Below are 41,264 nucleotides of genomic sequence, written 5' to 3' on the forward strand. Positions count from 1 at the left end.
GCGCCAGAACCCGCTCCCGCGCCGCCACCGCCGCCGCCCGCACCCGAACCGGCCGTGCGGACCTACACAGTGGTCGCCGGTGACACGCTGTGGGCGATCTCGGAGCGCTTCTACGGCGACGGCAGCAAGTACCAGGTGATCGCCAATGCGAGCGGTGTCTCGAACCCGGACCTCATTTATCCGGGCCAGGTGCTCACGATCCCGTAACCGCGAAGCCCGCATGATGGTGTGGCGGCCCGTGTTCCCAAACCGGGCCGCCACTTTCATGCGGCTACGGCAGCGGATCGCCGCGGCCGAAGGGGCGTTTCGCCAAGGCGGCACGGGCATCACAACGACCTCCAGCAAGTTTTGCTGCACAACCCAGCCGACCTGAAACGAATCGGGGCCGCGCCGCGATCTATCAGTTGCCGCCGATCGCCGGCAGCGTGGTATGCGCTGTGCAGCCGTTCACGGTGCTCACTACCGGAACCGCCGGTAGCGTGGACTCCAACCGCCCCGCCGGTTTCCCCGGCCCTGACCGATCGGAGGCGACGTGCACCGACTCACCTCTGGTGTGCTGGCCGCGGTCGGCGCCGCGGTCATTCCCGTTGCGACGCCGGCGCCGGCCCAGGCCTCGCCGGTTCCGGTGTACCCGGGCATGGAGATCCATCAAGGCCACAACGTATGCACACTGGGCTACGTCGATCCGAAGCTGCGCCTCGCGTTCACCGCGGGCCACTGCCGCGCCGACGGACCCGTGACCGACAAGGACGGGAACTTCATCGGCGGCCTGGCGCTGTACCGCGACAACACGCCGGACGGCTCGACGGTGTCGACAACCGACGTGATCTCCGACTATGAGGCGATCGGCCTTGCCGTCGACGCGGTCCCGAGCAACAGGCTGCCGGTCGGGCGCCCGCTCGTGTCAGACCCGTCCGTCGCCATCCATCCCGGCGTCACGGTGTGTCACTTCGGGGTGGCGACCGGCGAAAGCTGCGGCAATGTGGAAGCCGTCAACAACGGATGGTTCACGATGGCCCACGGCGTGGTCAGCCAAAAAGGCGATTCCGGGGGCCCGGTGTACGTGCCGACCGATAACGGGCGCGCGGTCGTCGTCGGCCTCTTCAACAGCACCTGGGGTGACTATCCGGCCGCCGTGTCTTGGCAAGCGGCCAGCCAGCAGGTCGCCGATGACGTCCACTCGGCGTCGGCCGGCGCCGGGCCGCCCGCGCCCGGCTGACCGCGGCATTGTCGGCACTGTCTTAGCGCAGCACCTCGAACACCGGGATCGACGGGGACGCGGCGCGCAATTGCGCCTCGCTCGACTGCGGTGTCAAACCGGCAACGTGACCCTTGACTTGCCAGAACCATCGGTCCAGATAGGACTTCAACAGCGGCGGCTTGGCGTCGTCGCCGACCTCGGCGACTCGGACCGGCCGGGTGCGCCAGCGCGGACCGAGCTCCACCGCACCGGCCGCGCGGACGTTGCGGGCCCATTGCGTGTTGCCGCGCGGCGACACCAGGTATTGCACGCCGTCGACCGTGAGCAGGTTGATCACCACCCCGCGCCGGCGGCCGGTCGTGCGGCCGCGCACCCGTAACGCCTTCGTGCCCCCGAGCCCGATGCCGACCTCCGCCAGGCCACGGACCACCTCGTTGACCGCCTGGGCCACCCGATTTGGCCGCTCATAACGCGCCGGCATGTGACTTCCTTTCCTCCTGAGAAAAACGAGAGCGTTGCTCTCCATCCGAGGATGACACCACACCGCGGCGAAATCAAGAGCGGTGATCTCGCTTTGTGTCACACTGGGGGCGTGGGCAAACGCCAGCACGCGCGCGAACGCATCGAGGCACAGATCATCGAGCTGGGCCGCCGGCAGCTGGTGACCGAGGGCGCGGCCGGCCTGTCACTGCGCGCGATAGCCCGCGACCTTGGCATGGTGTCCTCGGCGGTGTACCGGTATGTATCCGGCCGCGACGAATTGCTCACGCTGCTGCTGGTGGATGCCTACACCGACCTGGCGAACGCCGTCGACACCGCCAGGGACCTACGCGGCGGCACCTGGCGCGACGACATGGTGACGATCGCGCGTGCGATGCGGCGCTGGGCGATCGAGCACCCCGCCAGCTGGGCGCTGCTCTACGGCAGCCCGGTGCCCGGCTACCACGCGCCCGCCGAGCGCACCACCGGCCCGGGCACCCGGGTGATCGGCGCACTGCTCGCCACCGTGCACGACGGCGTGGTGGCCGGCGACGTCCGCACATCCGATCCGACAGGACATGAGACCTCGCCGGATTTCGACGAGATCCGCCGCGAGTTCGGCTTCCCCGGCGACGACGCGGTGGTGGTCAAATGCTTCCTGGCGTGGGCCGGCATCGTCGGTGCGGTCAGCATGGAGGTGTTCGGCGGCTACGGCGCAGACACCCTCAAAGATCCGGGCGCGCTGTTCACCACCCAGGTTGGGTTGCTGATCGACGTGCTCAGTAGTTGAGCATAAAACTAGAACACGTTCTAGCCACCACGTTCGGGCCGGGGTTATTCTGCGAGGCGATGAGTCTTGCAACGCGGCCGCCGGCGCAGATCGCGTGGGTCACACCCGACCTCGACGCCACCGAAACGGCGCTGACCGCCCTGCTCGCGGCCAGGAAATGGATCCGGCTGCCCGGGGTGCACTTCGGCCCGGACAGCTGCACCTACCGCGGTCGCCCCGCCGACTTTGTCGCCGACATCTCGCTGAGCTACGCCGGCGACATGCAACTAGAGCTCATCGCCCCGGTGCGCGGCGACAGCATCTACGGCGAGTTCCTGCGGCAGGCCGGGGCGGGCCTGCACCACGTCTGCATCGAGACCGACGACGTCGAGAAGGCGGTGACGGCCGCGGCCGACAGCGGAGCCGAGGTGGTGCAGCGCGGCGTGATGCCGGGAGGCATGGAGTTCGCGTACGTGTCGGCGGCCCACGCCGGTGTGCCGTATCTGGAAATCGCGCACATCTCGCCCGAGATCAGGGACTTCTTCGACTACATCAAGCAGGAGCAGCGGTGAGCACACAGATCCCGGCGACCCTGGCCGAGGCCGACGTATCGGCCTGGTCGGACGAGGTGGACGTCCTCGTCATCGGCTTCGGCATCGCCGGGGGATGCGCCGCGGTGACTGCCGCTGCAGCCGGTGCGCGGGTACTGGTGCTCGAGCGCGCGGCCGCGGCCGGCGGCACCACCGCGATGGCGGGCGGGCATTTCTATCTCGGCGGCGGGACCGCGGTGCAGGAGGCCACCGGTTACCACGACGACCCCGAGGAGATGTACAAGTACCTCGTCGCCGTGTCGCCAGATCCCGACCACGGCAAGATCCGCGCCTACTGCTACGGCAGCGTCGAGCACTTCAATTGGCTGGAGGACTTGGGCTTTCAGTTCGAGCGCAGCTACTACCCGGAGAAGGCGATCGTCCAGCCCAACACCGAGGGCCTGATGTACACCGGCAACGAACTGGTGTGGCCGTTCAAGGACATCGCGGTGCCCGCGCCGCGGGGCCACAAGGTTCCGGTGCCCGGCGAGACCGGCGGCGCCAGCATGATCATCGACCTGCTGGTGAAGCGGGCCGACGAGCTCGGCGTGCAGGTGCGCTACGAAGCCGGCGCGACGGGGCTGGTGCTCGACGACGCCGGTGCCGTCGTCGGCGCGGCGTGGAAACGCTTCACTGAGTCCGGAGTCATCCGGGCCAAGGCGGTCATCATCGCCGCCGGCGGTTTCGCGATGAACCAGGAGATGGTCGCGCAGTACACCCCGCAACTTGGCGCGAAACGGCGTCGAAAAAGCGGCAGTTACGCCGAACCCTATGTGCTCGGCAACACCTACGACGACGGCCTCGGCATCCGGCTGGGCATGTCGGCCGGCGGCGCAACCAAGCACATGGACCAGGCCTTCATCACCGCATCGGCCTACCCGCCGTCGATCCTGCTCACCGGCATCATCGTCAACAAATTCGGCGAACGCTTCGTTGCGGAGGACTCCTACCATTCGCGCACATCGGGTTTCGTGATGGACCAGCCCGACAGCATGGCATTCCTGATCGTCGATGAGCAACACATGCGACGCCCGCAGTTTCCGCTGATTCGGTTCATCGACGGTTGGGAGACCGTCGAGGAGATGGAGGCCGCACTCGGAATTCCGGAGGGCAAGCTGGTGGCGACCCTCAACCGCTACAACACCTACGCCGCCCGCGGTGCGGACCCCGACTTCCATAAAGGACCGGAATACCTTGCGGCCCAAGACAAAGGCCCATGGGGCGCGTTCGACCTTTCGCTGGGCAAGGCGATGTATTCCGGCTTCACGCTGGGCGGGCTGGCGGTCTCTGTCGACGGGCAGGTGCTGCGCGAGGACGGCAGCGCGGTGCCGGGACTGTACGCGGCGGGCGCTGCCGCCGCCAAAATCATCGCGATCGACAGCAAGAGCTACGCCAGCGGCACGCAACTCGGTGAAGGGTCATACTTCGGCCGCCGCGCCGGAATGCACGCAGCAGCGCTGCACTAGACCGGCGCGGGCTGCTCGCCGCACCGGCCGAGCCGCCATTGGCCCCCGTCGCCGAGCAACTCCAGCTCCTGCTCATGGTGCTGCTCGACGGTGGAGCGATGGCTGACGCTGACCACGATGCAGTCCGGAAGCTCTGTGCGCAGCGCCGTATACAGCATCATCTCCAAGCCCTCGTCGAGGGCTGAGGTCGCTTCGTCGAGGAACAACGCCTTCGGCTTGGTCAGCAGGATGCGGGCGAACGCTATCCGTTGCTGCTCCCCGGGTGACAGCACTTTCGCCCAGTCCTGCACCTCGTCGAGCCGGTCAACCAGATGGGGCAGCGACACCCTGCGCAGGACATCGCGCAGCCGCCGGTCGTCGATCTCACCCGGTTTGGCCGGATACGACACGACCGCGCGCAAATCGCCTAGCGGCACATAGGGCAGCTGCGACAAGAACATCGTTTCGTTGGTGCCCTGCGGGCTTCGCAGCGTCCCGGTGGCGAACGGCCACAGTTTGGCCAGGCTGCGCAGCAGCGTGGTCTTGCCGCTGCCCGAGGGGCCGGTGACTACCAGCGTGTCACCGCGGTCCAGGTGAAGGTCCAGCGGTTCGATCAGCCGCTGGCCGGACGGCGTACGGACCTCCACACCCGCCAATTGCACCGACCCGTCTCGGGTCGGCTCGGTGTTCAGCTCCGGCAACTCGCGGGCGCGCTCGTTGGCGATGACCAGCCCGTGTAGACGCATGATCGAGGCGCGATAGCTCGCGAACTGGTCATAGGCATTGCGGAAGAACGACAGCGAGTCGTGAATGTTGCCGAACGCGCTCGCCGACTGCGTGACATCGCCGAACCTAATCTGACCGGCGAACAGCCGCGGGGCCTGCACGATGTACGGCAGCGGGTTGATGGCCTGGCTCATGGTCAGGTTCCAGCCGAGGAAGCCGACGTTGCGGCGGACGTAACGGCGGTAGTTCGCGATGGTCGAACTGAACCGGCCGCCCAACTGCACCCGCTCGGCGCCCTCGCCGTGGTAGAAGCCGACCGGCTCGGCGGCGTCGCGCAGCCGCACCAGCGCGTACCGGAATCGGGCGTTGAACAGCTCGTTGCGGAAGCTCAGCCGGATCAGCGGATGGCCGATCCAGAACGCGCCGATGCTCGCCATCAAGACGTAGCCGATCACGATCCAGAACAGCGCCTTCGGCAGTTCAAAGCCGAACAACGCCACCGCCCCGGACAGGTGCCACAGGATCGCGGCAAACGACACCACCGAGACCACCGATTGGACGGCGCCGAACAGCAGGGTTGACGAGGTGCCGTAGGACGGAATGTTCGGGCCGACGCCGACGCCGGCGGTGAAGATGTCGATGTCTTGCTGGATGCGCTGGTCGGGGTTGTCGATCGTCGCGTCGATGAAGCGTCCGCGGTAGTAGGCCCGCCGGTCGAGCCAGTCTCCGGTGAGGCGGTCGGTGAGCCATACCCGCCACCGAACCATGAAGCGCTGCATCAGATAGAGGTCCGTCATGACCCGGATGACGTGCACGGTGGCAATGATGCAGAACGTCGCGATCGCCCGGAAGAAGCCCGACATGCCCGAGCGGCGCACCGCTTCATCTTTCGCCGCGGCGCCCTGGAACGCGGTCTGCAACGCGGAGTACAGGTCGTTGCTGTAGTAGCTGAGCAGTACTTCGATGCGGACCGCCAGGATCACCGAGAACAACAGCACGCCGAGGAACGCCCAGACCAGAATGCTTTGGCGGCCCGTGAAGTAGCCGGAGGTGATGCGCCAGAACTGCCGGCCCCACGACGTGAGCCGGGCGATCAGCGCGAGCACCACCACGACGCAGACGGCGCTGATCGCCCATGCCTTGACGATCCATAACAGTGACGGGACCAGCTGGTGACCCCAGTCGATGGACGGCGTAAACGGTTCCACCGGGTGTTCTCCTGTTTGACGGTGCCTCGACGGCGCCGAGTACTCATCTGCGGCGAAGTTACCGGAGCCGGGCGAACTCAGCGCGATTACGCTCGCCGCCATGAGCACCGATGCTCCAACTCATCACAACGTCCACGCCGGCCGGTTGATCGCCCGTCGGTTGACCGCCAGCGGCATCGACACGCTGTTCACGTTATCCGGCGGGCATTTGTTCTCCCTGTATGACGGCTGCCGCAGCGAGGGCGTCCGGCTCGTCGACACCCGCCATGAACAGACCGCGGCGTTCGCCGCGGAAGGCTGGTCCAAGGTGACCCGGCTACCGGGCGTCGCCGCGCTCACCGCCGGCCCCGGTGTCACGAACGGGCTGAGCGCGATGGCCGCGGCGCAGCAGAACCAGTCGCCGCTGCTGATATTGGGTGGACGTGCGCCCGCGGCGCGCTGGGGCATGGGGTCGTTGCAAGAGATCGACCACGTGCCGTTTGTCGCGCCGCTGGCCCGGTTCGCCGAGACGGCGCAGTCGGCGGAGTCGATTCCGAAACTGGTCGACGACGCGCTGCGCGCCGCCGTCGGCGCACCGTCGGGCGTCGCGTTCGTCGACCTGCCGATGGATCACGTGTTCAGCGAGGCCCCCGACGCCGGCGGCCCCGGGGCGCTCGCCGAGCCGCCCGCCCCGCTCGCCGCCGACCCCAACGCGTTGGAAGCGGCCGTGCGACTGCTGGCCGCCGCGCAACGACCGGTGATCATGGCCGGAACCAACGTCTGGTGGGGGCACGCCGAGGCCGCGCTGCTGCGGCTGGCCGAGACCCAACGCATACCGGTCTTGATGAACGGCATGGCCCGCGGCGTCGTGCCCGCCGACCACGAACTCGCGTTCTCGCGGGCCAGGGCCCAGGCCCTCGGGGGGGCCGACGTGGCGCTGGTGGTCGGCGTGCCGATGGACTTCCGGCTCGGGTTCGGCGCCGTGTTCGGGGCCGAGACTGCGCTGATCGTCGCCGACCGCGCGCACCCCGGCCGCGACCATCCCCGAGCCGTCGCCGCCGCGCTCTACGGCGACCTGTCGGCGATCCTGTCGGCGTTCGAGGAAGGGCCGGGCCGCGCCGACCACGAGCCGTGGATCGCCGACCTGCGCGCGGTCGAGACGGCGGCGCGCGAGGCCGAGCGGGCCGAGCTCGGTGACGACCGCGCGCCGCTGCACCCGATGCGGGTCTACGCCGACCTGACCCCGCTTTTGGACCGCGACGCGATCATCGTGATCGACGCCGGCGACTTCGGCTCATACGCCGGGCGGGTGATCGACAGCTACGTGCCGGGCGCCTGGCTGGACAGCGGCCCGTTCGGCTGCCTTGGCTCAGGGCCGGGCTACGCGTTGGCCGCCAAGCTGGCCAGGCCGCAGCGACAGGTTGTGCTGGTGCAGGGAGACGGCGCCTTCGGGTTCTCCGGCATGGAGTGGGACACGCTGAGTCGCCATGGCGTGCAAGTCGTTGCGGTGCTGGGCAACAACGGCATCTGGGCGTTGGAAAAACACCCGATGGAGCTGCTGTACGGCTATTCGGTGGTGGCCGAGCTGCGTCCGGGCACCCGCTACGACGAGGTCGTCAACGCACTCGGCGGCCATGGTGAGCTGGTGTCGACGCCGGCGGAGCTGCGGCCCGCGCTGGATCGAGCCTTCTCCTGCGGCAGGCCCGCACTCGTCAACGTGCTGACCGATCCGACGGTGGCCTATCCGCGACGCTCGAACCTGGCTTGACGTGCGCCGCCGGGGCATTTTGAGGTGCGCCGCCGGCGCGGGCATTGGGCGCCGCCGCGTACCGTTGACCCGTGGCGAAGACGACCAGTGCCAGACCCGGCCGGCTGAGCAGCAAGTTCTGGAAGCTGCTGGGCGCAAGCACCGAGAAGAATCAGAGCCGTTCGCTGGCGCAGGTGAACGCGTCGACCGAATTCGACGAGAAGGCCGCAAAACTCGACGACGATCAGTTGCGCGAGGCCGCCGGTCTGCTCGTGCTCGACGACCTCGCCGAGTCCGGCGACATTTCGCAGTTTCTGGCAATCGCCCGCGAGGCCGCCGACCGCGCCACCTCGCTGCGCCCGTTCGACGTTCAGCTGCTCGGCGCGCTGCGGATGCTGGCCGGCGACGTGATCGAGATGGCCACCGGTGAGGGCAAGACGCTGGCCGGCGCGATCGCCGCGGCAGGCTACGCGCTGGCCGGTCGCAACGTGCACGTCATCACGATCAACGACTACCTGGCCCGCCGCGACGCCGAATGGATGGGTCCGCTGTTGGCGGCGATGGGGCTGACGGCCGGCTGGGTTACCGCCGAATCCACTGCCGACGAACGGCGTGCGGCCTACGCGTGCAACGTCACGTACGCGTCGGTCAACGAGATCGGCTTCGACGTGCTGCGCGACCAGCTGGTCACCGACGTCGACGAGCTGGTGTCGCCGAACCCCGACGTCGCGCTGATCGACGAGGCCGACTCGGTGCTGGTCGACGAGGCGCTGGTGCCGCTGGTGCTGGCCGGCACCACCCACCGCGAGACGCCGAAGCTCGAGATCATCCGGCTGGTCGGCGAGTTGATTCCGGGCCGGGACTACGACACCGACTCCGACAATCGCAACGTTCATTTGACCGAGGTCGGCGCGCAGAAGGTAGAGGCCAAACTGGGCGGCATCGACCTGTACTCCGAGGAACACGTCGGCACCACGCTGACCGAGGTGAACATCGCACTGCACGCGCATGTGCTGCTGCAGCGCGACGTGCACTACATCGTCCGCGATGACGCCGTGCACCTGATCAACGCATCGCGCGGGCGCATCGCGCAGCTGCAGCGCTGGCCCGACGGCCTGCAGGCGGCGGTCGAGGCCAAGGAGGGGATCGAGACCACCGAGACCGGTGAAGTGCTCGACACCATCACGGTGCAGGCGCTGATCAACCGGTATCCCACGGTGTGCGGGATGACCGGCACCGCGCTGGCCGCCGGTGAGCAGTTGCGCCAGTTCTACAAGCTCGGCGTGTCGCCGATCCCGCCGAACACCCCCAATATTCGCGAGGACGAGCCGGACCGGGTGTACATCACCGCGGCCGCCAAGAACGACGCGATCGTCGAGCACATCGCCGAGGTGCACGAGACCCGTCAGCCCGTGCTGATCGGCACCCGCGACGTCGCGGAGTCCGAGGAGCTGCACGAGCGGCTGGTGAAGGCCGGCATCCCGGCGGTGGTGTTGAACGCCAAGAACGACGCCGAGGAGGCGGCGATCATCGCCGAGGCCGGCAAGCTCGGCGCGATCACGGTGTCCACCCAGATGGCCGGACGGGGCACCGATATCCGGCTCGGCGGCTCCGACGAGGCCGACCACGACGCCGTCGCCGAACTCGGCGGGCTGCATGTGGTCGGCACCGGGCGTCACCTCACCGAGCGGCTGGACAACCAGTTGCGCGGCCGGGCCGGGCGGCAGGGCGATCCGGGATCGTCGGTGTTCTTCGCCAGCTGGGAAGACGACGTCGTCCAGGCTCACCTCGAGCCGCACAAATTGCCCACCCAGACCGACGACGACGGCCGCATCGTCAGCCCGAAGGCGGCCGGCCTGCTGGACCACGCCCAGCGCGTTGCCGAAGGCAGGCTGCTCGACGTGCACGCCAACACCTGGCGCTACAACCAGTTGATCGCCCAGCAGCGTGGGATCATCGTCGAGCGCCGAGACACGTTGCTGCGCACCACAACTGCGCTTGAGGAGCTGGCGCAGCGCGCGCCGAAGCGCTACGACGAACTCGTCGAAGATCTGGGCGAGGAGAAGCTGGCAGAGATCTGCCGGCTGATCATGCTGTATCACCTCGACCGGGGCTGGGCCGATCACCTCGCGTATCTGGCCGACATCCGGGAGAGCATCCACCTGCGGGCGCTGGGGCGGCAGAACCCACTGGACGAATTTCACCGGCTGGCGGTCGACGCGTTCTCGTCGCTGGCCGCTAACGCGATTGAGGCGGCTCAGCAGACCTTCGAAACCGCCGATTCGATCGAGGACGAGCCGGGCGTGGACCTGTCCAAGTTGGCGCGGCCGACATCGACGTGGACCTACATGGTGCACGACAACCCGCTGGCCGACGACTCGCTGTCGGCGCTGAGCCTGCCAGGAGTTTTCCGCTAAGTTAAGCCGCATGGCCGACCCGCATGGCCGGCGACCTTCGGCGCCGGACGCGGCGCCCTCGCCGGAACGCGACCGGGTGCTGACGGTGCCGAACGGGCTCAGCGTGCTGCGCCTGCTGCTGGTGCCCGTCTTCTTGTGGGTGCTGTTGGTGGCGCACGCCGACGCGTGGGCCGTCGCGATCTTGATGTTCTCCGGGGCGTCCGACTGGGCCGACGGCAAGCTCGCCCGGCTGATGAACCAGTATTCACGCGTCGGCGAGTTGCTCGACCCGCTCGTGGACCGGATCTACGTGGTGACGATCCCGATTGCGTTTGCGCTGAGGGGCTTTGTGCCGTGGTGGATCGTCGGGGGGCTGATCGCGCGCGACGCGCTACTCGCGTTGACGTTGCCCGCCTTGCGCAGCCGCGGGCTGAACGCGCTGCCGGTGACCTACATCGGCAAGGCCGCGACGTTCGCGCTGATGTCGGGCTTTCCGCTGATCCTGCTCGGCCAGTTCCACGGGCTGTGGAGCCGTGTCGTGCTGGCCATCGGCTGGGGCTTTCTGATCTGGGGGTTGGCGACCTACCTGTGGAGCTTCGTGCTCTACATCGTGCAGTTCATGATGGTGCTGCGGCGGATGCCTAAGGTCAGCAATGGCTGAAGGCGACCGCGCGCTCGGCGGATACGACCCGGAGGCGGGACGAAGCGTTCACGAGGCCGGCAAGCCGACGTTCATCCCGGTGCCCTCGCTGCTGCGCTCGCTGCTGTCCGAGCACCTGGACCCCGGCTACGCCGCCGCCGCCGAAACGCGCGCGACGGCCGCAGAACCCCGTGCCCGCTGGGTGGTTTGGGGCTGGCAGGCCGCGGCGGCGCTGCTGATCGCGATCGTGTTCGCCGCGGCGGTGGCACAGGCCCGGTCGGTCGCGCCGGGCGTCAAGGAAACCCAGAATGTGTTGGCCAACAGCGTGCGGGCCTCGGAGACCGGCACCAGCGCGCTGAGCGGACAACGCGCCCAGCTGGCCGGCGAGGTGGACCGCCTGCGGCGCAGCCAGCTCCAAGACGACGCGACCGGGCAGCGGCTGCTGCAAGGCCTGGATGCGCTGGCATTCGCCGCGGCCACAACCGAGGTCATCGGCCCGGGCCTGACCGTGACGCTCACCGATCCGGGCGTGGCCGCCAATTTGACCGACGTGTCCAAGGAGCGGATCGCGGGCAGCCGGCAGGTGGTGCTCGACCGTGACCTGCAATTGGTCGTCAACTCGTTGTGGCGCAGCGGAGCCGAGGCGATCGCGGTCGGGGGCGTGCGGATCGGGCCCAACGTCACGATCCGGCAGGCCGGCCGCGCCATCCTCGTCGACAACCAACCGATCGGCAGCCCGTACGTGATCGTGGCGATCGGGCCGCCGCACGGGATGCAGGACTCCTTCGACCGCAGCCTCGGGCTGGCCCGGATGCGATTACTGGAAGCGTCATACGGCGCCGGTGTCACCGTTACCGCGGGCGACGGGTTGATCGTGCCGGCCGCCAACACCCGGGATGTCAAGTACGCGAAGAAGGTTGGGTCTTAACGGATGATCGGTATCGCCGCGCTGGTGGTGGGCGTCGTGCTGGGCCTGGTGTTTCACCCCAGCGTGCCGGAGGCGGTGCAGCCCTATCTGCCGATCGCGGTGGTGGCCGCGCTCGACGCCGTGTTCGGGGGGTTGCGGGCCTACCTGGACCGCATCTTCGACTCCAAGGTGTTCGTTGTCTCGTTCGTCTTCAACGTGCTCGTCGCGGCGCTGATCGTCTACGTCGGTGACCAGCTCGGCGTCGGCACTCAGCTGTCCACGGCGATCATCGTCGTGCTGGGCATCCGGATCTTCGGCAACGCCGCGGCGTTGCGGCGCAAGCTGTTCGGGGCATGAGCATGAGCGAACACGGCAGCGATTCGGCAGCCGCCCGGCCGCCGGCGACAGCGAAGCCGAACCAGCACGGCCGTCACGAGTTGCCGCCCGACGCGGCGCCGACACAGATCGGCCCGGTGCAGCCGCGCGGCATCCGTGGCATGCTGCGGCGCGGCCGGGCGCAGACCGCGTTCGGTGCGCTCGCCGTGGTGCTGTGCGTGCTGCTGGGCCTCGCGATCGTCACGCAGGCCCGGGAGACCAATACCGGCGATTACCTCGAATCGGCGCGGCCGGCCGACCTGGTGGTGCTGCTGGATTCGCTGCAACAGCGGGAGGCGTCGCTGAACAAAGAAGTTGCCGAACTGCAGCGCACCTTGACGACGCTGCGCGCGGCGGGCAGCAACGACCAGGCGGCGATCGACGACGCACAGGCCCGGCTCGCCGCGCTGTCGATCCTGGTCGGCACGGTGGCCGCGACCGGCCCCGGTGTCACGCTGACCGTTGCCGACCCGGCGCCCGGCGTGGCGCCGGAGACGATGATCGACGTCATCAATGAGCTGCGGGCCGCGGGTGCGGAGGCGATCGAGATCCGGGGCGGCGGGCCGGATCGCAGAAACCAGGGAACCGGCGGTGGCCAAGCCGCGGTGCGGGTCGGTGTCGACACCTGGGCGGTGGGACCGCCGGGCGCGTTGTCCATCGACGGGCAGACGCTCAACCCGCCGTATACCGTTGTGGCCATTGGTGATCCGCCCACGCTGGCGGCCGCGCTGAACATTCCCGGCGGGGCGGTCGACAGCGTCGAGCGAGTCGGCGGGACGATGGACGTCGTGCAGTCCGACCGGGTGGACGTCACCGCCTTGCGGCAACCGAAACCTCACCAATACGCTCAGCCCGTCAAATAGAACGGCTAAGAACAGGAAGCCCGTGAGCGAAATCCCGACCGAGCTGCGCTACACCGAGGAGCACGAGTGGGTGCGCCGCACCGGCGACGACACGGCACGGGTCGGTATCACCGACTTTGCGCAGTCGTCGCTGGGCGACGTGGTGTACGTCCAGCTGCCCGGCGTCGGCACCGAGGTCACCGCGGGGGAGTCGTTCGGCGAGGTGGAGTCCACCAAATCGGTGTCCGACCTGTACGCGCCGCTGACCGCGAAAGTCATTGCGGTCAACGGTGATCTGGAAAGCAACCCCCAGCTTGTCAATGCCGAGCCCTACGACGGCGGCTGGCTGATTGACCTGCAGGCCGACCCGGCGGCACTCGACGCCGGAATCGCCCAATTGCTGGACGCCGACTCCTACCGCGACACAATCACCGAATAATGCGGTTGCTAGGGTCGCTGCGACCGCTTTGTGTCCGAGAAGGTGGCCCGATATACCGGCAGGGCGGCCACAATGTACACGACCGCGCGGTACCGTCGTAGGAGCAGTCGGCCAGTTGGAAAACAGCTTGCAAACTACGCCCGACACCGCAAAAGCAGCCGAGAAGGAGCAGCGGGTGACCGAAAAGGACAACGAGACGTCTGACGAAGTCACCGTGGAAACCACATCTGTCTTCCGCGCCGACTTCCTCAACGAGCTGGATGCTCCGGCGGCGGCGGGAGTGGAGACCCCGGTCTCCGGGGTGGAAGGCCTGCCGAGCGGATCGGCGCTGCTCGTCGTCAAGCGCGGCCCCAACGCCGGCTCGCGGTTCCTGCTGGACCAGCCGGTGACCTCCGCCGGCCGACATCCTGACAGCGACATCTTCCTCGACGACGTGACGGTCAGCCGCCGGCACGCCGAGTTCCGCATGGAGAACAACGAATTCCAGGTGGTCGACGTGGGTAGCCTCAACGGCACCTATGTGAACCGGGAGCCGGTCGACTCGGCGGTGCTCGCCAACGGCGACGAGGTTCAGATCGGCAAATTCCGGCTGGTGTTCTTGACCGGACCGAAGACCGATGACCAGGGCGGAAGCGGGTAGCAGGCCGATGAGCGCTGGCGCGAAGAGCACATAACAGTGACCGCTCCCGACACCCATGCGCTGGCCGGCATGTCGATCGGAGCGGTGCTGGACCTGCTGCGGCCCGAGTTCCCGGACGTGACGATCTCGAAGATCCGCTTCCTGGAGGCCGAGGGACTGGTCACACCGCAGCGCAGCCCGTCGGGGTATCGGCGCTTCAGCGCCTACGATTGTGCGCGGCTGCGCTACATCCTCACCGCCCAGCGCGACCATTATCTGCCGCTGAAGGTCATCAAGGCCCACCTCGACGCCCAACCCGACGGCGAGCTGCCGGACACCGCGTCGTTCGCGCCGCGCCTGGTGGATCTCGCCAAGCAGCGCTCCGACGACGGTGACGGCCCGAAAGCGACGGCCACGCCGGCCCGGCTGAGCCGCGAGGATGTTCTGGACCGCTCTGGCGTTGACAACCAGTTGCTGAGCGCGCTGACCAAGGCCGGGATCATCACCACCGGGCCGGGCGGATTCTTCGACGAGCACGCCGTGGCGATCGCCCAATGCGCGAAGGCGCTCGCCGACTACGGGGTGGAGCCGCGCCATCTGCGCGCGTTCCGGTCGGCGGCCGACCGGCAGTCGGATCTGATCGCCCAGATCGCCGGCCCGGTGGTCAAGGCGGGTAAAACCGGGGCCCGCGACCGCGCCGATGACCTGGCCCGCGAGGTCGCGTCGCTGGCGATCATGTTGCACACGGCGTTGCTCAAGTCCGCGGTGCGCGACGTTCTGTCCCGCTGAGGACTAGACTTTCAGTCGACGGCTTCGTCACGTCAGGTCCCGCAGGGTCCACTCCTTCGGGAACGAAGCTGACACGTTCGTGCGGAGGGCAGGCACAAATGGGTGAGGTTCGAGTCGTCGGCATTCGGGTGGAGCAGCCCCAGAACCAGCCGGTGCTGTTGCTGCGCGAGGCCAACGGCGACCGCTATCTGCCGATCTGGATCGGCCAGGCCGAGGCCGCCGCGATCGCGCTCGAGCAGCAGGGAGTTGAGCCCGCCCGGCCATTGACCCACGACCTGATCCGAGATGTCATTGCTGCTCTTGGGCATTCGCTCAAGGAGGTGCGGATAGTCGACCTGCAGGAAGGCACGTTCTACGCCGACCTGATCTTCGACCGCGACATCAAGGTTTCGGCCCGGCCGTCCGACTCGGTGGCCATCGCGCTGCGCGTCGGAGTGCCGATCTACGTCGAGGAGGCGGTGCTCGCCGAGGCCGGGCTGATGATCCCCGACGAGAACGATGAGGAGGCCACCGGGGCGGTCCGCGAAGACGAGGTGGAGAAGTTCAAAGAGTTCCTGGACAGCGTCTCACCCGACGACTTCAAGGCAACCTAGCCGGGTCGCGCCTGCCGATACGTCGTCGCCCTGTCGATACGTCACGGATCCGTGACGGTGGCCCGACACGCGGCGTGAGTCACATTGACCAGCTCCGACAGCGGCCATAATTTTGTCTCACGGTCGGCGTGGCGCGCGGCCCGGAAGCGTATGCTCGGGAGTTCTTCGGTCGGGCATGTGACGGGCAAGTCAGACTGCGGCCGGCGCACTAGGCGGCGCACCAGGCGGGAGGAAGCACAGTGGGCGATCAGCCACGTCAAGAGGAACTCGATCTGCCATCGACCGGCGCCACCGAGTCGGGACACGACGCCGTGAATGAACCCGTGCAGCCCGGCCTTTTCCCGGACGACTCGATCCCCGACGAGCTCGTCGGCTATCGCGGCCCGAGCGCATGCCAGATCGCCGGCATCACCTACCGCCAACTCGATTACTGGGCACGCACGTCGCTGGTCGTGCCGTCGATCCGCAGCGCCGCCGGGTCGGGCAGCCAGCGGCTGTACTCGTTCAAGGACATCCTGGTCCTCAAGATCGTGAAACGGCTCCTGGACACCGGCATCTCGCTGCAGAACATCCGGGTAGCCGTCGACCATCTGCGCAAGCGCGGCGTGCGCGATCTGGCCAACATCACGCTGTTCTCCGATGGCACCACGGTGTATGAGTGCACTTCCGCCGAGGAAGTCGTCGACCTGCTGCAAGGCGGCCAGGGCGTGTTCGGCATCGCCGTCAGCGGCGCGATGCGCGAACTGACCGGCGCGATCACCGAATTCCCGGGTGAGCGCGCCGACGGCGGCGAGTCCATCGACGCGCCCGAGGATGAGCTGGCGACCCGGCGCAAGCACCGCGACCGCAAGATCGGCTGACCTTTTCGGCCCGATTCTGCGCGCGACCGCGAACGCCCCTTTTTGCACGTTCGGGCGCTAAGGATTCGACATGCGTGTCGCAATCTTTGGGGCCGGCGGCGCTGAGTATCCCCGCGACCATTCGGCGCGAATCGGAGCCGGGCGGTAGACTCGGTGCCGCATCGCCCTTGAGCGGGAGAGTTCCGCGGCAGCCAGCCACGGACGCCGAAGGAGCAACACCTCTCCGTCAACCTCTCAGGCACCCGGACCGCGCGAGGCCACGATGCCTCTGGAAAGCGGTGACGGCCCCAGTGGTCGCCGCCCGCCGACGGGGAAAGGCGCGAGCCGAATCTCTCAGGCGCCCGGTGTTCGGGCAGACGACAGAGGGAGAGGGATTACGTTCCCTGCTCGCTGTCAGGAGATCGCAGCCGTGTCCGACCGTTCTCGTTTCGCCGACCGTCACATCGGTCCAGGTGGCGACGAAATCGCCAAAATGCTCGCGGTGATCGGCGTCGACTCGCTCGACGAGCTGGCCGCCAGGGCGGTGCCGGCAAAGATCCTTGACCCGCATGTCAACGGGACGGCTCCCGGCCTCGAGGTGCTGCCGCCGGCCGCCACCGAGGAGCAGGCGCTCGCCGAACTTCGCGAGCTGGCCGATGCGAATACCGTTGCGGTGTCGATGATTGGCCAGGGCTACTTCGACACGCTGACGCCTCCGGTGTTGCGGCGCAACATCATTGAGAACCCCTCCTGGTACACCGCCTACACCCCGTACCAACCCGAGATCAGCCAGGGCCGCCTCGAGGCGCTGCTGAACTTCCAGACCATGGTCTGCGACCTCACCGGCCTGGACATCGCCAACGCATCCATGCTGGACGAGGGCACCGCCGCGGCGGAGGCGATGACGCTGATGCACCGGGTCGTGAAGGCATCGTCGAATCGGCTCGCTGTCGATGCCGATCTGTACCCGCAGACCGCCGCGGTGCTGGCCACCCGCGCCCGGCCGCTGGGCATCGACATCGTCACCGCCGACCTGCGCGACGGCCTGCCCGACGGCGACTTCTTCGGCGTCATCACCCAGCTTCCCGGCGCCGGCGGCGCCGTTGTCGACTGGACACAGCTGGTCAGCCAGGCGCACGAGCGCGGGGCGCTGGTGGCGATCGGCGCCGACCTGCTCGCGTTGACCATGATCACCCCGCCGGGCGAGGTGGGTGCCGACGTTGCGTTCGGCAACACCCAAAGATTCGGTGTGCCAATGGGTTTCGGCGGCCCGCATGCCGGCTATCTGGCTGTCCACACCGGGCACGCCCGCCAACTGCCCGGCCGTCTGGTCGGCGTGTCGGTTGACGCCGACGGATCACCGGCCTACCGGCTCGCGTTGCAAACGCGCGAGCAGCACATCCGCCGCGACAAGGCGACCAGCAACATCTGCACCGCCCAGGTGCTGCTCGCGGTGCTGGCCGCGATGTACGCCAGTTATCACGGGGCCGACGGGCTGACCGCGATCGCGCGCCGCGTGCACGGGCACGCCCGAACCGTCGCCGCTGGGCTGACGTTGGCGGCCGTCGAGGTCGTCCATGATCGGTTTTTCGACACGGTGCTCGCCCGAGTGCCGGGCCAGGCCGCGAACGTTGTCGCGGCGGCCAAGCAGCGTGGCATCAACATCTGGCCCGTCGACGCCGACCACGTGTCGGTGTCCTGCGACGAGGCCACCACCGACGAGCACGTGGCCAGGGTGCTCGAGGCCTTCGGTGCCGCGCCCATCGGCGAGTTCGGCGGCCCCGACATCGCCACCCGCACATCGAAGTTTTTGACTCACCCGGCATTCACCCGATACCGCACCGAGACCGAGATGATGCGCTACCTGCGGATGCTGGCGGACAAGGATATTGCGTTGGACCGCAGCATGATTCCGCTCGGCTCATGCACGATGAAGCTCAACGCGGCGGCCGAGATGGAGCCCATCACGTGGCCGGAATTCGCCCGGCTGCACCCGTTCGCGCCGGCGTCGGACACCGCGGGCATGCGCGCGTTGATCGCCGATGTCGAGAACTGGCTCACGCAGATGACCGGCTATGACGCCGTGTCGCTGCAACCCAACGCCGGCTCACAGGGGGAATACGCGGGGCTGCTGGCCATTCACCGCTACCACGCCGACCGCGGCGAGGCCCATCGCAACGTCTGCCTGATCCCGTCCAGCGCGCACGGCACCAACGCCGCGTCGGCCGCGCTGGCCGGACTGCGGGTTGTCGTGGTCGGCACGCGTCCCAACGGCGACGTTGACCTCGACGATCTGCGCGCGAAGGTCACCCAGCACGCGGAAAACCTTGCCGCCCTGATGATCACGTATCCATCCACGCACGGTGTGTACGAGCATGACATCGCCGAGATCTGTGCGGCCGTGCACGACGCCGGCGGCCAGGTGTACATCGACGGTGCGAACCTCAACGCGCTTGTCGGGTTGGCCCGTCCGGGCCGGTTCGGCGGCGACGTCAGCCACCTGAACCTGCACAAGACGTTCTGCATCCCGCACGGCGGCGGGGGCCCCGGCGTTGGGCCGGTGGCAGTGCGCCGGCACCTCGCGCGGTACCTGCCCGGCCACCCGCTGGCCGGCGGCCTGCCCGACGAGCCGCCGGTGTCCTCGGCCCCGTACGGGTCGGCGTCGATCCTGCCGATCACCTGGGCCTACATCCGGATGATGGGCGCGGCCGGGCTGCGCGCGGCGTCGCTGGCCGCGATCGCATCGGCCAACTACATCGCGCGCCGCCTCGACGAGTACTACCCGGTGCTCTACACCGGTGAAAACGCGATGGTGGCCCACGAATGCATCCTCGACCTGCGCGCCATCACCAAGGCCACCGGTGTCACCGTCGATGACGTTGCAAAACGGCTGGCGGACTATGGTTTTCACGCGCCGACGATGAGCTTCCCGGTGTCGGGCACGCTGATGGTGGAGCCGACGGAAAGTGAGAGCCTTGCCGAGGTGGACGGATTCTGCGAGGCGATGATCTCGATCCGCGCGGAAATCGACCGGGTCGGCTCCGGGCAGTGGCCGGTCGACGACAACCCGCTGCGCGGCGCGCCGCACACCGCCGAATGCCTGCTGGCCGAGAAGTGGGAGCACCCCTACAGCCGCGAGCAGGCCGCCTATCCGCTGGGTAAGCAGTTCCGCCCGAAGGTATGGCCACCGGTGCGACGCATCGACGGCGCCTACGGTGACCGCAATCTGATGTGTTCGTGCCCGCCGCTGGAGGCGTTCGCCTAAGCGGGTTCGCGTCAGCGCACCGGCTCTCGCCGGAACCACTTGACCCTTTGCCGCCACGAGTAGGCCGAGGTGAGGGCGAATCCGGCCCCGCAGGCGCAGGCGAACAGCCATACGAGCGTGCCCTGGTCCACCGCTTGCAGCTGCGGGACGAACGCGGTGCTGATCCGCACCACGCAGGCGGCGATACCGCTGGCCGACGACATCAGATAGATGTTGGCCAGCGTCCGGGAACGCGGGTCTTGGCGCAGCACGAACAACGCGCGCGACGCGTACACCAGCAGATGGATCAGGGTGCCGCACAGCAGCAGCCAGTACATCTTCAGCCACAAGTCGCTCGGTACCTCGAAGAAGTCCGCCCGGTAGATGTGTGCTCCGTTACCCATCGAGAAGGTCGCCAATAGCAGCGGTATGCAAAGCGTCGCGGGAAGTTCGACGTATTGCTTGAACTTCAACTGCATTGTGTTGTCGTCGGCCAGCCTGCCGAGAGCGTTGTAGACGATGGCGGACGCGGCCACCACGTAGCAGTCGTGGCCGAGGTAATCCTCGAGATTCCATTTGCCCGTGAGTGAGTGCAGCGCATGCCCCACGGTTGCGGAAGCAGCCGGCGACATCAGCGCCACCGCGGCGCCCTGCAGCGCGATGTTCAGCGTGGCAGCGACTTCCCACCGGCACGTCCAGGTAACGCGTCGTATCCACAGGCTCCACGCGATGCACGCGAGGGTAATGGTGATGAGTGTCGCTAAACCCATGGATGACGCTTTCGAGCAATAGATCTGGCCGGGCTGGGTGCGTGCAATCCTACGGCGTGCGACGCCCTCGGCGCGCCCCTACCGGCAAAGAATCTCGGACGCATTTTATAAACGGTCTGGGCTGCTACAGCGGCGGCGCGTCCTTACGTGGGCGTAAATTAGCAATGGTTGCTGGCTGCTCGCGGCGCTTCTTCGCTGGCGCCCGCATCCGGGTAGGCGTGACCGTCGATAGCCCGAGCGGATGCGCGCCGTCCTGCAGGTAATCCGCCACGTCGCTGTGCTCCAGGCGGCCGTACCGAATCAGCAGGTCGACCGGGTTGAGGCCGAGGTTCTGCGCCGCCCTCAGCAAGGTGTCCGTGGAGGTGAGCGTGCCCTTGGCCTGCCGGTCGTAGTAGGTCGATCGCGACATCTCGACGGCGGCAAGCACTTCGTCCAACGTCAGTTTTCGGCCGGTCAGGTACGACAGCACGACGGCAAGGTCCTTTTCGGCGTCATCACCTGTGAACATGGCTGGATCATATCCGACGCCCACGGCAATTCGGCCCGCATAGTGGAGATTAGTCCAACATATTGGACTTTCGTGCTAGGCTGCCGACTATCGCATCGCGACGCCAGCCGTGATGCCGGACTCGCTTCGAGGAGGGCCCCATGCTCAACGTGGACGCCGGATTTCGGCTGCAAATTGATCAATCGGGTCGTTTCGACGGGTTGACGGTACGTTCGGCCGAACGGGTTGCCCCGGACGCGGACCAGGTCGAGGTCCGGGTCGTTCTGGCCGGACTGAACGTTTCCGACGTGCTCAAGGTCAAGGGACTCGACCCCAGCGCGCACGAGCACGGACCGGCCATCGGGTCCGAATGCGTCGGTGTGGTTACCGCGATCGGTGAGGATGTGCACTCGGTGCAGATCGGCCAGCGGGTGCTGGCGTTGGGGTCCGGCAGCTTCGGTTCACACCTGACCACGCTGGAGGATCTGGTGGTGGCGGTCCCCGATGCGTTGACCGACCGGCAAGCGGCCACTTTCGGTGTGGCCTATCTGACCGCTTGGCACGCGTTGCAGGAGGTCGCGAGGCTCGAGCCGGGGGAACGCGTGCTGATTCATTCGGCCGCCGGCGGTGTCGGACTGGCATCGGTGTCGATCGCCAAGATGATCGGTGCCCACGTCTACGCGACGGCAGGTTCGGCCGACAAGCGCGAAATGTTGTCGGCGATGGGCTTCGACTACATCGGCGATTCCCACAGCCTTGCCTTCGCCGACGAGATCGCCAACATCACCGACGGCGAAGGTGTCGATGTCGTCGTCAACACGCTTGAGGGGCAGGCGCTCACCGCAGGGTTGAAGATCTTGGCCCCCGGCGGCCGGTTCATCGAACTCGGCAAGAGAGCTGTCCAGTCCAACGCCACACTCGGCTTGCGGGCACTCGCCCGCAGCGGCACCTTTGCCGTGGTCGACATCGATCTGAACCTGCGCCGCCGCCCGTGGCATTACCGACAACTGCTCGACGACATCCTGATTCGCGCGGTCCGCGGCGACCTGGCGCCGCTGCCGGTTACCGAATTCCGTTTCGACCATGCCGTCGACGCGTTCCGTCTGATGGGCTCCGGAACCCACACCGGCAAGATCCTCATCGCCGTGCCGCAGGGCCGCGGCGTCGGCGACGCCGTGCCCGCACCGCATCTGGTCGCCTGATCTGACGGCCGTTCGCTCGCCGAGGCCGCCGCCGGCTACGAGAGGAACGTCGTGATCGCCTTGGCCAGGTCGGGGGAGTCCGAACTGCTCAGGTTTTGGTAGCTGCCGCCGCTGGCCTGTGCCACGGCCTCCCACGCCGCCCGGTCGGGATCGGCGCCGAAGTCGATGACGTTCACGGCCACCGGGTGGGCCGGATCGGCGGCCCCACGGATGTAGTTCTGCAGGGCCTGCCCGTCCATTGACTTGTCCGTATGCGGGCCGGCCGTGATGACCAGGACCGAATTAGCTTGTCCCGGTCGGAAATGCGCCTTCACATCGTCGTAGATCATCCGCAGCGTGGTGAACGACACCGCGCCGCCGCCCGACGGGTTCTGCTTGTCGAGCGCCGCCGTCAGCGCCGCCGACCGCTGCTGGCGATTAACCTGGTCCGACAGCGGACCGGTCGGCACCTCGGCGCGGCCATCCGTGCCGTCGAACGTCCACAACCCGACCGCGGCGGTGGGCGGCAGCGCCTGCAGCCGGTTCTTCAGCGCCGCGACGACGTTGGTCAATCGGCTCTTGCCGCCCTCCTGGGTCGGCATCGACTGGTCGAGCATGATCGTGGCGGCCGGCCCGCCTGCCGGCGTCGTCAGCGCGTCGGCCAGGGTGGCGCGCAGCGAGTCGTCGCCGACCTTCACCGGTTCGGACATCGGCGCAAAGCTCGTCACGTCGCTCTTCGGCGTGGCGCCGCCCTCGGCGCGGAAGCCGGCCTTGGCCAAGTCGGTGAGCTGTTCGGGTTTACGCAGAAAGCGGGCGAACTCACTGGCCGCGGTGACCTGTTCCTCCGACAGCCAGTTGCCGCTGAGCAGCGCCGCCGGGTAGTCGGCGACCGCCGTCTGGCCCGTCGGCGCCCATGACGCGAGCACGCTTTTCGCGTTGGACACCTTGGCGGAGCGTTGATAGAGCTGCTGCTCCGTCGTTACCACCGCGTGCACCGGAGCCGTGGCCGGATCGCCGCCCTGAAGCAACGCGTCCATCGCCGTCGAGGCGCTGTTGTTCGCCAGCTTCGGCTGGCCTGCGGCCAAGGTGTTGACCGCACCCGCGCCGGCGCTGGCCGGGCCGCCCGGCGGTGCCGACGCGACCGCCACGGCCTCGGCCGCCAGGTACGACGCGTCGCTGGCGCCGGCGATTGGCATCGCCAGCCGCAGCGATCCCCAGCCGGGAAGGTGCAGCCCGTCCAGTGCCGTCGGGTTGGTCTGCATGCCCGGTAGCGCGGCCCAGTTTTGTTGGCCCAGCGCGTTTTTGAGTTCTGGGCGGACGGCGAGCAGCACCGGCGAGCTGACCAGCGACCGGCTGTCGCTGATGGTCTTCGCGCCGGCGGCCGATTCCAGCCTGGCGGTCGACACCGAGCTGGCGGGGATCCACAGGGCGGGCCGCTCACCGAGGTCGTTCGGCCACTGGCCGATGAAGCCGTTGATCACCGTGTCGGAGTCGGCGGCCTTAACGCCGAGGGCGACACAGCGGTCGCCGACCGGCCGCGCCGTCTTGTTGAACCGGTTGGCGAATTGCTGAATCTGCTCTGTGATGGTCGGGTCGGCGATGACCGCGACGGTTTGGGCACCGCCGACGCACTGGGCCGCGGCGGCATCGGAACGATTCGACAGCATGTCGCCGAAGAATCGCCACAGGATCACCACGCCGACCACCACGACGACCGCCACCAGCGCGACGATCACGCCGAGGCTCACCCCGCGCGGCTTTTGCTCGGTGCTGCGATGGCCGCCCTGGAATTCCCCGGCACCGAAGTAGTGGCCGCCGGTCGACGACGGCGGTGGTGGCTCGCGCGGCGGCGGGTCCCTCGGCGGCGGCTCGTCGGGTTCGGTCAGATAGTCGTACTCCTCCGCAGGCTCCGGCTCATCGCGATATCGCGGCGGCCGGTCCCGAAACCGCGGCTCATACCGTCGCTCATCCTGCGGCGGCTCCGGCTCGGACGGTTCGTAACCCGGCGGCTCGTAACTCGGCGGTTTATAACCCGGCGGTTCGTAAGCCGACGATTCGTAACCCGGCGATTCGTAACCCGGTCGGTCATACCGGCGTGATTCGTATCGCGGCGGCTCATACCGCGGCGGCGGCTGCTCCTCGGGAGTGTCGTCGTCAGGGCCGGGGATGCTGTGCCTACCCATGCCTGACGTGCCCTTTCCGTCGATCGATCCTGGCTTCAGGGCGAAGTCTAGTCACTTAGCCGGCACTGGCTTTCAGCTCGCGTCGGCGCCGATGCAGGATCGGCTCGGTGTAGCCGTTGGGCTGCTTGGTCCCGGACAGGATCAGCTCCTGCGCGGCCTGAAATGCGATGCTCGCATCCGGGTTCGTCGCCATCGGCCGGTAATTCGAATCGCCCTCGTTCTGCCGATCGACCACCGCGGCCATCCGCACCAGGCTGGCCTTCACGTCCTCCTCGGTGATCACGCCGTGCCGCAGCCAGTTGGCCAGCAGCTGGCTGGAGATTCGCAGCGTTGCGCGATCCTCCATCAGCGCGACGTTGTGGATGTCAGGCACCTTCGACGAGCCGACGCCCTGGTCGATCCAGCGCACCACGTACCCGAGGATGGACTGGCAGTTGTTGTCGACCTCTTCGCGGATCTCTTCCGGCGCCCACGCCAGTTCCCCGGCCAGCGGAATCGTCAGCAGCTGCTCGATCGTGCTGCGGCGCTGACCGGCGAGCTCCTTTTGCACCGCGAACACGTCGACCTGGTGGTAGTGCATCGCGTGCAGCGTGGCCGCGGTGGGCGACGGCACCCAAGCGGTGCTCGCACCGGCGCGGGGCTGGGCGATCTTCTGCTCGACCATGTCGGCCATCAGCTCGGTCATCGTCCACATACCCTTGCCGATCTGGGCGTGACCGGCGAACCCGCACGCCAGGCCGACGTCGACGTTGTTGTCCTCGTAGCCAAGGATCCACGGCTGGGTTTTCATCGCGCCCTTGCGCACCATCGGACCGGCCTCCATCGACGTGTGGATCTCGTCGCCGGTGCGGTCCAAGAAGCCGGTGTTGATGAACACCACTCGGTCGACGGCCGCCTTGATGCAGGCCTTCAGGTTCAAGGTGGTGCGGCGCTCCTCGTCCATGATGCCGACCTTGAGGGTGTTCTGCGGCAGGCCGAGCACGTCCTCCACCCGGCTGAACAGCTCCACGGTGAACGCCACCTCGTCGGGCCCGTGCATCTTCGGCTTGACGATGTAGATCGACCCGGTGCGGCTGTTGACCAGCGGCCCGTTCTGGTCGCCGGCCTTGAGCCCGTGGCTAGCGGCCAGGCTGGTGAACAGCGCGTCCTGGATGCCTTCGGGCACCTCATGACCGTCGGCGTCGACGATCGCGTCGTTGGTCATCAGATGACCGACATTGCGCACGAACAGCAGGCTGCGGCCGGGCAGCGCGAACTCGCCGCCGTGCGGCGCTTGGTACGTGCGGTCCTGGTTCAGCACGCGGGTGAACCTGTTGCCGTCCTTGTCCACGTCGGCCGACAGGTCACCCTTGTTCAGGCCGAGCCAGTTACGGTAGGCGGCGGTCTTGTCGTCGGCGTCGACGGCGGCCACCGCGTCCTCGAAATCGATGATCGTGGTCACCGCGGCCTCCAGGATGACGTCCTTGATGCCGGCCGTATCGGTCTTGCCGATCGGCGACTCCGGGTCGATCAGGATGTCGATGTGCAGGCCGTGGTTGATCAGCAGCACCGACTCCGGCGCATCGGCGTCGCCGGTCCAGCCGGCGAACTGGCCCGGATTGGCCAGCGTGGCTTCCAATCCGTCGTGCAGCGTGAGGATCAGCCGGCCGTCGCTGATCTTGAAGCTCTTGGCTTCGGCCCACGATCCGTTGCCGAGCGGCACCGACTCGTCGAGGAATCGTCGCGCGTAGGCGATAACTTTGTCGCCGCGGACCTTGTTGTAGCTCGAGCCCTGTTCGGCGCCGTCGTCCTCGGGGATGACGTCGGTGCCGTACAGGGCATCGTAGAGCGAACCCCATCGGGCGTTAGCGGCGTTGAGCGCGAAGCGTGCGTTTGTGACCGGGACAACCAGCTGCGGACCGGCGGTCGAAGTGATCTCGGGGTCGACATTGGCGGTGGTGATCGTGAAGTCGGACGGCTCGGGCTGCAGGTAGCCGATGTCGGTGAGGAACTGCTTGTAGGCCTCCATGTCGACCGGTTCGATCACGTGCTGCCGGTGCCACTTGTCGATCTGGGCCTGCAGTTCGTCTCGGCGGTCAAGCAGCTCCTGGTTGCGCGGACCGAGATCGGTGACGACCTTGTCGACGCCTGCCCAGAAGCTGTCCGGATCGATGTCGGTACCGGGCAGCGCCTCGTTGTTGATGAAGTCGTACAGCACCCGGGCGACCCGCAGATTGCCGGTTGCCACGCGATCGGTCATGTTGCCTCCTCGACGTCGTGGGCGCCGATTGGCGCATTGCCGTTAATCCAGCTTACCCAGGGGTTATTTGCGTCAATCGCTGTCCAGCGCCGCCAGCAGCAGGTCACAGCGGTCGGCGAGCGCGTCTCGCAACGGTGCTGCGCGCCCGGCGATGTCGTGCTGAGCGCGCGCATACTCGGCGCGCCCAGCCGGCACCTCGATCGCGATCGGCGCGAACCCGTATCCCGTCAGGTCGTAGGGACTGGCGCGCATGTCGAGTTCACGCGCATCGGCGGCCAACTGCAGGCAGTCGATCAGCAGCCCGGAGTCGACGAGCGGCCCGAGCTTGTAGCACCACTTGTAAAGATCATTGCTCATTCGGGTAAGGGATAACGCTGCGCGTCGGTAGTCCCAATTGCCCACTTGCGCGACGGCGGTTTGCATAGGCTCCCAACATGGAATTGCGCGGGAAGCGAGTACTGATTACCGGGGCGTCGCGAGGCATCGGCGAATCCCTTTCTCATGCGTTCGCGGGAGCGGGAGCCACGGTCGCCCTCGTCGCCCGCACCAAGCACGCCATTCGGGAGCTCGCGGCCGAGCTTGGGGGCACTGCCCACCCCGCCGATCTCTCGGATCCGACGCAGGTAGCCGATCTCATCGGACAAATCGAAGAAGAAGTTGGTCCCGTCGACGTTCTGGTGAACAACGCCGGCGTCGGGACTGGCGCCGCCTTCGCTGATGCACTCGACCTACGCGAAACCACCCAGGTCAACTATGTGGCCCCGGCCGAGCTGTGTCGGCAGGCGATCCCCCGGATGCTGGGACGAGGAGGCGGCCACATCGTCAACATCTCGTCCCTGGCCGGCTGCGGCGTGTTACCCGGCCTCGTCACCTACTCGGCTTCGAAGGCCGCACTTTCCCACTTCACATCGGGGCTGCGGGCCGACCTGCGCGGCTTGGCGATCGGAACCACCCTCGTCGAGCTCGGGCCGATTCCTACTGACATGATGGCCCGGACCGACGACTACGAGCCGACAGCCGCGGCTTTCCGACGTTTCTACCGGATGCGTCTCATGGTCGACGTCTCGCGCGAGAAGGTGGCCGACGAGGTGGTAGAGGCCGTACAGAAGGGTCGCAAGCACGTGCGGCTTCCTAAGCGAGCCGCCCTCTTCCCGATGTTGTGCGAAGCGCCGCGGCGGGCCACAGAGGTGATCCTCACTGGCGTTCCCCACCGAGTCGAGTAGCTATCGCTGGTCCGGAACCGCCGCATTCAGCAGTGCGCGGCACCGCGCCAGCAACGCGTCCCTGAGGACCACCGAGCGCTGTGCGATGGCGGCCTGTTCCCGAACGTATTCGGCTCGGCCGAAAGGTGTTTCGATGCGCACCGGCTCATAACCGAACGCCCGCAGGTCGTACGGGCTGGCGCGCATGTCGAGTTCACGCGCATCGGCGGCCAACTCCAAGCAGTCAGCCAACAGCTCAGAGTCGACGAGCGGCCCGAGCTTGTAGCACCACTTGTAAAGATCCATCGTCGTGTGGATACAGCCGGGTTGTTCGCTGGCGAGCTGTGCATCGCGCGTGAGCGCGACGGCATTTCGCGGCCGCGCCGCTGTGGTGAAGAACCGGAATGCGTCAAAATGGCTGCAGCGCAACGGCATTGACTCCACGACAGCGTCGGTGCCGGTCGCGCCGAGTCGCAGCGGCACCTGGGTGTGGCGCACGATCGGCGCCTTGTACACCATCGCCCACTCGTGCAGCCCGAAGCAGTTCAGCCGGATCGGCCGGGCGGCGGTGGCCCGCAACAGCGCCGCGATGAACCGCACGGTGTCCGCGCGTGACCGCAGGTGCTCACTGGTGACCGCAACACCCGCGGGATGACTGCCGTATCCGCTGCGCCCAAGGTATTCGCGCGCGCGGTCGCCGCCGAGCACCACCCCATAGCCGGGATGCCAGTGCCGCAGCTGCCGCGGGCGCAGGCTGTAGTAACTGAACAGGAAGTCCCACACCGGATGCGCCTCGCCGGCCCGCAGCCGCCGAAGGTGCGGCCGCAAGAAGGTGTCCACCCGCGTCCGGTGGGCCGACTCCCGCACCGCCCAGTCCGATTGCGCCAACACGACGTCAGGCACGGTGGGTCCCGTCACGCACGGTTCCGACCAGATCCTCGACCAGGTCCTCGAGGGCCACCATCCCGACCACGGTGCCGTCGCTTCCGGTAGCCAACGCCAGATGGCTGTTGTTGCGGCGCATCCGCCCGAGCGCCTCGGGCAGCGACAGCGTCGCGGGCAGCCGCGGCAGTGGCCGCACCACCGACGGGTCGACCACCGCGTCGGAGTTTTCGACCTTGTCCAGCACGTCCTTGATGTGCACGTAGCCGATGAACTGCCCGGCCGCGTCGACGACCGGGAACCGCGAGTAACCGGTTTCGCTCAACGCCGTTTCCAGCGCGGCGACCGTGGGCCCGGAGCCCTGATCGGCGGCCGGCACCGCGCGGATGTCGCCCACCGGCACCGCGACGTCGCGCACGACGCGGTTGCGGATCTGCAGGGCCCGCGACAACCGCGTGTGCTCGTCCTGGTCCAGCAGCCCCTCCGACAGCGATTCGGCGATCATCTCGGACAATTCGACCGTGGAGACGGTGTTTTCCAGTTCGGTCTTGGGCTCCACCCGCACCGCGCGCAGCGTCATGATCGCGCACCAGTCGTAAACCGCGATGACCGGCCGGGTGGCCCGCACCCATAGCAAGAACGGCGGAACCAGCAGCATCGCCGCCGATTCCGGCCCGGCGATCGCGATGTTCTTCGGCACCATTTCGCCAAGCAGCACGTGCAGCACCACGACGATCGTGATCGCAACGACGAACGACACGCTGTGCAGCACCGCGTCGGGCACGCCAAACAGGTCGAACGGTTTCTCCAGCAGGTCCGCGACGGCCGGTTCGCCGATGCGGCCCAATAGTATTGAGCATGCGGTTATGCCCAGCTGCGCGCCGGCGAGCATCATCGACAGGTTCTCTCCGGCACGGATCGCGGTGACGGCGCTGCGCTTACCCTGCTCGGCAAGCGCCTCCAGCCGGTCGCGGCGCGCGGTAATCAGGGCGAACTCCGCGCCGACGAAAAACCCATTGGCGGCCAGCAGCAGCACGGTCAGCACGACGCCGAGAAAGTCGCCCATCAGCCGTCGTCGCCTTCGCCGTCGCGCGGACCGAGCGGAACCAGCTCAATCATGTCGATGCGGCGGCCGTCCATCCGGGCCACCGTCGCGCGCCACCGCGGCGGATTCTCCAATTCCGCGTCTGGATCGAATTCCTTGAGCTCGACCGACTCGCCCTCGACGGGAATGTGCCCGAGCTCGTGCATCACCAGTCCGCCGATGGTGTCGTATTCGCCTTCGTGGGCCCGGAATCCGACCGCGTCGGCCACCTCGTCCACGCGCAACAGGCCCGCGACCCGCCAACCGTTGGGGGTGCGGACCACGTCAGGTGTCGGCTCGTCGTGTTCGTCGCGGATGTCGCCGACGATCTCCTCGATCAGGTCCTCGACGGTCACCATCCCGGCCATCCCGCCGTACTCATCGGCCACCAGCGCCGTCTGTAGCCCGTTGGCACGGATCTGCGCCATCAGCGCGTCGCCGTCCAGCGTCGACGGCACCACGGCCACCGGCCGGGCGAGCGTTGCAAGCCGGGTGCGTTCGCGCTGTCCATGCGGCACTTCAAAAACCTGCTTGACGTGCACGATGCCGATGGTCTCGTCCAGGTCGCCCCGCACGATCGGGAACCGGGAATAGCCGGTTTCCATCGCCTTGACCACCAGGTCGGCGACGGTGTCGTCGCCCTCCAGCGTTTCGATCTCGGTGCGCGGCGTCATCAATTCCTCGGCGGTGCGGGCGCCGAATTGCAATGAGCGGTCGACCAGCGCCGCGGTCAGCGGGTCCAGCGCGCCCGCGCGGGCGGACGTGCGCACCAAAGACCCCAACTCCTGGGGTGAGCGCGCCGACCGCAGCTCCTCGGCAGGCTCGATGCCGAGCCGGCGCAGTATCCAGTTGGCGGTGCCGTTGGTCAGGTGGATCAGCGGGGTGAACAGCATCGAGAAAAGCAGCTGCGGACCGGCGACGGCCCGTGCCACCGGCAGGGGCTTGGCCACCGCCAGGTATTGGGCCACCAACTCGCCGAACACCATCGACACCGAGGTCGCGATCAACAGCGCCAACGCAAGCGAGACCCCGTCGAGCAGATGCTTGGGCAGCGACGCCGCGGCCAGCGGCCCGTGCAGCAGCCGGGCGATCAGCGGCTCGGCGAGGTAACCGGTGATCAGGGTGGTGATCGAGATGCCGATCTGGGCGCCGGACAGCTGGAACGACAGCGTGCGGTGCGCCCGTTGCACCAGCTTGTCCCGGCGGCCGCCGGTGCGGGCGTTGGCGTCCACGGTGCTGCGCTCCAGCGAAGTAAGGGAGAACTCGGCGCAGACGAACACCGCGGTGCCCGCGGTGAGCAGAACGAACGCCAACACCGCGAGCAAGGTCAAGCCGGTGCCCATGGTGTCCTCGTCACGCCGGGCCGGGCGCCCGGCCGACTAGGGGAGGGCTCGGCGTCGGATGCCTCGGCGTCGGCCCGATTCGGCGGTCCCGGGAACGCCCGCTCGGCCCGGAAGCCACCCGCCTCGACGGGTGCCTGCGGCACGTGATCTCTTCCCCTCCGCTTGGCCGCAACGGGTGCGGCACGATAAAGCCATTATCGTAGCCGGACCGCGCGGCTGTCCGGACTCACCAACCCGCGGGCAGCGGATGGCCCTCAGCGAACCCGGCGGCCGACTGCACGCCGACCACCGCCCGCTCGTGCAATTCACCGATGGTCACGGCGCCGACGTACGTGCAGGTGCTGCGCAACCCGGAGGTGATGTGGTCCAGCAGGTCCTCGACGCCGCCGCGGGCCGGGTCCAGCCCCATCCGTGAGGTCGAGATGCCCTCCTCGAACAATGCCTTGCGGGCGCGGTCGAACGCGCCTTCGCCGGCGGTGCGGGCCACCACCGCACGCTTGGACGCCATGCCGTAGCTCTCCTTGTACGGCTGATCGTCGCGGTCGACCATCAGGTCCCCGGGCGACTCATAGGTGCCCGCGAACCAGGAGCCGATCATCACGTTCGCCGCACCGGCGGCCAGCGCCAGCGCGACGTCGCGCGGATGGCGGACGCCGCCGTCGGCCCACACGTATCCGCCGAGTTGCTTTGCGGCCGAAGCACATTCGAGCACGGCCGAGAACTGTGGCCGGCCGACGCCGGTCATCATCCTGGTGGTGCACATCGCCCCCGGGCCGACACCGACCTTGACGATCGACGCGCCCGCCTCGATCAGGTCGCGGGTGCCCTCGGCGGATACCACGTTGCCGGCCGCCACCGGCAGCCCGAGATCAAGCGACTCCACCGATTTGATCGCGTCGAGCATCTTGAGCTGATGTCCGTGGGCGGTGTCGATCACCAGCAGGTCGACGCCGGCGCCGGCCAGTGCCTGCGCCTTGGCCGCGACGTCGCCGTTGATGCCCAGCGCCGCGGCGATCCGCAGCCGACCCGCGTCATCGACGGCCGGTGTGTACAACTCGGCGCGCAGCGCCCCGCGACGTGTCAGCACACCGCGCAGCGTGCCGTCCGGTTCGGTCAGCACCGCGACGTCCACCGGGGCGTGCTCCAGCAGGTCGAACACCTGCCGCGGGTTGGTGCCCACCGGTGCGGTGACGAAATCGGTCAGCGCGACGTCGCGAACCCGGGCGAACCGGTCCACACCCACCCAGGCCCCCTCGGTGACCAGCCCGATCGGCCGGTCCTCGTCGACCACCACCGCCGCACCGTGCGCGCGCTTGTGGATCAGCGCCATCGCGTCGGTCACCGAATCGTCGGGACCCAGCGTGACCGGGGTGTCGGCCACCAGGTCGCGGCTCTTGACGAAGTCCACGGTATGCCGCACCGCCGCGATCGGAAGGTCTTGCGGCAAAACGACAATGCCGCCGCGGCGGGCCACCGTCTCGGCCATTCGCCGGCCCGCGACCGCGGTCATGTTCGCGACCACCACCGGGATCGTCGTACCCGATCCGTCGGACGTGGACAGGTCGACGTCGAACCGGGACGCGACATCGGACCGGTTGGGGACGATGAACACGTCCTCGTAGGTCAGGTCGTAACCAGGCCGCTGGCCCTCGACAAAACGCACGCGACCCAGCTTAGATCCCGGTTCGCTTCGCTCTCCGCCGCGACTACTCCGACCCGCACCGAACTTAGCCAGGGACCTCGCTGCGGTCGCCGCTCCACAGCGTGTGGAACTTCTGGCCCGGCTCGGCGTCGATGCGCTCGTAGGTGTGGGCGCCGAAGAAGTCCCGCAGGCCCTGGGTGAGCGCGGCGGGCAGCCGCTCGGTGCGCAGCGCGTCGTAGTACGACAACGCCGAAGAAAACCCGGGAATCGGGATGCCGAGCTGGGTCGCGGTCGATACCACCCGCCGCCAGCTGTCGATGCCGGCCTCGACCGCGCTGCGGAAGTACGGCGCGGCGATCAGCGTGGGTAGGTTCGGGTCCTCGTCGAACGCCTCCTTGATGCGGTTGAGGAACTTCGCCCGGATGATGCACCCGCCGCGCCAGATCGTGGCCAGGTCGCCGGGGGTGATGTGCCAGTCGTATTCGGCGCTGCCGGCCTGGATCTGGTTGAAGCCCTGCGCGTAGGCGACGATTTTCGACGCGTACAGCGCCTGGCGCACATCCTCAGTGAATTTTTCCGCGTCGCCGGGCTTTTCGCCCAGTGTTCCCGACGCCAGCCCGGTGGTGGCCTTGCGCTGCGCGACCGAGCCGGACAGCGCGCGGGCGAACACCGCCTCGGCGATGCCGGTCACCGGCACCCCGAGGTCCAGCGCGGACTTGACCGTCCACCGGCCCGTGCCCTTCTGCTCAGCCTCGTCGCGGATGACGTCGACCAACGGCTTGCCGGTCTTCGCGTCCACCTGGGACAGGACTTCGCCGGTGATCTCGATCAGGTAGCTGTCCAGATCGCTCTTGTTCCATTCCCGGAACACGTCGGCAAGCTGCGGCGCGGACATGCCAAGGCCGTCGCGCATCAGCTGGTACGCCTCGCCGATCAGCTGCATGTCTGAGTACTCGATGCCGTTGTGCACCATCTTCACGAAGTGCCCGGACCCGTCCGGCCCGATGTGCGTGCAGCACGGCACGCCGTCGACGTGCGCGGAGATCTCCTCCAGCAGCGGGCCCAGCGACACATACGACTCGGCCGGCCCGCCCGGCATGATCGACGGCCCGTTCAGCGCACCCTCCTCACCGCCGGAGATGCCCGCGCCGACGAAGTGCAGGCCCCGCTCCCGCAACGCGGCCTCCCGGCGAATGGTGTCGGTATAGAGCGCGTTGCCGCCGTCGATGATGATGTCGCCCTGCTCCATCGCGCCGGCCAGCTCGTTGATCACGGCGTCAGTGGGATCGCCGGCCTTGACCATGATCAACACGCGACGCGGTTTCTCCAGCGCGGCGATGAACTGCTCGACGGTCTCGCTGCGCACGAAGTTGCCCTCCGACCCGTGCTCGGCCAGCAGCGCATCGGTCCTGGAGATCGACCGGTTGTGCAACGCAACGGTGTAGCCGTGCCGGGCGAAGTTGCGCGCGATGTTGGACCCCATCACGGCCAGGCCGGTCACCCCGATCTGAGCGGTACCGGTGTTGGTTTCAGAGCTGCTCATCGGCGGGCCTTTCGTCGTTTTCTGTTGTTAACAACTCCGGGCAGGCGCACGGCAGCCGCTAGGCGAAGAACAGCCGATCCAGCTCGGTCAGCCAGGGCACCGCCAGCGCTACCGTCGGCACCACGAGCACCGCAGCGGCGGCGAGGTAGGCCGCGCCGGCGACTGTCCGGCTGTTGCCGCGACCGGCGAGGCGGCGCACCCGCAGCACCGTGGTCGGGCCACCGGCGGCCAGCGCACCCGACGGTGTCGATCCGGACGCGCACGTGACGAGCGCCCTGGCCAGCGGCGTGGGACCGGTAACGCGGGCCGCCGCATCGTCGGCAAGCAGTTCCACCAGCAGGCGCACCGCGTCAAGCGCGCTGGCGCTGCGCACGAAACGGGGAAAAGCGGCGTGCACCGCGGTGAACATCTCCAGCACCAGGTCGTGGCGCGCCCGCAGGTGTGCGCGCTCATGCGACAGGATCGCGGCCATCTCGTCGTCGCTCAACGTGGTCAGCGCGCCCTCGCTGACCACCACGCGGCTGCGCACACCGGGCAGACAGTAAGCCAGCGGCTGGGCGACATCGAGAATTCGCAGGCCGTTGACGCCGTGGCGGCAGTCGCCGACGAGGTCGACAACCATGCGGTGGTGCGCCCGGCGGCGCCGGGTCGCGATCGCAACCTGCATCACCGCAACGGCCAGTCGCACCCCGATCAGCAGCGTGACCAACAAGACCCCGACGTACAGCAGCCACAGCGGCCAGCCGAGCACCCGCACCTCGCTGGCGACCGTCGCGGTCGGCCGCCCGTCGGGACCCGGCACCAACAACCGGCTGGCGATTGCGATGCCTGCGGAAAACGCCGACAGCACGGCCGCAGAGGCGATGGCCTGCCACAGCACGATGGCCGCACGGGGAGCGCGCATGGGCCACGTCGCTCGAGCCAGCAGGGCGGGCACGGGTCCGACCAGAAGCAGCGCGACGAGTGCGAAGGCCAGCGCGGACACGGGGTAAGTCTCTCTCAGGGCGTGCCGGAATCGCCAGCCGGAGGGGGTGTCCGGTGCTTGGCCTCCAGCTCGGCCAGCGCCCGGCGTAACGCGGCGGCCTCGTCGGCGCCGACACGCTCGACGAAATGCACCAGCGCGGCCTCGCGGCTGCCGGAATCCGCGGCCTGGTCCAGCGCGTCGACCATCAGCCCGGCGACCAGCTCGTCGCGGCCGTGCACCGGGGCATATTTGTGTGCCCGATCGTCTCGGTGCTGCACCACGAGATTCTTCTTGGCCAGCCGCTGCAGCACCGTCATCACGGTGGTGTAGGCCAGGTCCCGCTGCGCCGCGAGCGCCTCGTGTACCTGACGAACGGTCTGGGGGTCGGGCACCGACCACAGGTGGTCCATGACCGCACGCTCGAGTTCACCCAGACGAGTCAGCTTGGCCATGTTCATTCATCTCCTGCTGCAACGGGCTTAAGCGTACTACTGGTTTACTACTGACCGTCGTACGCGCGCGCACGTGGCACTCCGTGTCCGCCCGGGCGCACGTTGTCCGAACCGCCGTTCACCTGGCGTTTGATCAGGCTGTGAGTCGGATCACACGCGCCGGTGCGGAGAAGGTCTTGCCGAATTGGGGCCGCGCCCCCGCACGCAGTGGACGAACGTCGGCGTGTAGACACGAGGCCATGACTTCGCAGCTGCCGGCCGACTTCGGTGGATTCGACAAGGAGATCGGTCTGACGTATCTGGAAATGACGCCCGACGGCGGCCGGGCCGAACTGCAAATCCAGCCGAAGCTGTTGCAGCCGTGGGGAATTGTGCACGGCGGTGTGTACTGCTCGATCGTCGAAAGCCTTGCCAGTATCTCCGGCCAGACCTGGCTGTCGGACAACGGCGGCGGCCACGTCGTCGGCGTCAACAACAACACCGACTTCCTGCGCGCCATCAGCTCGGGCACGGTGACGGCGGTGTCCACGCCGGTGCACCGCGGTCGACGACAGCAACTGTGGCTGATCACGATCACCGACGGCGACGACCGCGTGGTGGCCCGCGGCCAGGTGCGGCTGCAGAACCTCGAGCCGCGCGACTAGATGCGGCCGCGGGGCCGCGGGAAACTAACTCGCCGCCCTTTCTCCCTCGGCCGCCGCGGCGATCTCCTCCAGTTGTTCGAGCCTGGTCCGGGCGTACGCCTGCTGCTCGGTGATCGTCAGCTGGCCGCGGTGCGTGCTCAGAAACGTCACCGTCCACGAGATCAGCGTGGTGATCTTGGTCCTGAAGCCGACCAGATACACCAGGTGCAGCACCAGCCAGGCCAGCCACGCGATGAAGCCGCCGAACTCCAGCGGACCGACCTGGGCGACCGCGGAGAACCGCGACACGGTGGCCATCGAGCCCTTGTCGAAGTACTGGAACGGTTCACGCTCGGCCGGGTCGGCACCCTTCAGCTCGGCCTTCAGCGCGCGGGCCGCGTACTTCGCACCCTGGATGGCGCCCTGCGCCACGCCGGGCACGCCCTCGACGGCGGCCATGTCGCCGATCACGAACACGTTCGGGTGACCGGGAACGGTCAAATCCGGCAACACCTTTACCCTGCCCGCGCGGTCGGTCTCCCCGCCGGACTGCTCGGCGATCTGCTTGCCCAGCGGGCTGGCCGACACGCCTGCCGACCACACCTTGCATGCCGATTCGATGCGGCGCACCGTGCCGTCGGAATCCTTGACGGTCAAACCGTTGCGGTCGACGTCGGTGACCATCGCGCCGAGCTGGATCTCCACCCCCATCTTCTCCAGCCGCGCCTGCGCCTTCCTGCCGAGCTTTTCACCCATCGGCGGCAGCACGGCAGGCGCCGCGTCGAGCAAGATCACCCGAGCCTTCGTCGAATCGATGTTGCGGAAGGACCCCTTCATCGTGTGGTCGGCCAATTCGGCGATCTGCCCGGCCATCTCCACGCCGGTCGGTCCCGCGCCCACGACCGTGAACGTCATCAGCTTCTCGCGCCGCACCGGGTCACTGGACCGCTCGGCCTGCTCGAACGCACCGAGGATACGGCCGCGCAACTCGAGCGCATCGTCGATCGACTTCATGCCGGGAGCGAACTCGGCGAAATGATCGTTGCCGAAGTATGACTGACCGGCCCCCGCCGCGACGATCAACGTGTCGTACTCGTTCTTGTAGCGGTGGCCGAGCAATTCCGAGATCACATACCGGCCACCCAGGTCGATGTGGACGACGTTGCCCAGCAGCACCTCGGCATTTTTCTGCCTACGCAGGATCACCCGGGTAGCGGGCGCGATCTCACCCTCGGAAATGATGCCGGTCGCCACCTGATAGAGCAGCGGCTGGAACAGGTGGTGCTGGGTGCGGGCGATCATCTTGATGTCGACCGGTGCATGTTTGAGCGCCTTGACCGCGGTGAGCCCGCCGAAACCGGAGCCGATCACGACAACCCGATGTCGCTGTTGGGGTGCAACCGGGGCTTCGGGGGCGGCGGTCATGCTGGCTCCTCGATGGGGACGGCGGCTGACGCCTTCAACGTTAGTCGCGCCGACCCCTCGGTCGCTGCTCGGTTTGCTGTGGTTTTGACCACCTCTGTACTGGGTCGGCACTAGGCGCCGACCAGCGGCTTGAGCGCCTCTCCTACCCTCGTGATGACCCCGGGGGTGAAGCCGTGAGTCGGCAGGTTGACGATCACGCCGTCGATGCCGGCATCCAGTACCCGGTGCTGGATCTGCTCGGCGATCCGCTCGGGGCTGCCGATGACCGCACGAGCGGTCCGCGCTTCGGGCATTTCGGGTGCCTCCCCGCTCTCGTCCACCACGACAGTCAGCAGAGCACTGGTTTCCAGCGTGGCGGGGTCGCGATTGGCCTCGGCGCAGCGCTGCTTGACCGCGTCCAGCTTGCCCGGGAGCTCGTCGATCGCCGCGATGATGTTGAGGTGATCGGCGTACTGGGCCGCCAGCCGGAACGTCTTTTTCTCGCCGCCGCCGCCGATCATGACCGGGATGTGGTCGCGGTAGCGGGGTTCGTTGACGGCGTTTTCGGTGTGGTACCACTTGCCGGAAAACGTGGGCCGCTCGCCGTGGGTCATCGGAATGATGATTTGCAGCGCCTCCTCGAGCCGCTCGAAGCGGTCGGTGAAGGTGCCGAACTCGAAGCCGAGCTGCCGGTGTTCGAGTTCGAACCAGCCGGCGCCGATGCCCAGGATCGCCCGCCCGGCGCTGACCACGTCCAGCGTCGTGATGGCCTTGGCCAGCAGCGTGGGATTCCGGTAGGTGTTGCCGGTCACCAGGGTCGACAGCTGGATGCGCTCGGTTGCGGTGGCCAGCGCGCCGAGGGCGGTGTAGGCCTCCAGCATCGGTTCGTCCGGTTCGCCGAGGCCGGGCAGTTGGTAGAAGTGGTCCATCACGAGGACGGTGTCGAATCCGGCCGCTTCGGCCTCCCGGGCCTGGGCGATCACGGACGGGAACAGCTCGCTGACGGCGGTTCCGTAGGAAAAATTAGGGATCTGCAATCCGAGTCGAATGGTCACGCGGGCTTAAACGACCGGTCGGCGGAATTCAATCCCAGTGAGCCAGCGCACCGTGGCTCACGTGCAGCGTCTGGCCGGTGATGTGGCGCGCCGCGGGGGTCGTCAGAAACATTGCGAGCCTGACAATTTCGCTGCTGGCGGTGGGCGCGATACCGGTGCGGACACCCTCGTAGCCGGGTTCGGCGCCGCGGCCCGACGCCACTGTGTTGATCGTGATACCGCGGGTGCCGAAGTAGGTCGCCTGCCCGGCCGTCCAGTTGGACAGCGCGGCCTTGATCGCCGCCTCGGCGGTGCCTTCGCGCGGATTGTCGGGCAGCACATTGATGATCGAGCCGCCCGACCGCAGGTGGTCGCCGATCGCGTTGACCATCAACACCGCGCCCAGCACGGTCGCGTCGAGGCCGTTACGCCACGCGGCGGCCCGCTCGGCCAGCGTGTACGTGCGCGGATCGCCCGGGGCCCACACCGGCGCCGGGACGTTGACGATCGAGTCCAGCCGATGCGGCAGCAGCGGCACGGCGTCACCGAGGCTGACCGGGTCGGTGCTGTCGCACACAACGCAGTCGATGTCGAGTTCCTTGGCCGCGACCTCGAGTTCGTCGCGGCGCGCCCCGGTGATCACGACCTGGTGGCCGTCGTCGCGGAAGCCGCCCGCGATCGTGCGGCCCAGTTCGGTATCCCCGCCGGTGACGAGCATTTCCATCGCCGTGACCTCCTCGTGCATGGCGCCAGTTCGCGAAGATGTTACTGGACAGTAGCCAGCGACGGAAAGCCGGCACGCCGCGAGCCTGATGTCAGCCCGATCTTGTGCTGCCGATCGCCTAGTGTTTGGCCATGTCCCGAGTTGCAATTGCGGCAATCATGGTCCTGGTGGGCGGGTTGGCGGGTTGCGGCTCGGATTCTTCCCAGAAGCACACCTCGACGCCGCAGGTCACGGTGTTCGCGGCCGCGTCCCTGAAGACGACGTTCATCAAGATCGCCGACCGCTTCAAGGCCGCCTACGGCGGCGCCTCGGTGAATTTCGACTTCGCAGGCTCCTCGGACCTGGCCACTCAACTGACCCAGGGCGCCGCCGCCGACGTGTTCGCCTCCGCCGACACCGCCAACATGGACAAGGTCGCCAAGGCGGGCCTGCTTTCCGGCAGCCCGGTCAGCTTCGCGGCGAACACGCTCGTGATCGCCGTCGCGCCGGGCAACCCCAAGCACGTTGCGTCGTTCGCCGATCTACGCCGGCCGGGTCTCGATGTCGTCGTCTGCGCGCCGCCGGTGCCCTGCGGTTCGGCGACCCGGCGGATCGAGGACAGCACGGGCGTGCACCTGGCGCCGGTCAGCGAGGAATCGTCGGTCACCGACGTGCTGAACAAGGTGACCGGCGGTCAGGCCGATGCCGGTCTGGTCTACCTGACCGATGCTCGAAGCGCAGGCGACAAGGTGACGGCGGTGTCGTTTCCCGAGGCGGCCGGCGCGGTCAACGTCTACCCGATCGCAGTGCTTAACGGGTCCGGCCGGCCCGAACTGGCACGCAAGTTCGTCGACCTGGTCACCGGCGAGGAAGGCCAGCAGATCCTGAGCCAGGCCGGCTTCGCCAAACCTTGACCGAGCCGGCCGGCCTGCCCCGGTGGATCTATGTGCCCGCTGCCGTCGGGGCGGTGTTCGTCGTGCTGCCGTTGGCCGCGATGGCCGCGAAAGTCGACTGGCCCCGGTTCTTTTCGTTGATCGCCAGCCAGTCGTCGCGCACATCGCTGTTGCTGAGCCTGCGCACGTCGGCGGCGAGCACCGCGCTGTGCCTGGTGTTCGGCGTGCCGCTGGGGCTCGTGCTGGCGCGCAGCGACACCTGGCTGGTCCGTGTGGTGCGGCCGCTGATCCTGCTGCCGCTGGTGTTGCCCCCGGTGGTCGGCGGCATTGCCCTGCTGTATGCGTTCGGCAAACTCGGTTTGATCGGCCAGTATCTGGACGCGGCGGGCATCCGCATCGCCTTTTCGACGACGGCGGTGGTGCTCGCGCAGACGTTCGTCTCGCTGCCGTTTCTGGTGATCGCGCTGGAGGGCGCGGCCCGCAGCGCCGGTGATCGCTACGAGACGGTGGCGACGACGCTGGGTGCCCGGCCGACGACGGTGTGGTGGCGAGTGACGCTGCCGCTGCTCGCGCCGGGCCTGATATCCGGGGCGGTGCTGGCGTTCGCGCGGTCGCTGGGGGAGTTCGGGGCGACGTTGACGTTCGCCGGCTCGCGGGCCGGTGTCACCCGCACCCTGCCGTTGGAGATCTATCTGCAACGGGAAAGTGACGCCGACGCCGCGGTGGCCCTGTCGATGCTGCTCGTCGCGGTTGCGGCCGTCGTCGTGGTCGCGGTGGGCGCCAGGCGGTTACCCGATGAGTGAACTG

General features: G+C 67.9%; 37 protein-coding genes, 2 pseudogenes and 2 riboswitches. Of the genes and pseudogenes, 22 read left to right on the forward strand and 17 right to left on the reverse strand.

Going from position 1 to position 41,264, the window contains the following annotated elements; genetic code table 11:
• Together VE759_RS18835 and VE759_RS18840 are read left to right on the forward strand one after the other, a co-directional pair.
• A partial coding sequence (locus VE759_RS18835) for a LysM peptidoglycan-binding domain-containing protein (RefSeq protein ID WP_324935248.1) occupies positions 1 to 207 on the forward strand: 207 nt, incomplete at its 5' end.
• A gap of 325 nt (positions 208 to 532) precedes the next feature.
• Positions 533 to 1,219 (forward strand): hypothetical protein, encoded by a 687-nt coding sequence (locus tag VE759_RS18840; protein ID WP_324935250.1) that lies wholly within the window; start codon positions 533 to 535, stop codon positions 1,217 to 1,219.
• A gap of 22 nt (positions 1,220 to 1,241) precedes the next feature.
• Here the strand turns inward: VE759_RS18840 and VE759_RS18845 are convergent, their stop codons facing one another.
• Entirely contained in the window at positions 1,242 to 1,682 is a 441-nt protein-coding gene (locus VE759_RS18845) for a nitroreductase/quinone reductase family protein (protein WP_324935252.1), read from the reverse strand.
• Between the two features lie 111 nt (positions 1,683 to 1,793).
• On the opposite strand from VE759_RS18845, the gene VE759_RS18850 reads away from it, so the two are divergent.
• Genes VE759_RS18850 through VE759_RS18860 form a run of 3 tightly spaced genes read left to right on the forward strand, consistent with a single transcriptional unit; the run spans position 1,794 to position 4,506 of the window.
• Positions 1,794 to 2,471, forward strand: coding sequence for a TetR/AcrR family transcriptional regulator (locus VE759_RS18850; protein ID WP_324935254.1), 678 nt, complete (start codon positions 1,794 to 1,796; stop codon positions 2,469 to 2,471).
• Between the two features lie 59 nt (positions 2,472 to 2,530).
• Complete coding sequence (locus tag VE759_RS18855; protein WP_324935256.1) at positions 2,531 to 3,022, forward strand: VOC family protein; 492 nt, start codon at positions 2,531 to 2,533, stop codon at positions 3,020 to 3,022.
• Positions 3,019 to 4,506, forward strand: a complete 1,488-nt coding sequence (locus tag VE759_RS18860) for an FAD-binding protein (protein WP_324935258.1) — start codon at positions 3,019 to 3,021, stop codon at positions 4,504 to 4,506. The genes VE759_RS18855 and VE759_RS18860 overlap by 4 nt, the downstream gene beginning before the upstream one ends.
• Here the strand turns inward: VE759_RS18860 and VE759_RS18865 are convergent.
• Positions 4,503 to 6,521: an ABC transporter ATP-binding protein/permease gene (locus tag VE759_RS18865; protein WP_324935260.1), complete on the reverse strand. Its 2,019-nt coding sequence runs from the start codon at positions 6,519 to 6,521 to the stop codon at positions 4,503 to 4,505. The genes VE759_RS18860 and VE759_RS18865 overlap by 4 nt on opposite strands.
• On the opposite strand from VE759_RS18865, the gene VE759_RS18870 reads away from it, so the two are divergent.
• The 12 genes from VE759_RS18870 (at position 6,520) to gcvP (ending at position 19,849) form a co-directional block, all read left to right on the forward strand.
• The gene (locus tag VE759_RS18870) at positions 6,520 to 8,166 is read left to right on the forward strand and encodes an acetolactate synthase (RefSeq protein WP_324935262.1); all 1,647 of its coding nucleotides are present in this window, start codon (positions 6,520 to 6,522) and stop codon (positions 8,164 to 8,166) included. The genes VE759_RS18865 and VE759_RS18870 overlap by 2 nt on opposite strands.
• A gap of 71 nt (positions 8,167 to 8,237) precedes the next feature.
• Positions 8,238 to 10,562 carry an accessory Sec system translocase SecA2 gene (gene secA2 / locus VE759_RS18875; protein ID WP_324935264.1) on the forward strand — a complete coding sequence of 775 codons (2,325 nt, stop codon included), beginning with the start codon at positions 8,238 to 8,240 and terminating at the stop codon, positions 10,560 to 10,562.
• 10 nt (positions 10,563 to 10,572) lie between these two features.
• Positions 10,573 to 11,202, forward strand: coding sequence for a CDP-alcohol phosphatidyltransferase family protein (locus tag VE759_RS18880; protein ID WP_324935266.1), 630 nt, complete (start codon positions 10,573 to 10,575; stop codon positions 11,200 to 11,202).
• Complete coding sequence (locus VE759_RS18885; RefSeq protein WP_324935268.1) at positions 11,195 to 12,109, forward strand: DUF881 domain-containing protein; 915 nt, start codon at positions 11,195 to 11,197, stop codon at positions 12,107 to 12,109. Before VE759_RS18880 ends, VE759_RS18885 begins: the two co-directional genes overlap by 8 nt.
• Before the next feature lie 3 nt (positions 12,110 to 12,112).
• A complete protein-coding gene (locus tag VE759_RS18890; protein WP_324935269.1) occupies positions 12,113 to 12,445 on the forward strand; it encodes a small basic family protein in 333 nt (110 codons plus the stop codon).
• 2 nt (positions 12,446 to 12,447) lie between these two features.
• A complete protein-coding gene (locus VE759_RS18895; protein ID WP_324935311.1) occupies positions 12,448 to 13,326 on the forward strand; it encodes a DUF881 domain-containing protein in 879 nt (292 codons plus the stop codon).
• A 22-nt stretch (positions 13,327 to 13,348) separates the two neighbouring features.
• Positions 13,349 to 13,744: a glycine cleavage system protein GcvH gene (gene gcvH, locus VE759_RS18900; protein WP_324935271.1), complete on the forward strand. Its 396-nt coding sequence runs from the start codon at positions 13,349 to 13,351 to the stop codon at positions 13,742 to 13,744.
• A 175-nt stretch (positions 13,745 to 13,919) separates the two neighbouring features.
• Positions 13,920 to 14,384: a glycogen accumulation regulator GarA gene (gene garA, locus VE759_RS18905; RefSeq protein WP_324935273.1), complete on the forward strand. Its 465-nt coding sequence runs from the start codon at positions 13,920 to 13,922 to the stop codon at positions 14,382 to 14,384.
• 36 nt (positions 14,385 to 14,420) lie between these two features.
• Positions 14,421 to 15,152 carry a MerR family transcriptional regulator gene (locus VE759_RS18910; protein ID WP_324935274.1) on the forward strand — a complete coding sequence of 244 codons (732 nt, stop codon included), beginning with the start codon at positions 14,421 to 14,423 and terminating at the stop codon, positions 15,150 to 15,152.
• 98 nt (positions 15,153 to 15,250) lie between these two features.
• On the forward strand, positions 15,251 to 15,745 hold the full coding sequence (locus tag VE759_RS18915; RefSeq protein WP_324935276.1) for a bifunctional nuclease family protein: 495 nt from the start codon (positions 15,251 to 15,253) through the stop codon (positions 15,743 to 15,745).
• A 239-nt stretch (positions 15,746 to 15,984) separates the two neighbouring features.
• Positions 15,985 to 16,605, forward strand: a complete 621-nt coding sequence (locus VE759_RS18920; RefSeq protein WP_324935278.1) for a MerR family transcriptional regulator — start codon at positions 15,985 to 15,987, stop codon at positions 16,603 to 16,605.
• A 162-nt stretch (positions 16,606 to 16,767) separates the two neighbouring features.
• Positions 16,768 to 16,865: riboswitch (glycine riboswitch) on the forward strand.
• Positions 16,866 to 16,867: 2 nt separating this feature from the next.
• Positions 16,868 to 16,978, forward strand: a riboswitch (glycine riboswitch).
• Between the two features lie 36 nt (positions 16,979 to 17,014).
• Positions 17,015 to 19,849 (forward strand): aminomethyl-transferring glycine dehydrogenase, encoded by a 2,835-nt coding sequence (gene gcvP, locus VE759_RS18925; protein ID WP_324935279.1) that lies wholly within the window; start codon positions 17,015 to 17,017, stop codon positions 19,847 to 19,849.
• An 11-nt stretch (positions 19,850 to 19,860) separates the two neighbouring features.
• On the opposite strand, the gene VE759_RS18930 is transcribed toward gcvP, so the two are convergent.
• Positions 19,861 to 20,598 carry a hypothetical protein gene (locus VE759_RS18930; RefSeq protein ID WP_324935281.1) on the reverse strand — a complete coding sequence of 246 codons (738 nt, stop codon included), beginning with the start codon at positions 20,596 to 20,598 and terminating at the stop codon, positions 19,861 to 19,863.
• Between the two features lie 124 nt (positions 20,599 to 20,722).
• The gene (locus tag VE759_RS18935; RefSeq protein WP_324935283.1) at positions 20,723 to 21,106 is read right to left on the reverse strand and encodes a hypothetical protein; all 384 of its coding nucleotides are present in this window, start codon (positions 21,104 to 21,106) and stop codon (positions 20,723 to 20,725) included.
• A 155-nt stretch (positions 21,107 to 21,261) separates the two neighbouring features.
• Between VE759_RS18935 and VE759_RS18940 the strand changes: the two are divergent.
• Positions 21,262 to 22,272: pseudogene (locus VE759_RS18940) on the forward strand (zinc-binding dehydrogenase); the annotation flags it as partial.
• A gap of 50 nt (positions 22,273 to 22,322) precedes the next feature.
• Here VE759_RS18940 and VE759_RS18945 read toward each other — a convergent pair.
• The 3 genes and pseudogenes from VE759_RS18945 to VE759_RS18955 all read right to left on the reverse strand — a co-directional run.
• Positions 22,323 to 24,449, reverse strand: a complete 2,127-nt coding sequence (locus tag VE759_RS18945) for a hypothetical protein (RefSeq protein ID WP_324935285.1) — start codon at positions 24,447 to 24,449, stop codon at positions 22,323 to 22,325.
• A 55-nt stretch (positions 24,450 to 24,504) separates the two neighbouring features.
• Positions 24,505 to 26,688, reverse strand: coding sequence for a malate synthase G (locus VE759_RS18950; protein ID WP_324935287.1), 2,184 nt, complete (start codon positions 26,686 to 26,688; stop codon positions 24,505 to 24,507).
• A 72-nt stretch (positions 26,689 to 26,760) separates the two neighbouring features.
• Positions 26,761 to 27,036: pseudogene (locus tag VE759_RS18955) on the reverse strand (3-methyladenine DNA glycosylase); the annotation flags it as partial.
• A gap of 86 nt (positions 27,037 to 27,122) precedes the next feature.
• On the opposite strand from VE759_RS18955, the gene VE759_RS18960 reads away from it, so the two are divergent.
• Positions 27,123 to 27,911 carry an SDR family NAD(P)-dependent oxidoreductase gene (locus VE759_RS18960; protein ID WP_324935289.1) on the forward strand — a complete coding sequence of 263 codons (789 nt, stop codon included), beginning with the start codon at positions 27,123 to 27,125 and terminating at the stop codon, positions 27,909 to 27,911.
• On the opposite strand, the gene VE759_RS18965 is transcribed toward VE759_RS18960, so the two are convergent.
• The 7 genes from VE759_RS18965 to VE759_RS18995 all read right to left on the reverse strand — a co-directional run bounded on the left by VE759_RS18965 (position 27,912) and on the right by VE759_RS18995 (position 35,800).
• The gene (locus VE759_RS18965; protein WP_414687953.1) at positions 27,912 to 28,808 is read right to left on the reverse strand and encodes a 3-methyladenine DNA glycosylase; all 897 of its coding nucleotides are present in this window, start codon (positions 28,806 to 28,808) and stop codon (positions 27,912 to 27,914) included. It abuts the gene before it with no gap.
• On the reverse strand, positions 28,786 to 29,838 hold the full coding sequence (locus VE759_RS18970) for a hemolysin family protein (protein WP_324935291.1): 1,053 nt from the start codon (positions 29,836 to 29,838) through the stop codon (positions 28,786 to 28,788). The genes VE759_RS18965 and VE759_RS18970 overlap by 23 nt, the downstream gene beginning before the upstream one ends.
• Entirely contained in the window at positions 29,838 to 31,199 is a 1,362-nt protein-coding gene (locus tag VE759_RS18975; protein WP_324935293.1) for a hemolysin family protein, read from the reverse strand. The genes VE759_RS18970 and VE759_RS18975 overlap by 1 nt, the downstream gene beginning before the upstream one ends.
• 226 nt (positions 31,200 to 31,425) lie before the next feature.
• Positions 31,426 to 32,862, reverse strand: a complete 1,437-nt coding sequence (locus VE759_RS18980) for a GuaB1 family IMP dehydrogenase-related protein (RefSeq protein WP_324935295.1) — start codon at positions 32,860 to 32,862, stop codon at positions 31,426 to 31,428.
• Positions 32,863 to 32,926: 64 nt separating this feature from the next.
• Entirely contained in the window at positions 32,927 to 34,384 is a 1,458-nt protein-coding gene (gene gndA / locus VE759_RS18985; RefSeq protein WP_324935297.1) for an NADP-dependent phosphogluconate dehydrogenase, read from the reverse strand.
• Between the two features lie 58 nt (positions 34,385 to 34,442).
• On the reverse strand, positions 34,443 to 35,369 hold the full coding sequence (locus VE759_RS18990) for a M56 family metallopeptidase (RefSeq protein ID WP_324935299.1): 927 nt from the start codon (positions 35,367 to 35,369) through the stop codon (positions 34,443 to 34,445).
• A 14-nt stretch (positions 35,370 to 35,383) separates the two neighbouring features.
• A complete protein-coding gene (locus VE759_RS18995; protein ID WP_324935315.1) occupies positions 35,384 to 35,800 on the reverse strand; it encodes a BlaI/MecI/CopY family transcriptional regulator in 417 nt (138 codons plus the stop codon).
• 239 nt (positions 35,801 to 36,039) lie between these two features.
• Here VE759_RS18995 and VE759_RS19000 point away from each other — a divergent pair, with 239 nt between their 5' ends.
• On the forward strand, positions 36,040 to 36,444 hold the full coding sequence (locus tag VE759_RS19000) for a PaaI family thioesterase (RefSeq protein WP_324935301.1): 405 nt from the start codon (positions 36,040 to 36,042) through the stop codon (positions 36,442 to 36,444).
• Between the two features lie 24 nt (positions 36,445 to 36,468).
• On the opposite strand, the gene VE759_RS19005 is transcribed toward VE759_RS19000, so the two are convergent.
• The 3 genes from VE759_RS19005 to VE759_RS19015 all read right to left on the reverse strand — a co-directional run bounded on the left by VE759_RS19005 (position 36,469) and on the right by VE759_RS19015 (position 39,585).
• A complete protein-coding gene (locus VE759_RS19005; RefSeq protein ID WP_324935303.1) occupies positions 36,469 to 37,848 on the reverse strand; it encodes an NAD(P)/FAD-dependent oxidoreductase in 1,380 nt (459 codons plus the stop codon).
• A gap of 110 nt (positions 37,849 to 37,958) precedes the next feature.
• Positions 37,959 to 38,882 (reverse strand): LLM class F420-dependent oxidoreductase, encoded by a 924-nt coding sequence (locus tag VE759_RS19010; RefSeq protein WP_324935305.1) that lies wholly within the window; start codon positions 38,880 to 38,882, stop codon positions 37,959 to 37,961.
• A gap of 28 nt (positions 38,883 to 38,910) precedes the next feature.
• Entirely contained in the window at positions 38,911 to 39,585 is a 675-nt protein-coding gene (locus VE759_RS19015; RefSeq protein ID WP_324935317.1) for an SDR family oxidoreductase, read from the reverse strand.
• Positions 39,586 to 39,716: 131 nt separating this feature from the next.
• Between VE759_RS19015 and modA the strand changes: the two genes are divergently transcribed.
• Entirely contained in the window at positions 39,717 to 40,478 is a 762-nt protein-coding gene (modA, locus tag VE759_RS19020; protein ID WP_324935307.1) for a molybdate ABC transporter substrate-binding protein, read from the forward strand.
• The gene (locus VE759_RS19025) at positions 40,475 to 41,260 is read left to right on the forward strand and encodes an ABC transporter permease (RefSeq protein ID WP_324935309.1); all 786 of its coding nucleotides are present in this window, start codon (positions 40,475 to 40,477) and stop codon (positions 41,258 to 41,260) included. Before modA ends, VE759_RS19025 begins: the two co-directional genes overlap by 4 nt.
• Positions 41,261 to 41,264 lie beyond the last annotated feature (4 nt).

It is taken from the genome of Mycobacterium sp., assembly GCF_035640695.1.
Lineage (GTDB): Bacteria > Actinomycetota > Actinomycetes > Mycobacteriales > Mycobacteriaceae > Mycobacterium.

Bases quoted from the DNA above. Each gene is read 5' to 3' on its own strand.
- VE759_RS18845 (WP_324935252.1), bottom strand. From the start codon at position 1,682: ATGCCGGCGCGTTATGAGCGGCCAAATCGGGTGGCCCAGGCGGTCAAC.
- VE759_RS18855 (WP_324935256.1), top strand. From the start codon at position 2,531: ATGAGTCTTGCAACGCGGCCGCCGGCGCAGATCGCGTGGGTCACACCC.
- VE759_RS18870 (WP_324935262.1), top strand. From the start codon at position 6,520: ATGAGCACCGATGCTCCAACTCATCACAACGTCCACGCCGGCCGGTTG.
- VE759_RS18865 (WP_324935260.1), bottom strand. From the start codon at position 6,521: ATGGCGGCGAGCGTAATCGCGCTGAGTTCGCCCGGCTCCGGTAACTTC.
- VE759_RS18880 (WP_324935266.1), top strand. From the start codon at position 10,573: ATGGCCGACCCGCATGGCCGGCGACCTTCGGCGCCGGACGCGGCGCCC.
- VE759_RS18885 (WP_324935268.1), top strand. From the start codon at position 11,195: ATGGCTGAAGGCGACCGCGCGCTCGGCGGATACGACCCGGAGGCGGGA.
- VE759_RS18890 (WP_324935269.1), top strand. From the start codon at position 12,113: ATGATCGGTATCGCCGCGCTGGTGGTGGGCGTCGTGCTGGGCCTGGTG.
- VE759_RS18895 (WP_324935311.1), top strand. From the start codon at position 12,448: ATGAGCGAACACGGCAGCGATTCGGCAGCCGCCCGGCCGCCGGCGACA.
- VE759_RS18915 (WP_324935276.1), top strand. From the start codon at position 15,251: ATGGGTGAGGTTCGAGTCGTCGGCATTCGGGTGGAGCAGCCCCAGAAC.
- VE759_RS18930 (WP_324935281.1), bottom strand. From the start codon at position 20,598: ATGGGTTTAGCGACACTCATCACCATTACCCTCGCGTGCATCGCGTGG.
- VE759_RS18935 (WP_324935283.1), bottom strand. From the start codon at position 21,106: ATGTTCACAGGTGATGACGCCGAAAAGGACCTTGCCGTCGTGCTGTCG.
- VE759_RS18945 (WP_324935285.1), bottom strand. From the start codon at position 24,449: ATGGGTAGGCACAGCATCCCCGGCCCTGACGACGACACTCCCGAGGAG.
- VE759_RS18950 (WP_324935287.1), bottom strand. From the start codon at position 26,688: ATGACCGATCGCGTGGCAACCGGCAATCTGCGGGTCGCCCGGGTGCTG.
- VE759_RS18960 (WP_324935289.1), top strand. From the start codon at position 27,123: ATGGAATTGCGCGGGAAGCGAGTACTGATTACCGGGGCGTCGCGAGGC.
- VE759_RS18970 (WP_324935291.1), bottom strand. From the start codon at position 29,838: ATGGGCGACTTTCTCGGCGTCGTGCTGACCGTGCTGCTGCTGGCCGCC.
- VE759_RS18975 (WP_324935293.1), bottom strand. From the start codon at position 31,199: ATGGGCACCGGCTTGACCTTGCTCGCGGTGTTGGCGTTCGTTCTGCTC.
- gndA (WP_324935297.1), bottom strand. From the start codon at position 34,384: ATGAGCAGCTCTGAAACCAACACCGGTACCGCTCAGATCGGGGTGACC.
- VE759_RS18995 (WP_324935315.1), bottom strand. From the start codon at position 35,800: ATGGCCAAGCTGACTCGTCTGGGTGAACTCGAGCGTGCGGTCATGGAC.
- VE759_RS19000 (WP_324935301.1), top strand. From the start codon at position 36,040: ATGACTTCGCAGCTGCCGGCCGACTTCGGTGGATTCGACAAGGAGATC.
- VE759_RS19005 (WP_324935303.1), bottom strand. From the start codon at position 37,848: ATGACCGCCGCCCCCGAAGCCCCGGTTGCACCCCAACAGCGACATCGG.
- VE759_RS19015 (WP_324935317.1), bottom strand. From the start codon at position 39,585: ATGGAAATGCTCGTCACCGGCGGGGATACCGAACTGGGCCGCACGATC.
- modA (WP_324935307.1), top strand. From the start codon at position 39,717: ATGTCCCGAGTTGCAATTGCGGCAATCATGGTCCTGGTGGGCGGGTTG.